The 55898-nt window shown below is 60.1% G+C and carries 54 protein-coding genes, 1 other RNA gene, 1 pseudogene and 1 riboswitch (2 of these 57 cut by a window edge); of the genes and pseudogenes, 32 read left to right on the top strand and 24 right to left on the bottom strand.

Features of this window, described 5'->3' with window-relative positions; translation table 11 throughout:
• The 3 genes from ACQZ6J_RS02145 to ACQZ6J_RS02135 form a co-directional block, all read right to left on the bottom strand.
• Positions 1–608: the 5' portion of a GntR family transcriptional regulator gene (locus ACQZ6J_RS02145; RefSeq protein WP_163987783.1), read on the bottom strand. The gene continues 157 nt to the left of window position 1, outside the view; 608 of the gene's 765 nt are visible here — the first part of the coding sequence; the start codon lies at positions 606–608; its stop codon lies off the left edge, out of view.
• Positions 605–1489: a BadF/BadG/BcrA/BcrD ATPase family protein gene (locus ACQZ6J_RS02140; protein ID WP_449081605.1), complete on the bottom strand. Its 885-nt coding sequence runs from the start codon at positions 1487–1489 to the stop codon at positions 605–607. The genes ACQZ6J_RS02145 and ACQZ6J_RS02140 overlap by 4 nt, the downstream gene beginning before the upstream one ends.
• Positions 1490–1565: 76 nt before the next feature.
• Positions 1566–1916: a hypothetical protein gene (locus tag ACQZ6J_RS02135; RefSeq protein ID WP_449081603.1), complete on the bottom strand. Its 351-nt coding sequence runs from the start codon at positions 1914–1916 to the stop codon at positions 1566–1568.
• A 117-nt stretch (positions 1917–2033) separates the two neighbouring features.
• Between ACQZ6J_RS02135 and ACQZ6J_RS02130 the strand changes: the two genes are divergently transcribed.
• From ACQZ6J_RS02130 to ACQZ6J_RS02110, 5 genes are all read left to right on the top strand, one after another.
• The gene (locus ACQZ6J_RS02130; protein ID WP_163987781.1) at positions 2034–3293 is read left to right on the top strand and encodes an ABC transporter substrate-binding protein; all 1260 of its coding nucleotides are present in this window, start codon (positions 2034–2036) and stop codon (positions 3291–3293) included.
• Between the two features lie 201 nt (positions 3294–3494).
• The gene (locus ACQZ6J_RS02125) at positions 3495–4448 is read left to right on the top strand and encodes a carbohydrate ABC transporter permease (protein WP_163987780.1); all 954 of its coding nucleotides are present in this window, start codon (positions 3495–3497) and stop codon (positions 4446–4448) included.
• 12 nt (positions 4449–4460) lie between these two features.
• Entirely contained in the window at positions 4461–5300 is an 840-nt protein-coding gene (locus tag ACQZ6J_RS02120) for a carbohydrate ABC transporter permease (protein WP_163987779.1), read from the top strand.
• Positions 5297–6361, top strand: coding sequence for a Gfo/Idh/MocA family protein (locus ACQZ6J_RS02115; RefSeq protein ID WP_449081600.1), 1065 nt, complete (start codon positions 5297–5299; stop codon positions 6359–6361). The genes ACQZ6J_RS02120 and ACQZ6J_RS02115 overlap by 4 nt, the downstream gene beginning before the upstream one ends.
• A gap of 12 nt (positions 6362–6373) precedes the next feature.
• On the top strand, positions 6374–7378 hold the full coding sequence (locus ACQZ6J_RS02110; protein WP_163987777.1) for an ATP-binding cassette domain-containing protein: 1005 nt from the start codon (positions 6374–6376) through the stop codon (positions 7376–7378).
• Positions 7379–7431: 53 nt separating this feature from the next.
• Here the strand turns inward: ACQZ6J_RS02110 and ACQZ6J_RS02105 are convergent.
• Positions 7432–7617 (bottom strand): annotated as a pseudogene (locus tag ACQZ6J_RS02105) (TetR/AcrR family transcriptional regulator); the annotation flags it as partial.
• 255 nt (positions 7618–7872) lie between these two features.
• On the opposite strand from ACQZ6J_RS02105, the gene ACQZ6J_RS02100 reads away from it, so the two are divergent.
• From ACQZ6J_RS02100 to phnF, 4 genes are all read left to right on the top strand, one after another.
• Positions 7873–8334 carry a MarR family winged helix-turn-helix transcriptional regulator gene (locus tag ACQZ6J_RS02100; protein WP_449081598.1) on the top strand — a complete coding sequence of 154 codons (462 nt, stop codon included), beginning with the start codon at positions 7873–7875 and terminating at the stop codon, positions 8332–8334.
• Positions 8335–8362: 28 nt separating this feature from the next.
• Positions 8363–8767: a DUF1398 domain-containing protein gene (locus ACQZ6J_RS02095; RefSeq protein ID WP_449081596.1), complete on the top strand. Its 405-nt coding sequence runs from the start codon at positions 8363–8365 to the stop codon at positions 8765–8767.
• A 276-nt stretch (positions 8768–9043) separates the two neighbouring features.
• Positions 9044–9730, top strand: coding sequence for a class I SAM-dependent methyltransferase (locus ACQZ6J_RS02090; RefSeq protein ID WP_449081594.1), 687 nt, complete (start codon positions 9044–9046; stop codon positions 9728–9730).
• Position 9731: 1 nt separating this feature from the next.
• Complete coding sequence (gene phnF / locus ACQZ6J_RS02085; RefSeq protein WP_449081592.1) at positions 9732–10460, top strand: phosphonate metabolism transcriptional regulator PhnF; 729 nt, start codon at positions 9732–9734, stop codon at positions 10458–10460.
• A gap of 45 nt (positions 10461–10505) precedes the next feature.
• Here the strand turns inward: phnF and ACQZ6J_RS02080 are convergent, their stop codons facing one another.
• From ACQZ6J_RS02080 to ACQZ6J_RS02050, 7 genes are all read right to left on the bottom strand, one after another.
• Positions 10506–10856, bottom strand: a complete 351-nt coding sequence (locus ACQZ6J_RS02080; protein WP_163987773.1) for a VOC family protein — start codon at positions 10854–10856, stop codon at positions 10506–10508.
• Between the two features lie 58 nt (positions 10857–10914).
• On the bottom strand, positions 10915–11391 hold the full coding sequence (locus ACQZ6J_RS02075; protein WP_163987772.1) for a 6,7-dimethyl-8-ribityllumazine synthase: 477 nt from the start codon (positions 11389–11391) through the stop codon (positions 10915–10917).
• Positions 11392–11480: 89 nt separating this feature from the next.
• Positions 11481–11625, bottom strand: a riboswitch (FMN riboswitch).
• A gap of 106 nt (positions 11626–11731) precedes the next feature.
• A complete protein-coding gene (locus ACQZ6J_RS02070) occupies positions 11732–12793 on the bottom strand; it encodes an ABC transporter ATP-binding protein (RefSeq protein ID WP_163987771.1) in 1062 nt (353 codons plus the stop codon).
• A gap of 11 nt (positions 12794–12804) precedes the next feature.
• The gene (locus ACQZ6J_RS02065; RefSeq protein WP_163987770.1) at positions 12805–13593 is read right to left on the bottom strand and encodes an ABC transporter permease; all 789 of its coding nucleotides are present in this window, start codon (positions 13591–13593) and stop codon (positions 12805–12807) included.
• Complete coding sequence (locus ACQZ6J_RS02060) at positions 13590–14480, bottom strand: ABC transporter permease (protein ID WP_449081588.1); 891 nt, start codon at positions 14478–14480, stop codon at positions 13590–13592. Before ACQZ6J_RS02060 ends, ACQZ6J_RS02065 begins: the two co-directional genes overlap by 4 nt.
• 73 nt (positions 14481–14553) lie before the next feature.
• Positions 14554–15657: an extracellular solute-binding protein gene (locus tag ACQZ6J_RS02055; RefSeq protein WP_163987768.1), complete on the bottom strand. Its 1104-nt coding sequence runs from the start codon at positions 15655–15657 to the stop codon at positions 14554–14556.
• A gap of 188 nt (positions 15658–15845) precedes the next feature.
• The gene (locus tag ACQZ6J_RS02050) at positions 15846–16718 is read right to left on the bottom strand and encodes an SIS domain-containing protein (RefSeq protein WP_163987767.1); all 873 of its coding nucleotides are present in this window, start codon (positions 16716–16718) and stop codon (positions 15846–15848) included.
• A 180-nt stretch (positions 16719–16898) separates the two neighbouring features.
• On the opposite strand from ACQZ6J_RS02050, the gene ACQZ6J_RS02045 reads away from it, so the two are divergent.
• The 5 genes from ACQZ6J_RS02045 (at position 16899) to ACQZ6J_RS02025 (ending at position 23548) form a co-directional block, all read left to right on the top strand.
• Positions 16899–17666 (top strand): N-formylglutamate amidohydrolase, encoded by a 768-nt coding sequence (locus tag ACQZ6J_RS02045; RefSeq protein WP_449081585.1) that lies wholly within the window; start codon positions 16899–16901, stop codon positions 17664–17666.
• Positions 17667–17791: 125 nt separating this feature from the next.
• Positions 17792–19363, top strand: a complete 1572-nt coding sequence (locus ACQZ6J_RS02040) for an amino acid permease (protein ID WP_449081583.1) — start codon at positions 17792–17794, stop codon at positions 19361–19363.
• A gap of 130 nt (positions 19364–19493) precedes the next feature.
• Complete coding sequence (locus tag ACQZ6J_RS02035; protein WP_163987764.1) at positions 19494–20864, top strand: glutamine synthetase family protein; 1371 nt, start codon at positions 19494–19496, stop codon at positions 20862–20864.
• Positions 20865–21017: 153 nt separating this feature from the next.
• The gene (locus tag ACQZ6J_RS02030; RefSeq protein WP_449081581.1) at positions 21018–22403 is read left to right on the top strand and encodes an aldehyde dehydrogenase family protein; all 1386 of its coding nucleotides are present in this window, start codon (positions 21018–21020) and stop codon (positions 22401–22403) included.
• Positions 22400–23548, top strand: a complete 1149-nt coding sequence (locus tag ACQZ6J_RS02025) for an iron-containing alcohol dehydrogenase (protein ID WP_449081579.1) — start codon at positions 22400–22402, stop codon at positions 23546–23548. The genes ACQZ6J_RS02030 and ACQZ6J_RS02025 overlap by 4 nt, the downstream gene beginning before the upstream one ends.
• A gap of 118 nt (positions 23549–23666) precedes the next feature.
• Here ACQZ6J_RS02025 and ACQZ6J_RS02020 read toward each other — a convergent pair whose 3' ends face one another.
• The gene (locus ACQZ6J_RS02020) at positions 23667–25097 is read right to left on the bottom strand and encodes a L,D-transpeptidase (protein ID WP_163987740.1); all 1431 of its coding nucleotides are present in this window, start codon (positions 25095–25097) and stop codon (positions 23667–23669) included.
• A 216-nt stretch (positions 25098–25313) separates the two neighbouring features.
• On the opposite strand from ACQZ6J_RS02020, the gene ACQZ6J_RS02015 reads away from it, so the two are divergent.
• From ACQZ6J_RS02015 to ACQZ6J_RS02005, 3 genes are all read left to right on the top strand, one after another.
• The gene (locus tag ACQZ6J_RS02015; protein ID WP_449081576.1) at positions 25314–26153 is read left to right on the top strand and encodes a DUF4432 family protein; all 840 of its coding nucleotides are present in this window, start codon (positions 25314–25316) and stop codon (positions 26151–26153) included.
• A 72-nt stretch (positions 26154–26225) separates the two neighbouring features.
• Positions 26226–26564 (top strand): TIGR01244 family sulfur transferase, encoded by a 339-nt coding sequence (locus ACQZ6J_RS02010; protein ID WP_113405567.1) that lies wholly within the window; start codon positions 26226–26228, stop codon positions 26562–26564.
• Between the two features lie 88 nt (positions 26565–26652).
• Positions 26653–26994: a RidA family protein gene (locus tag ACQZ6J_RS02005; RefSeq protein WP_015340385.1), complete on the top strand. Its 342-nt coding sequence runs from the start codon at positions 26653–26655 to the stop codon at positions 26992–26994.
• Positions 26995–27033: 39 nt separating this feature from the next.
• Here ACQZ6J_RS02005 and ACQZ6J_RS02000 read toward each other — a convergent pair whose 3' ends face one another.
• From ACQZ6J_RS02000 to ACQZ6J_RS01985, 4 genes are read right to left on the bottom strand one after another with little or no spacing between them, the layout of a single operon-like run.
• Positions 27034–28692 (bottom strand): thiamine pyrophosphate-binding protein, encoded by a 1659-nt coding sequence (locus ACQZ6J_RS02000; protein ID WP_449081573.1) that lies wholly within the window; start codon positions 28690–28692, stop codon positions 27034–27036.
• The gene (caiB, locus tag ACQZ6J_RS01995) at positions 28689–29891 is read right to left on the bottom strand and encodes a succinate--glutarate CoA-transferase (protein WP_449081571.1); all 1203 of its coding nucleotides are present in this window, start codon (positions 29889–29891) and stop codon (positions 28689–28691) included. The genes ACQZ6J_RS02000 and caiB overlap by 4 nt, the downstream gene beginning before the upstream one ends.
• 14 nt (positions 29892–29905) lie before the next feature.
• A complete protein-coding gene (locus tag ACQZ6J_RS01990) occupies positions 29906–30865 on the bottom strand; it encodes a DMT family transporter (RefSeq protein ID WP_449081569.1) in 960 nt (319 codons plus the stop codon).
• A gap of 18 nt (positions 30866–30883) precedes the next feature.
• Positions 30884–31816, bottom strand: coding sequence for an alpha/beta hydrolase (locus tag ACQZ6J_RS01985; RefSeq protein ID WP_449081567.1), 933 nt, complete (start codon positions 31814–31816; stop codon positions 30884–30886).
• A 166-nt stretch (positions 31817–31982) separates the two neighbouring features.
• Here ACQZ6J_RS01985 and ACQZ6J_RS01980 point away from each other — a divergent pair, with 166 nt between their 5' ends.
• The 4 genes from ACQZ6J_RS01980 (at position 31983) to metF (ending at position 36623) form a co-directional block, all read left to right on the top strand.
• Entirely contained in the window at positions 31983–32729 is a 747-nt protein-coding gene (locus tag ACQZ6J_RS01980; RefSeq protein ID WP_449081565.1) for a ribonuclease T2 family protein, read from the top strand.
• Between the two features lie 125 nt (positions 32730–32854).
• The gene (ettA, locus tag ACQZ6J_RS01975; RefSeq protein ID WP_163987732.1) at positions 32855–34504 is read left to right on the top strand and encodes an energy-dependent translational throttle protein EttA; all 1650 of its coding nucleotides are present in this window, start codon (positions 32855–32857) and stop codon (positions 34502–34504) included.
• A 189-nt stretch (positions 34505–34693) separates the two neighbouring features.
• Positions 34694–35719 (top strand): ArsR/SmtB family transcription factor, encoded by a 1026-nt coding sequence (locus ACQZ6J_RS01970; RefSeq protein ID WP_449081563.1) that lies wholly within the window; start codon positions 34694–34696, stop codon positions 35717–35719.
• Position 35720: 1 nt separating this feature from the next.
• On the top strand, positions 35721–36623 hold the full coding sequence (gene metF, locus ACQZ6J_RS01965; RefSeq protein WP_449081561.1) for a methylenetetrahydrofolate reductase [NAD(P)H]: 903 nt from the start codon (positions 35721–35723) through the stop codon (positions 36621–36623).
• A gap of 381 nt (positions 36624–37004) precedes the next feature.
• Here the strand turns inward: metF and ACQZ6J_RS01960 are convergent, their stop codons facing one another.
• From ACQZ6J_RS01960 to ACQZ6J_RS01940, 5 genes are all read right to left on the bottom strand, one after another.
• The gene (locus tag ACQZ6J_RS01960) at positions 37005–37931 is read right to left on the bottom strand and encodes a DMT family transporter (RefSeq protein WP_449081559.1); all 927 of its coding nucleotides are present in this window, start codon (positions 37929–37931) and stop codon (positions 37005–37007) included.
• Positions 37932–38093: 162 nt separating this feature from the next.
• Positions 38094–39338, bottom strand: a complete 1245-nt coding sequence (locus ACQZ6J_RS01955) for a lytic murein transglycosylase (RefSeq protein WP_449081557.1) — start codon at positions 39336–39338, stop codon at positions 38094–38096.
• Positions 39339–39418: 80 nt separating this feature from the next.
• Entirely contained in the window at positions 39419–40210 is a 792-nt protein-coding gene (locus ACQZ6J_RS01950; RefSeq protein WP_163987727.1) for a glycoside hydrolase family 25 protein, read from the bottom strand.
• 214 nt (positions 40211–40424) lie between these two features.
• On the bottom strand, positions 40425–41078 hold the full coding sequence (locus ACQZ6J_RS01945) for a class I SAM-dependent methyltransferase (protein WP_449082739.1): 654 nt from the start codon (positions 41076–41078) through the stop codon (positions 40425–40427).
• A gap of 17 nt (positions 41079–41095) precedes the next feature.
• Entirely contained in the window at positions 41096–42343 is a 1248-nt protein-coding gene (locus ACQZ6J_RS01940) for a DUF3419 family protein (RefSeq protein ID WP_449081554.1), read from the bottom strand.
• Between the two features lie 191 nt (positions 42344–42534).
• Between ACQZ6J_RS01940 and ACQZ6J_RS01935 the strand changes: the two genes are divergently transcribed.
• Positions 42535–43923, top strand: coding sequence for a serine hydrolase domain-containing protein (locus ACQZ6J_RS01935; RefSeq protein ID WP_449081552.1), 1389 nt, complete (start codon positions 42535–42537; stop codon positions 43921–43923).
• Positions 43924–44053: 130 nt separating this feature from the next.
• On the opposite strand, the gene ACQZ6J_RS01930 is transcribed toward ACQZ6J_RS01935, so the two are convergent.
• The 3 genes from ACQZ6J_RS01930 to ACQZ6J_RS01920 form a co-directional block, all read right to left on the bottom strand.
• On the bottom strand, positions 44054–45226 hold the full coding sequence (locus ACQZ6J_RS01930) for a transglycosylase SLT domain-containing protein (protein WP_449081550.1): 1173 nt from the start codon (positions 45224–45226) through the stop codon (positions 44054–44056).
• 133 nt (positions 45227–45359) lie between these two features.
• Positions 45360–45995 (bottom strand): LysE family translocator, encoded by a 636-nt coding sequence (locus ACQZ6J_RS01925; RefSeq protein WP_163987722.1) that lies wholly within the window; start codon positions 45993–45995, stop codon positions 45360–45362.
• A 118-nt stretch (positions 45996–46113) separates the two neighbouring features.
• Positions 46114–47325, bottom strand: a complete 1212-nt coding sequence (locus tag ACQZ6J_RS01920) for a pyrophosphate--fructose-6-phosphate 1-phosphotransferase (protein WP_163987721.1) — start codon at positions 47323–47325, stop codon at positions 46114–46116.
• Positions 47326–47598: 273 nt separating this feature from the next.
• On the opposite strand from ACQZ6J_RS01920, the gene ACQZ6J_RS01915 reads away from it, so the two are divergent.
• The 10 genes from ACQZ6J_RS01915 to ACQZ6J_RS01870 form a co-directional block, all read left to right on the top strand.
• Entirely contained in the window at positions 47599–48306 is a 708-nt protein-coding gene (locus ACQZ6J_RS01915; RefSeq protein ID WP_163987720.1) for a J domain-containing protein, read from the top strand.
• Positions 48303–49064 carry an N-acetylmuramoyl-L-alanine amidase gene (locus tag ACQZ6J_RS01910; RefSeq protein ID WP_449081547.1) on the top strand — a complete coding sequence of 254 codons (762 nt, stop codon included), beginning with the start codon at positions 48303–48305 and terminating at the stop codon, positions 49062–49064. The genes ACQZ6J_RS01915 and ACQZ6J_RS01910 overlap by 4 nt, the downstream gene beginning before the upstream one ends.
• A gap of 267 nt (positions 49065–49331) precedes the next feature.
• Complete coding sequence (locus ACQZ6J_RS01905; protein WP_449081545.1) at positions 49332–49889, top strand: lytic transglycosylase domain-containing protein; 558 nt, start codon at positions 49332–49334, stop codon at positions 49887–49889.
• Between the two features lie 78 nt (positions 49890–49967).
• The gene (locus ACQZ6J_RS01900) at positions 49968–51161 is read left to right on the top strand and encodes an NAD(P)/FAD-dependent oxidoreductase (protein WP_449081543.1); all 1194 of its coding nucleotides are present in this window, start codon (positions 49968–49970) and stop codon (positions 51159–51161) included.
• Positions 51162–51228: 67 nt separating this feature from the next.
• Positions 51229–51628: RNase P RNA component class A (rnpB, locus tag ACQZ6J_RS01895), an RNA gene on the top strand.
• Positions 51629–52058: 430 nt separating this feature from the next.
• A complete protein-coding gene (gene mraZ, locus ACQZ6J_RS01890) occupies positions 52059–52499 on the top strand; it encodes a division/cell wall cluster transcriptional repressor MraZ (RefSeq protein ID WP_449082737.1) in 441 nt (146 codons plus the stop codon).
• Positions 52500–52513: 14 nt separating this feature from the next.
• Positions 52514–53539, top strand: a complete 1026-nt coding sequence (rsmH, locus tag ACQZ6J_RS01885) for a 16S rRNA (cytosine(1402)-N(4))-methyltransferase RsmH (protein WP_449081541.1) — start codon at positions 52514–52516, stop codon at positions 53537–53539.
• Position 53540: 1 nt separating this feature from the next.
• Positions 53541–54062 carry a cell division protein FtsL gene (gene ftsL, locus ACQZ6J_RS01880; RefSeq protein ID WP_163987715.1) on the top strand — a complete coding sequence of 174 codons (522 nt, stop codon included), beginning with the start codon at positions 53541–53543 and terminating at the stop codon, positions 54060–54062.
• Positions 54062–55813 carry a peptidoglycan D,D-transpeptidase FtsI family protein gene (locus ACQZ6J_RS01875; protein WP_163987714.1) on the top strand — a complete coding sequence of 584 codons (1752 nt, stop codon included), beginning with the start codon at positions 54062–54064 and terminating at the stop codon, positions 55811–55813. Before ftsL ends, ACQZ6J_RS01875 begins: the two co-directional genes overlap by 1 nt.
• 66 nt (positions 55814–55879) lie before the next feature.
• Positions 55880–55898, top strand: partial view of a UDP-N-acetylmuramoyl-L-alanyl-D-glutamate--2,6-diaminopimelate ligase gene (locus tag ACQZ6J_RS01870; protein WP_449081538.1) — the start only. Its footprint extends 1445 nt past the window's final position; only the first 19 of its 1464 coding nucleotides appear in the window; the start codon lies at positions 55880–55882; its stop codon lies off the right edge, out of view.

Raw genomic sequence — 55898 nt, 5'->3', positions numbered from 1 at the left:
GCCTCTTTCATGTTGGTTGCTGAGATGCGCTGAACGGCGCGAACGGGGCGGACCTGTCGTTTCTCCAGCTCGGCGTAGAGCGAGGTCGTCACCACCGATGGGTCCGGAAGGAATTCACCCGAGACACTGGCGTGCTCGATCGCGAGCGGCTGGTCGTCGGCGATGCGGAGACGGCTCAATCGCGACACCTTGGTATCGGCAGCGAGACCGAGAATCATCATCTCATCCGGGGAGGGCGTATGCACGCCCTTGTGCAGCCATTCGGAACGAGCAGTCATCCCGCGCCTGGCCATATCCTCGGTAAACGAGGTGAGCTGAGACAGCCGTTGCTCCACCTTGGATACGGGTTTTGCGACGAATGTGCCGGAGCCATGCCGGCGGACGAGAATGCCTTCGGCGACGAGATCGTCGATCGCCTTGCGTACGGTGACGCGGCTGACTGCGGCAAATTCGGCAATGTCCCGTTCCGGGGGAAGCGCGTCCCCCTGCTTCAGTCTCCCGACCTTCACAGCCTCTTCGAGTGTGCGTCGCAGCTTGACGTACAGTGGACCGGTGCCGCCTCCCAAGAGGCGTTCTGGCGAGAAGATCGCACTCAAATCTTCGGTCATGCCTTATTTTCCTCTCCACCCCGCAGCAATTTTGCCGCCAGCTCCACGGCGCCGCGCAGAACATCGCCCTTGGGTTCGGCGAGAATTGCCTTGTGGCGTTCATCAAGCCAGGGACGATAGGCCTGGGCAAGGCCACCCAATAGGCAGATCGAAGGGCATTCCGGCCAAAGCAACGCGTCCAGGCTCTTGGTTATGGCGCTCGCCGCCGTCTTGACGATATCCGCGCCGACCACATCTCCTGTCCCGGCATACTCGAAAACGATCGGTGCGTAGCGGGCAAAATCCTTGGGCTTGGATGCATGCGCAAATTCGACGACGCGTTCCGGATCATTGCCATATTCGGCCATGATGACCTTCGTCAGCGCGGAACCTGCCGTCACCCCGTCATGCGCCAGAAGAGCCCGCTCGAGAAGATCTCGGCCGAGACGGGCGCCGCTGGCCTGATCGCCGATGACAAAGCCCCATCCGCCGATGCCCCAGCTCTTGCCGTCGCGACGCGCATTGTAGACGGAGCCGGTGCCGAAGGCGCCGATCACCCCATCGGCATCGCCGAGCGCGCCTTGAAGGGCGATCGTCGCATCCGTGACCACGCGTGTACTCGCAAAGGGCAGAGCGCCTTCCACCTGCTTGCCGTAGTTGCCGACATTGGCCCCGGCCGTTCCGATAACCGCCGGCAGCTTCTGTACCAGTTCGGGGTCCAGTCCGGCATCGAGTAATGCTTGTCGCGCTGAGGCGACGATGTGAATCAGCGAGTTTTCCAAGTCGGACAGGATGTTCGAAGCGCCGGCTTTGCCCGTGCCAAGCACTTGCCCTGCGCCGTCTATGACGGCTGCCCGGCAGCTCGTTCCGCCGCCATCGATACCAATTGCAAACTGCCCCATCATGCCTCCGGATGCCGCCGTTCCCGTCTTTTCTATACAATACCAAAAAAATACCATTTACCAATAGGCGCGGCACTCATTTTTGTAAGTTTATATCTATTTGAAATATAAAGATAAAATTTGTGACGGCAATATTTTTTCGTTCGAATGTTAAAATCGGCTGGACAATTGGTATTTTTTTGGCCTTAATTCTTGGCAAGGGAACAGTGCGAACAGACATTGGCAAAGCCAGCATAAGAACAATAGCTGGTAGATGAGGCAGAAAGGCGCGCATCCCGCCGTTGTCGCAGACCGTTCGGATCAGGAGGATCTCGCTTCGGCGTTTGTCATGAATTTCCCGCGTGGTTCTTGCAGCATCTCCGCCCGAGGGCGGCAGGCGGCAATTGATCGGGCCGATCAGGCTAAGCGCCTCGGAGGCCTTTTGCATGGGGGATCGGCAATATTGGCGGTCTCTATGGAGCGCTGACCGTTTTCTCGGACAGGCCAGCGGATTTTCAGATCGAAAACAGCGCCTTGCTATGGGCGCGGAAAACAGGAGAGGGAAATGAGAACCAATGTTCTGAAAGGCTTGCTTCTTGCATCGAGCCTGCTGACTTCGGTCAGCTTGGCGCATGCGGCTGATGTGACGCTGACGGTTGAGAGCTGGCGTAACGACGACCTGCAGATCTGGCAGGAGAAGATCATTCCGGCCTTCGAAGCGAAGAATCCGGGCATCAAGATCGTCTTCTCGCCGACGGCTCCGACCGAATACAACGCATCGCTGAACGCCAAGCTCGACGCCGGCTCGGCGGGTGACATCATCACCTGCCGTCCGTTCGACGCCTCGCTCGATCTCTTCAACAAGAAGCATCTCGCCGATCTCACCAGCCTGCCGGGCATCGAGAATTTCTCGGCGGTCGCCAAGGCCGCATGGTCCACCGATGACGGCAAGTCCACCTTCTGCGTGCCGATGGCTTCGGTCATCCATGGCTTCATCTACAACAAGGACGCCTTCGACAAGCTCGGCTTGAAGGTCCCGGCAACCCGCGACGAGTTCTTCGCTCTTCTCGACAAGATCAAGGCTGACGGCACCTACATTCCGATGGCCATGGGCACCAAGGATCTCTGGGAAGCCGCAACCATGGGCTACCAGAACATCGGCCCGAACTACTGGAAAGGCGAGGATGGCCGACAGGCTCTGATCGCCGGCAAGGAAAAGCTGACGGACGCTCCGTGGGTCGATCCTTATAAGGAACTTGCCAAGTGGAAGCCCTATCTCGGCGATGGTTTCGAGGCTCAGGGCTATGCTGACAGCCAGAACCTCTTCACGCTCGGCAAGGCCGCCATTTATCCGGCCGGTTCCTGGGAAATCGCTCTGTTCAACACTCAGGCGCAGTTCAAGATGGGAGCCTTCCCGCCTCCGGTCGCAAAGGCTGGCGACACGGCTTATATCTCCGACCATCCGGATATCGGCGTCGGCCTGAATGCGAAGAGCGCGCATCAGGAAGAAGCCAAGAAGTTCCTTAGCTGGGTCGCTTCGGACGAATTCGCCTCCATCTACGCCAATTCACTGCCGGGCTTCTTCAGCCTGAACTCGCATCCGGTGAAGATGAGCGATCCGCTGGCACAGGAATTCGTTTCCTGGCGCAACGATCACAAGTCGACGGTTCGTTCCACCTATCAGATCCTTTCGCGCGGCACGCCGAACCTGGAGAACGAGACCTGGACCGAATCCGCAAACGTGATCAACGGTACGGATACTCCGGAACAGGCTGGCGAGAAGCTGCAGAAGGGCCTCGACAGCTGGTATAAGCCGGCCAAGTAATAATTGGACCATGCGGGCGAGGGGCCCACCGGGCGCCTCGCCCTTTTCGTTAGCTTGGCCAATTTGATCGGCGATTTTCATCGCCTTCGTATTCGACACGCCCGATATTGTTTCCATCCGGCTCAGAGCCGGGCCTGCGGGCGGATTTGAACCTTTGAGCTGCCGCCTATTCAAGCAGCCAAGAAAAACAGGCAGAAAGCCATGAGCGAAGCCGCGACATCAGATGCCCTTGAGGTCACGCCGATCAGGCGCCCCAGGCGTTGGCACATCCTCATTTTCCTTTTTCCGGCCTTCGTCGTCTATACGGCGGTCATGATCCTGCCGTTGATCGAGACCTTGCGGCTGTCGCTTTACAACGTCGTCGACAATCAATCCGTCTTTGTCGGCCTGAACAATTTCAAGGTGCTGTTTGGCGATGAACGCTGGTCGCACGACTTCTGGAATGCGCTACGCAACAACCTGATCTTCTTCGCCATTCATATGTGCGTACAGAATCCGATCGGTGTCGCGCTGGCGGCACTCCTGTCCTTGCCGAAACTGCGCTTCGTTTCTTTCTACCGCACGGCGATTTTCCTGCCGACGCTGCTGTCCTTCGTCGTCGTCGGCTTCATCTGGAAGCTGATCCTCTCGCCGCTTTGGGGCGTGGCGCCGGAGTTGCTGAACGTCATCGGCCTCAAGTCGTTGTTTGCGCCTTGGCTCGGCAGACCGAGTACGGCGCTGATCACCGTCGCACTCATCTCGGTCTGGCAATATGTCGGCATTCCGATGATGCTGATCTACGCAGCCCTGCTCAATATTCCCGAAGAGGTCGTCGAAGCGGCCGAATGCGACGGCATCACCGGCTGGAGCCAGTTCTGGAAGATCAAATTGCCGCTGGTGCTCCCTGCAATCGGTATCATTTCGATCCTCACTTTCGTCGGCAATTTCAACGCGTTCGACCTGGTCTATACCGTGCAAGGCGCATTGGCGGGGCCGGATGGTTCGACCGATATTCTCGGCACGTTGCTCTACCGCGTCTTCTTCGGTTTCCAGCTGCAGCTGGGCGACCGCTCGATGGGTGCGACGATCGCGACGGTGATGTTCCTGATTATCCTCGCCGGCGTTTCATTCTACCTTTTCATCGTACAGCGGCGCATTCGCCGCTACCAGTTCTGAGGAGAGGCGACCATGTCCAAGGCACGCACTTCCACCATCCGCACCGGCTTCGTGCATCTGGCGTTGATCGCCTACACGCTGATTGCCATTTTTCCGGTGTTCCTGACGGTCATCAATTCCTTCAAGGATCGCGCATCGATCTTCCGCGCGCCCCTGAGCGTCCCGACGCCTTCCTCCTTCAGCATGATCGGCTATGATACCGTTCTAAAGCAGGGCGATTTTCTGACCTACTTCCAGAACAGCTTCGTGGTGACGATCGTCTCGATCATCCTTACGTTGCTGTTCGGGGCGATGGCGGCTTTCGCCCTGTCGGAGTATCGCTTCCGTGGCAATACGGTAACGGGTCTTTATCTGGCGATCGGCATCATGATCCCGATCCGCCTCGGCACGGTCGCCATCCTGCAGGGGATGGTCGCCGCCGGCCTCGTCAATACGCTGACGGCGCTGATCCTCGTCTACACCGCGCAGGGCCTGCCCTTGGCGATTTTCATCCTGTCCGAATTCATGCGGACAGTTTCCGACGACCTGAAGAATGCCGGCCGCATCGACGGTCTCAGTGAATATGCCATCTTCTTCCGTCTCGTCCTGCCGCTGGTTCGTCCGGCCATGGCGACCGTCGCCGTCTTCACCATGATCCCGATCTGGAACGACCTCTGGTTCCCGCTGATCCTGGCGCCAAGCGAAGCGACCAAAACCGTGACGCTTGGATCGCAGATCTTCATCGGCCAGTTCGTCACCAACTGGAATGCGGTGCTGGCAGCGCTCACGCTCGCCATCCTGCCGATCCTCGTCCTTTACGTTATCTTTTCGCGTCAACTCATTCGCGGCATTACATCCGGAGCAGTCAAGTGAGCGTTTCCGAAAAGCCAATCCGCGTTCTCGTTGCCGGCCTTGGCAATATGGGCCGCAGCCATGCGCTGGCCTATCATAACAATCCGGGCTTCGAGATCGTCGGCCTCGTCAATCGCTCCAAGCCGGAACTGCCGGAGGAGCTGCGGGGATACACGATCCATCCGGATTTCGAGGCGGCGTTGAAGGAGCTGAAGCCCGAGCTCTGCTCCATCAATACCTATTCCGATAGCCATGCCGATTTTGCCGTAATGGCTTTCGAGGCGGGCTGCCACGTCTTCGTCGAGAAGCCGTTGGCGACGACTGTCGAGGATGCCGAGCGCGTCGTCGCAGCTGCCAAGAAGGCCGGCAAGAAGCTGGCGATCGGCTACATCCTGCGTCATCATCCCTCATGGATGCGGCTGATCGCCGAGGCTCGCAAGCTCGGCGGTCCCTATGTCTTCCGCATGAATCTCAATCAGCAATCGAGCGGCCCGACCTGGGAAACGCATAAGGCATTGATGCGCACGACGTCACCGATCGTCGACTGCGGCGTGCACTATGTCGACGTCATGTGCCAGATCACCGATGCCAAGCCTGTCGAGGTGCGCGGCATGGGCCTGCGCCTGTCGCAGGAGATCAAGCCGGACATGTATAATTATGGCCATCTGCAGGTCCTCTTCGAGGATGGTTCGGTCGGCTGGTATGAAGCCGGCTGGGGTCCGATGATTTCGGAGACTGCCTTCTTCGTGAAGGATGTGATGTCGCCGAACGGTTCGGTCTCGATCGTCATGGATCAGAATGCCAAGTCCGATGACATCGACATGCATACCAAGACCTCCGTCATCCGGCTGCACAGCGCCGAAACAGGGCCGGGCGGCCAGTTCATCCGGCCAGATCAGGACCTGCACATGGACGGCGAGCCGGGCCATCAGGAACTCTGCGACTTCGAGCAGGCCTTCATGCTGAAAGCCATCCGCGAGGATATCGACCTTAATCGCCATATGGCCGACGCCGTTCAATCGCTGCGCATATGCCTCGCCGCCGATGAGAGCGTGCGCACCGGCAAGCCTGTTTATCTATAAGGACAAAAGACTGTGGGATCGCTTCAACTGAAATCCATCCGCAAGGCCTATGGCTCGCACGACGTGCTGAAGGGCATCGACCTCGAAGTGAAGGATGGCGAGTTCGTCATTTTCGTCGGTCCTTCCGGCTGCGGCAAGTCGACTCTTCTGCGCAGCATCGCCGGCCTCGAAGACGTGACGTCCGGTGCCGTGCTGATCAATGGCGAGGATGTGACGACGACGCCGCCCGCCAAGCGCGGCATCTCCATGGTCTTCCAGTCCTATGCGCTCTATCCGCATTTGACGGTGAAGGACAATATGGGGTTGGGCCTGAAACAGGCCGGCACTCCGAAGGCGGAGATCGACAGCCGTGTTGACAAGGCTTCCGGCATGCTCTCGCTCGGCCCTTATCTGGCCCGCCGGCCGGCTGAGCTTTCCGGCGGCCAACGCCAGCGCGTCGCAATCGGCCGCGCCATCGTGCGCGAACCGGAGCTTTTCCTTTTCGACGAGCCGCTCTCGAACCTCGATGCTGCTCTGCGCGTGCAGACACGCCTCGAAATCGCCCGGCTGCACCGCAGCCTGAAGGCAACGATGATCTACGTCACGCACGACCAGGTCGAGGCGATGACGCTTGCAGACAAGATCGTCGTGCTCAACGCCGGCGCGATCGAGCAGATCGGTTCGCCGATGGAGCTCTACAACCGCCCGGCCAATACCTTCGTTGCCGGCTTCATCGGCTCGCCGCAGATGAATTTCATTCCGGCTGAACGGCTCGGTGAAAGTGGCGCCAAGACCATCGGCATTCGTCCCGAACATATCACGCTATCGCGTGATCAGGGTACTTGGGCCGCAAAGGTCATCCATGTCGAGCATCTTGGTGCCGATACGATCATCTATCTCGAATCCGAGGCCACCGGCCTTCTGACCGTACGTCTCTTCGGCGAGCACAAGTACGAGCCGGATGATGTGGTTTATGTGACGCCGGATACGAGCCATATGCATCGTTTTGATGCGAACGACAAAGCGATTCGCGCGTAAATCGACTTTGGCCGAGGCGGAGCAGGGCTTCGTCTCGGTTATTTCCTGCCGAATAATCCTGCCGCCATGGCCGTGCGAAACGCTTCGACCTTAGGCTGGAAGTGTCCGTTGATGACACCGGTCGCGTTCGCCAAGGCATCGATGCCCGCGCCGCCATACTCTTCCTTTCGAAATGCCTGCCCGATGGACGCGATGACCTGCGCCCGAGTTTCCTGCTTGATTTCGGCGCTATAGCGTATTGTGGCTCGCTATCGAGAGCGACCTCCGCGCGTCTTCATAGAACTGGCGACTGATGTCGTCGCGCAGGCCGCCGAAGGGCGGATCAAGCTTGAGCATATGCGGTCGACCATAGCCTGGGTGCGGGAGGGAGCCTGGACATTGCAGGGCAGGCTGTTCGAAAATTCCCCAACATATCTGGAATAGGTGATGCTGCATGATCTGGTTGACTAGGAAATCATATTGATATAGTTTCCTAGTCAATCAAGGAGGTTGCTATGTCGCCAGTCCCACCCGTCTCCGACCTGACCGTGCATCTCGGCTTTTGGCTGCGCATGGTGTCCAACCACGTTTCCCATGCTTTCGCGGCCAAGCTCGCCGACAAGCAGGTGACGGTCGCCGAATGGAGCCTGATGCGCACGCTCTATGGCAAGGAGCCGACGCCACCCAGCCGGCTTGCGGACGATATGGGCATGAGCAGGGGGGCGATCACCAAGCTTGCCGACCGATTGATCGCGAAGTCGCTGATTAGGCGCGAGGCCAGCGCGAACGACGGTCGTGCTCAGACGCTTGCGCTGACGGATCGCGGCCGCGACCTCGTGCCGGATCTGGCTGCGCTTGCCGACCGCAACGATGCCGAATTCTTTGAATGTCTCACCATGGATGAGCGCGCAATGCTGGGGCGTCTCCTGAAGAGCCTGGCGGAACGCGGCCATATGACAGCAATCCCGATCGAATGAATGCGATCGAACACTTTACGGAGCACCTATGAACGATCAGCAGAAAGCAATCGCCCGGTCCTGCCTCGAAGGCGCCGAGGGCAACAGCATGACCTTCCCCCAGATCGTCGGAACCCTCATGGAAGCCGGCTTTGAAAGCTATCAGATCGACTTCCGGCGGGCGGCCGCGACTTACTATCTGGCCGATGGCGAGAGCATCGAGCTGCCAACGCACCGCGTCCACGCCGCAGTCGCGCCGACTTTCGATGCTGCGCGCATGCAGGCTGCCATCAGGGAGGCACAGCAACTCGTGCCTGGATATACCTACAAGGGATTCTGCGAGAAGGCCGTTTCGGCCGGGTGTGCCGGCTATATCGTGTCGTTCTCCGGCCGCCGCGCTCTTTATATCGGCCGTACTGCGGATACCCATGTCGAGCACTTTCCAAATCCATAGGTAGCAGCCCGCTATTGTCTCGGACGGCGGAGATGCGGCAGGCCGGAAAGCGTCCACACCTGCAATTTTGCGATCCTTTATCGGGGCATCGGGCCTGCAAGGCTCGACTGCCGAAGCCTTGCTATACGTCGGCCATGCCGTTCTCGTGCGGGCCGATCCGTACACTTCGATTGCCTGATGAAAGACGCGAACTAGTCCGGTCGTCCGGACGAATTCATGCGACTGTCACGGAGTTGCGCTATCACGGAGTCAGTCCACTCCAACAGCGAGCAGATCATGACAAACGCAGCATCCATTTATGCGACCTGGCATACAGAGCCGCAGGGCGATATCTCGATGGCGGAATCGCATAGTCCTTACTGGCGGCATTTCATCGAGACGGTGCCGGAGCGAGATTTCTCGTCGAAATCCGTCCTTGATTTCGGCTGTAACCGTGGCGGCTTCCTGCGGTTGCTCCATGCCATGCGGCCGTTTCGCCGGGGTGTCGGCATCGATATTGCCTCGGAATCTGTAGCTGCCGCGGTCGCTGCCACCGGCAACATGCCGCTGCAGTTCCATGTCACGACCGACCTGTCGCCCTTTAGCGATAGCTTCGATGTGGCCTTCAGCTACGAGGTCGTCTATCTGCTGCCGGAGCTGAAGCAGCATGCCGAGCAGATGTTCCAGGTCATGCGCGATGGTGGCGTCTACTATGCTGTAACCGGTTGCCACAATGAAATGCCGCTCTGGCCGAAATGGCGGGACCTCATCGGCAACAATAGCAATGCGCCCGTGCAGGATCGATCACCGCAGGATTATATCGATGCCTTCGCCGCAGCGGGCTTCGATGTCTCCGTCAAGCGTTTCGGCTATGATGGCTTCGTGCGCGCAACCAAGGATCGCAAATACTATCCGAGCATTCTCGATGCGTTGAGTTATCCGGCCGAATACAAGCTGTTGTTTCGCCTCGAAAAGCGCGTTTGAAATGGAAACGATCGATCGTAAGGGCGGTAGTGCCCTCTGGCATCAGATCGGAGAGATCCTGGCGGCTGATATCGCCGCCGGGACCTTCGCTCCTGGCGAGAAATTGCCGACCGAGCCCGAGTTGATGCAGCGCTTCGGCGTCAGCCGTTTCACCGTACGCCAGGCGCTGGGGCATCTCGAGCAACGCGGGCTGGTGCGCGCCGAACAGGGGCGGGGAACATTCGTCCATAGGGGCGTGCTCGACTATACGCTCTCCAAGCGCACCCGTTTCAACAAGAACCTGATCGAGCAGGGCTTCGAGCCGGGCGGCGAGTTGCTCGTTCACGAGATCATGCCGGCGACGGAACGCATCGCGACTTATCTGAAGCTCGCGGCGGGCACGCCGGTCATCCACCGGCGCGGCGTCATGACGGCGGATGGCATTCCGGTCGAATTGGGCGATTCCTATTATCCTGCCGAGCGTTTTCCCGATTTCGACAAGGCGCGACTGCACCATCCGACGATCTCGGCGGCGCTCGCCAGCTATGGCGTGACCGATTATGAACGGCTGTCGACGGAAATCGAAGCGCGCATGCCGACGGCCGAGGAGGCACGGATCCTGCGTCAGCCGAAATCCACGCCTCTGCTCATTACCCGCAAGGTGGACGCGGATGCGGGCGGAGTGCCGATAACCTATTCGGAATCGATGTGGTCGGCGGAACGGATCACCTTCAACGTGGATCTGCGCTAGCCGGATCAAGGTGATCGCAGAGACAAATGGCCGCCCGTATTCGCCTCAGCGGTGCGAGAGGATGTTGACCACCTTGCCGAAGGGATCGCGGACGTAAAAGCGGCGCACGCCCCAAGGCTCGTCCGTAAGGTCGTACAATATGCCGAACCCCATGGAGGTGGCGCGCTGGTAAAGCGTGTCGACATCATCGACCTCGATGGAGAGGTCCGGGACGATCGTTCCCGAGCCGCCTTCGCTGGCGACGCTGATCTGCGGTACCGTTGCCGCTTCGGAAGCGAAGGTGACAATCCAGCCATGATCCATGACGATGTCGAGGCCGAGCAGATCATGGTAGAACAGCCGGGCCGTTGCGGGATCGGCGGTGGACAGGTTTGGAATGATCCGTAGGACCGTCACTGACATTTCTCCCTTGTAGGATGGAGGCGGGCTCTCGCCGCGCCTCCACGATGCTGGCTCAGACCGTGACTGCGGGCAGCAGCTTGGCGCGCTCCGCGAGAATATGGCGGCAGGCGCTGGCCACTTCGCGGCCCTTGATGATGAAATGTTCCTTGAAGAACTGGATGTGGGCTTCCGACTCCTGGAAATGATGGGGTGTGAGGACGGCCGAAAGGATCGGCACGCCGGTGTCGAGCTGCACGCGCATCATCGCATCGAGAACGGTATTGGCAACGAATTCATGGCGATAGATGCCGCCGTCGACAACGAAAGCGGTGGCGACGATCGCCGAATAGCGGCCGTTGCGGGCAAGAGTCTGCGCATGCAGCGGGATTTCCAGTGCGCCGGGCACATCGAAGATGTCGATCGGCGACGCGCCTTCCGTCGTCTGCCACTCGGCGACGAAGGAATCGACGGAATGATCGACGATGTCGGCGTGCCAGCGAGCCCGGATGAGCGCAATACGGCTCGGCTGGGTAGAGATTGAAATGGTCATGAATTTTGCCTTTCAAGGGTTGGTATCAAATATCCCTTGGGCGAACACGCATGCACGCGACACTCCTCTCGCCGAGAAGGTTGCGACCTGCTTGCTCTCTTCCATCCGGACTATACCGTCGGCTCCGGCCTCTCACCGGATCTGCTGACCCTTCCGAAGCCCGGAAGGCGCTCGCGGGCTCGGGGAAAACCCCATACCGCCGGTGGGGAATTGCACCCCGCCCTGAGAACGAGTGGACTATAAATGCATTTGCGCAACGAAATCAAAGAAAAACGCCGGGCATTTGGCCCGGCGTTCGCGAATATTTTTCCAAAGCTGTCCCGCAAGGCGCGGCGTGCTTTCAATCCTGGATGACCAGAAGGTCGGAGGAGGCGAAACGCAGCGTCACCTTCTCGCCGACGCTGGGCGGCATCATTCCGGGGCTGTTGAACATGTCGAAGGAAATGGTGTTGCCGGCGACGTTCATGCGGGTGCGGATGACCGAGCCCAGGAAATGCGCCGAGGAGACTTCGCCTGTCAAAGCGGTATCGCCCTTGGCCGATTCCGCCAGCGAACCGGCTTCCGGACGCAGGGCGAGCGATACCGTGTCGCCCGGCTTATAGGCCGTGACCGACTGTTTCAGGGTCACGCCCTGATCGCCGATCATGATGCGGTTGCTGTCGGGATCAACGACCTTGCCTTCGATCAGGTTCAGCGTACCGACGAAGGAGGCGACGAAGCGGGTTGCCGGGGTGTTGTAGATCTCGAAGGGCGTGCCAATCTGGTCGGCGCGGCCGGCATTCATGACGACGATGCGGTCGGAGATCGACAGCGCTTCTTCCTGATCGTGCGTCACGAAAACCGTGGTGATGCCGAGCTGCTGCTGAATGGCGCGAATTTCCTCGCGCAGCGAGATGCGGATCTTTGCGTCGAGCGCCGATAGCGGCTCGTCGAGCAGGAGGACCTGCGGCTTGACGGCGATGGCACGAGCCAGCGCCACGCGCTGCTGCTGACCACCCGACATCTGGTAGGGGTAGCGGCCGGCAAGATGGTCGAGCTTGATGAGAGCAAGCATCTCCTTCACGCGCTTGTCGATGTCCGGCTTCGCCATGCCGGCGACCTTGAGGCCGAAGGCCACGTTGTCGTGTACCGTCATGTTCGGGAACAGGGCGTAGGCCTGGAACACCATGCCGATGTTGCGCTGGTTCGGCTTCAGTGGCCGCTGATCCTTGCCGTTGATTGTCAGGTTGCCCGCCGTCGGCGTTTCAAAGCCGGCGATCATGCGCAGCACGGTCGTCTTGCCGCAACCCGACGGGCCGAGGAAGGAGACGAATTCCCCCTTCTCGATTTGCATATTGAAATCGTGAACGACGTGAATGTCGCCGAAGGACTTCTTGATGTGGGTGAGTTCGAGAAAAGCCATGGTGAGAAGCCTTACGCCTTAATCGGAGCGGATTTTGAGAAACGGGAAACGAGCTGCAACAGGCCCATGCTGAGCCAGGTAACCGCAAGAGCGATGATCGCCAGGGCGGAAGGCTCATAGGCTCTGTTGGCGCCCATCAGCTGCATATAGGGGCCGAAAGCGGGACGATTGAGCAGCGACGCCATGGTGAATTCCCCCATGACGATAGCGAGTGTGATGAACGCTCCGGAAAGCACACCGCTCATTACGTTTGGAAAGATGCATTTGAACATGATCGTTGTCCATTTAGCACCAAGGCTTTCGGCTGCTTCCGTCAGCGTGCCGACATCGATGGTACGCATCGCCGTATCTACCGAACGATACATATAGGGCAAAGATAATACAATGTAGGAGCAGACGAGGAGAATGTTCGTCGTCGCGTTGTAGCCCGTCAGCGGCAGGACCGATGAGGAATTATAGAGGCGCAGATAACCGAAGACGATAACGATCGCGGGGATGACCAGCGGCATCAGCGTGATGAATTCGACCAAGGGCCGGATTTGCGGCAGCCGCAGCCGCACCCAGTAGGCTGTTGGCACGACGAGGAGCATGCCGAAGATGATGGTCAAAAGGGCCATCAGCATCGAAAAGCTGAAGGCGGTTATGAAGCCAAAGTCCGAAAACACCGAGGCGTAAGCATCGAAGCTATAGGCGTTGCGCCGCATGCGCAGCGAAAATTCCAACGTACCGATGAGCGGCACCAGGAAATAAATGAGGCCGATGGTAACTGCGATCCAGGCAAAGAACTTTTGCAACTTCATTTCTGCCACCGTTCAGCGCGCATGCGCATCAAAATATAGATGACGTTCGAGATACCGGTGATGACGATCATGCCGAGCGCCAGCGCGTAGCCGAGATTGGCATTGTGCAGCACGTCGCCGCGGATCTGGGCATAGAGCACGATCGGAACGATATTCAGCGAGCTGCCGGTGAGCGCAATTGCGGTCGCGATGGCGCCGAACGAATTGGCGAATAGCAGGAGCGTGGTGCCGAGCAGGCTCGGCCAGAGGATCGGCAGGGCGACCATGAGCCAATATTGCCGGTTGGTCGCTCCGAGGATGGAAGCGGCTTCGCGCCATTCCTTTTTCATGCCGTCGAGTGCGGGCGTAATGATCAGCACCATCAACGGGATCTGGAAGTACATGTAGGTGATGGTCAGGCCGAAGAAGCTCAGCAGGTTGAAGCCGGTCGAATAGAGGTTCAGACCGAAATGAGCGAGCAATATGGTGACCAGACCCTGCCGGCCCAGCGTTGCGATGAATGAAAAGGCCAGCGGCACGCCGGCGAAATTGGATGCCACGCCCGAGAAGGTCAGGAAGCCATGGCGGATCCATGAGGGCAGGCCTCCGAGCACCAGTGCCCAGGCAAGATAGAAACCTATGATCGCACCGCCGAGCGCCGAGGCGACGGAGATTTTGATACTGATCAGGTAGGCGCTCATGATCGTCGGCGTGAACAGATCGCCGATATTCTTCAGCGTCAGGCTTCCGTCAGGCGTCAGAAAGGCGCCTGCGATCAGATAGATCGTCGGGAGAATCAGAAACAGCAGCGCGAAAATGAGGAAGGGCGCTATGCCCAGCCAGTCGACAACCACGCGTTTGCTGATCATCGGAGCGGAACTGACCGTTGATGTTGTGGCGATGCTCATGATTAGCCCAATCCCCGGTGCCGGAAAAACGGAAAACCTCCCCGCCGAAGCGGGGAGGTCGTGTCAGGTCTGATTACTGTACGTTCGAACCGACGACGGAATCCCACTTGGTGGTGATTGCCTTGTTGCCGGCATCCTGCTCGTCGAGCGTCGGGAATACAGCCTTTTCATAGGCAGCAGCCGGCGGCAGCTTGTCGAGAAGATCCTGCGGGACCTTCTTGTTCTTCGCCAGGTCGTTGAAGCGGATCGGGTGGCAATAGCCCTTCAGCCAGCCGATCTGGCCTTCGTCGGAATAGAGGAACTCCATCCAGAGCTTGGCGGCATTCGGATGCGGTGCGAAAGCCGAGATCGCCTGAACGTAGACGCCTGCGATAACGCCCGAAGCCGGAACGGTGACGTCGACCGGCGGGTTGCCGTTCAGGCTGTCACGCCAGGACAGGCCGTTGTAGTCCCATGCGACGACGATCGGGGTTGCGCCCTGAGCGAGCGAAGCGGACTTGCCGATGACCGGAACGAAGTTGCCGGCCTTGTTCAGCTTGGCGAAGTAGTCCAGACCGGCGGCGCCGACCTTGGTCGCATCCTTTTCGCCAGCGGCGAGACCGGCGGCGTAAACGGCCTGAACGGCCTGGTTCGACGTGCGCGGATCGCCGGCGAGCGAAACGGTGTTTGCGTATTCCGGCTTCTGCAGGTCGGCCCAGTCCTTCGGCGGGTTCTTCACGACGTCCTTGTTGGTGACGAAGGAGAGAACGCCGTAGTAGTCGCCGTACCAGTAGCCTTCGGAATCCTTGGCGCTATCCGGAATGGAGTCCCAGGTGGAAACCTTGTAAGGCTGCAGCAGGCCTTCCTTCTTGGCGGTCGGGCCGAAGGAGAGGCCGACGTCGATTACGTCCGGAGCCTGCGGGCCGGTGTTGCCCTTATTGGCGCGGATTGCTTCGACTTCATCGCCCGAACCGGCATCCGGGTTCAGTTCGTTGACGTCGATGCCGTACTTTGCCTTGAACGCAGCGATGAGATCGCCGTAGCCGCACCAGTTGTGGGGCAGCGCGATCGTGGTCAGCGTGCCTTCTTTCTTGGCGGCGGCGATCAGGTCGGCACTCGGCTCTGCGGCCGCGATAGCGGTCGAAGCGACGAGCATCGCGGTAGAGATGGTCAGAACACGATGAATATTCGAGATCACTGCATTTCCTCCTTCTGGGTTTTCAGTGCCTGGCGTTGCTGTTAATGACGTAACATGAAGGTTGTGTGACGGCTTCAAGGCGTTGCGTTTGCTGACAACGCAGATGATTTTGCTTCTAGTCGACAAGTATGACAGTCGCTGCATTTCATGCGGCTTCATGTCATGTTATTTTATGCTTTCGTTCCCCTTTAACTCAGCTTGCGAAATAGCTTGGTTTGTTCGAAAAGGCCTTCCAGCGTTTTCATGCGCTCGCTCGTCTCGTCCCACGTCGAGCTTTGCACGGCTTCGATTAGGGCTTCGACGATGAAGAGAGTGACGACCGAGGAATCCCAGGCGGAGGGAGCCTCGATCTGCACGCGGAAGGTGTGCTTCGCGTGCTTGGCGGCGGGTGTCGCCCATTGGTCGGTGAAGACGATGATTTCGGCGCCGCGCCTGCGTGCGGCGGCGGCCAGATTGACCATTTCCTGCTCGTAGCGCCTGATGTCGAATATGACGAGCAGGTCGCCCGGATTCATGTTCAGGACATATTGCGGCCAGGTGCTGGAATTGGAGGAAAGCAGCGTCGTATTCGGTCGTATGACCTGCATATGGGTGAAGAAATACTCGGCCAATGCGCCCGTGATGCGGCCGCCCACGAAATAAAGTCCGCGTTTTCTTTCTGACAACAGGGTGGCGACGTTGTCGAAAGTCGCCACGTCGATATCCGACAATGTCTGGCGCAGATTGCTCATGATGGCATCGGCGAAACGATTGAGGATATGCGTTCCCGGCGCGTTCGATGCCCAGCGATCGTGCTTCGTCAGCGGGTTGGAGATGGTCGCTTCGACTTCCTGATGAAGATGCGACTGGAAGTCCGGATAGCCCTTGTAGCCGAGTTTCTGCACCATGCGCGCGACCGTCGGGGTCGACACGCGTGCATTTTCGGCGACTGTCGTGATACTGCCCAGCCCGGAAACGGGATAGTTGTCGAGCAGACTCTTGGCGAGCTGCTTTTCGGCGCGCGTCAGCGTGTCAAAGCGCGCGTTAATCACGTCAGAAACTGTCTTCGACGCATGGTTCACTCGATTTTTGCTCCCCGGTACGGTCTTATGCCGTTTTCCTCTCAGGATATAACAACGCTGTCACATTTCGAGTCAATGTCACAAATGAAGAAATAATTTCAGTTTTCAGTTGACAGCGACGAGAAGCTGAAGAATTCTTTTCTTATAAACATTTTATTAATCGGCAATGGGGCGTCTCCGATGCTTGCTCAGCAAGGCATTTTGACGAAGGCGGACGGCGATTGTGTTGCGGTCGAAAGGCCGGACGGAGACAGTGCGGTTTTGCTCGTCTGCGAGCACGCCTCCCGTGCCCTGCCGGAGCAATTCGGTGATCTCGGGCTTTCCGCCGAGGCGCTTGCCAGCCATATCGCCTGGGATCCGGGTGCACTCGCGGTTGCAAGAAAAATTTCCGCGAGCCTGAATGCGGCCCTGGTTTTTCAGCGCTTCTCGCGCCTGATCTACGACTGCAACCGGCCGCCGGAAAGTGCCGGCGCCATGCCGGAGACGAGCGAGATCTACACGATCCCCGGCAACCAGCATCTGGGCGAAGCCGACAGGCAGGCGCGCACGGAAGGGCTGTATATACCGTTCCACGAGCGCATCCGGACGCTGCTGCAGGAGCGGGCGGCGCGCGGACAAAAAACCGTGATCGTGACAATCCACAGCTTCACGCCGATCTACAATGGCAAACCGCGGGCCGTGGAACTCGGTATTCTGCATGACGAGGACCATTGGCTGGCCGATCGCATGCTGGATGCAGCGGCTGAGGCGCCGCTTTATCAGACCAGGCGCAACCAGCCTTACGGGCCTGAGGACGGCGTTACCCATACGCTGAAGCTGCACGGGCTCGCCAATGGCCTGCACAATGTAATGATCGAGGTCCGCAACGACCTCATCCAGGATGACGTCGGCCAAGGGGTCGTGGCCGATTATCTGACAGGGCTTCTCCAGAGCAGTCTGGAAGCCTGAGCATAAAAAGAAAAAGACCCCGGGGAGCAGTTCAACTGCGATCAAGGCGGCGTGCCGAAAGGCGGTCCGCTCAGTGCACATGGTTCTTCGCAATCCCGCGGACGACCGGGCTTTAGGGGAGTGACATGCCTGAATACACAGACTTAGACAAGAAGCAGGATGTTCATATCCTGCACTCCATGGGCTACGCCCAGGAGCTGGAACGGCGCATGAGCTCGTTCTCGAATTTCGCGATTTCCTTCTCCATTATCTGCATTCTATCGGGCGGCATCAACTCGCTCGCACAGGCGACATCGGGTGCGGGCGGTGCCGCGATCGGCATCGGCTGGCCGCTCGGCTGCCTGATTTCCGGCGTTTTCGCTCTCTCCATGGCGCAGATTTCCTCGGCCTATCCCACGGCCGGCGGCCTGTATCACTGGGGCTCCATCCTCGGCAACCGCTTCACCGGCTGGCTGACGGCGTGGCTCAATCTGCTCGGCCTGATCACCGTGCTCGGCGCGATCAACGTCGGCACCTGGGGCTTCTTCAGCGGCTCCATCGCCGGATGGTTCGGCATTGCAGTCGATACGACGACTTCGGCGGGCTTTGCCAATCAGATCATCTTCGTCGCCATCATCACCGGCCTGCAGGCATTGATCAATCACTTCGGGATCAAGCTGACGGCAAAGCTGACGGATATGTCGGGCTACCTGATCTTCGGCGCCGCGATCGCGTTGACCATCGTTTGCCTCATCGGCGTCAAGAGCTGGGACATCAGCCGCATCTGGACCTTCACCAACTACTCCGGCACGCCGGAAGGCGATTCATCGGTCTGGCCGAAGATGGAGAATATCTGGTACGTCTTCGCACTTGGCCTGTTGCTGCCGATTTACACGATTACCGGTTATGACGCCTCGGCGCATACCTCCGAAGAGACCGTCAAGGCATCCAGCTCGGTGCCGCGCGGCATGGTCTCCTCGGTCTGGTGGTCCTCGTTCTTCGGCTATATCATGCTGCTCGCCTTCCTCTTGGCGATCCCGGATATGAACGAAGCCTCGAAGCAGGGTTGGAACGTCTTCTTCTGGACGATCAACAGCATCACCAACCCTGTCGTCGCCAATATACTTTACGTGGCGATTTTCATCTCGCAGCTCCTGTGCGGTCTTGCGACCGTAACATCGGCATCGCGCATGATCTATGCCTTCTCGCGTGATGGCGGCCTGCCGTTTTCGAAGGCGCTCGCCAGCGTCAGCCCGAAGTTCAGGACGCCTTCCGTCGCCATCTGGACGGCTGCGGTTCTCGCCGTGCTGTTCGTCTGGGGCGCTTCGCTCGTCACGATCGCCGGCTCTTCGGCCTATACCATCGTCGTGTCTTGCACCGTCATCTTCCTTTTCCTCTCCTTCACCGTGCCGATCGTGCTCGGCATCAAGGCGATCGGAACTGCGAAATGGCCGAAGATGGGACCATGGAACATGGGTATCGGCCTTTATAAGGTGGTCTCGGTTGTCGTGATCCTTGCGATGGCGATCATCTTCATCATCGGCGTGCAGCCACCGAACGAATGGGCGCTTTACATCACCATCGGCTTCCTGGTGCTGACTGCGATCGTTTGGTTCGCCTTTGAGAAGCGCCGCTTCCAGGGGCCGCCTATCGGCGACATGATCACGAAGCGTCAGGCCGATATCGCTGCCGCCGAACGGGCTGTGGGCGAGGTGTGATCCTCATCAATCATTCACTCCGGCGGGGGCCGCGGGCGCGGCCCCATCCAACTTGACGTGCGGCATGGGGCAATAGGCTCCCCACAATGTCGCCGGCCGATCACTCTTCTATATTTCAGGCGGACCAATTATGAGCAGCAGCTATACGTTCGACGACCTCAAACGAGATGTGGCCGAAGGGCGCATCGACACGGTTCTGGCATGTCAGGTTGACATGCAGGGCCGGTTGATGGGCAAACGCTTCCAGGCGGAATTCTTCATTGAAAGCGCGTGGAAGGAAACGCATAGCTGCAACTATCTGCAGGCGACCGACATCGAGATGGAGACGGTCTCCGGCTACAAGTCCACGAGCTGGGAGAAGGGGTACGGCGACTATACGATGAAGCCGGATCTTGCCACGCTTCGCCGTATCCCTTGGCTCGAGGGCACCGCGCTGGTGCTCTGCGACGTGCTCGACCACCACACGCATGAGGAAGTGGCGCATTCGCCGCGTGCGATCCTCAAGAAGCAGGTCAAGCGCCTCGAGGCGCTGGGCATGAAGGCCTACATGGCCTCGGAACTCGAGTTCTTCCTGTTCGACCAGAGCTACGACAGCGCCCGGGAATCCGGCTATCGCAACCTCAATCTGGTCAGTGGCTACAACGAGGACTACCACATCTTCCAGACCACCAAGGAAGAGGATGTGATGCGGGCGATCCGCAAGGGCCTGCAGGGCGCCGATATCCCGGTCGAAAACTCCAAGGGCGAGGCCTCGGCCGGCCAGGAGGAAATCAACGTCCGCTATGCCGACGCCCTGACCATGGCCGACCGGCATGCGATCATCAAGAACGGCTGCAAGGAGATTGCCTGGTCGAAGGGCAAGGCCATCACCTTCCTGGCGAAGTGGAACTACAACGCCGCCGGCAGCTCGTCGCATATCCATCAGTCGCTATGGAGCGCCGACGGCAAGACGCCGCTGTTCTTCGACAAGGGCGAAGAGCATGGCATGACGCCGCTGATGAAGCATTATGTCGCCGGTCTTTTGAACCATGCCAGCGAAATCACCTATTTCCTCGCACCCTATATCAACTCCTACAAGCGTTTCGTCGCCGGCACCTTTGCGCCCACCAAGGCGATCTGGAGCACCGACAATCGCACGGCCGGTTATCGCCTGTGCGGCGCCGAGACCAAGAGTATCCGCATCGAATGCCGCGTCGGCGGCTCCGATCTCAATCCTTATCTGGCTTTCGCTGCCCTGATCGCCGCCGGCCTCGACGGCATCGAGAACAAGCTCGAACTGGAAGCGCCCTTCGTCGGCGATGCCTATGGTGCGCGAGAGGTTCGCGAAATTCCCCGCACGCTGCGCGGTGCGACCGAGGCCCTGAGCAATTCGAAGATGCTGCGTGCCGCCTTCGGCGACGATGTCATCGATCACTACACCCGCGCTGCCGAATGGGAGCAGGAGGAGTACGATCGTCGCATCACGGATTGGGAAGTGGCGCGCGGATTCGAAAGAGCGTAAGGCTTTTGCGATCTGCCTCGTGCCCGATTTCATTCCGTGGTCGGGCAGGGGCGCCAGGATGTTTTTCTGCTCGCCGGATTCTCCTTGGAATGCGGCGGCAGGTTGCGAAATATCCGGTAATCAATTGATGACGAAGAAAACAGGAATTCGATCATGACCATGATCACATGTGTCTCCCCGGTGAACGGAGAGGTTTATGCTGAACGTCCGGCCTTGTCGCTGGATGCCGCCAGGGAAGTCGTTGCACGCGCCCGCAAGGCACAGAAGGATTGGGCCCGCCGCCCGCTGGAAGATCGCGTCCAGCTCGTGCTGAAGGGCGTCGCCCGGCTCAATGAGATGGCCGATGTGGTCGTGCCGGAACTTGCCTGGCAGATGGGCCGGCCGATCAAGTATGGCGGCGAATATCGGGGCTTCAACGAGCGCTCCAACTACGTGGCGTCGATCGCCGCCGATGCGCTCGCGCCGCTTGTTGTCGAAGACAGTGCGAATTTTGCCCGCCGCATCGAGCGCGAGCCGCACGGCGTCGTCTTCGTCATCGCACCGTGGAACTATCCTTACATGACGGCGATCAACACGGTTGCTCCGGCGCTGATGGCCGGCAATACGGTGATCCTCAAGCATGCGAGCCAGACGTTGCTCGTCGGCGAGCGGCTGGTGCAGGCCTTTGTCGAGGCCGGCGTTCCCGCCGACGTCTTCCAGAATATCTTCCTCGACCATGAGACGACCTCGGCGCTGATTGCGGCCGGAAGCTTCAACTTCGTCAATTTCACCGGCTCCGTCGAAGGCGGACGGTCGATCGAGCGCGCGGCTGCCGGTACGTTTACCAGCCTCGGGCTCGAGCTTGGCGGCAAGGATCCGGGCTACGTCATGGAGGATGCCGATCTCGACGCCGCCGTCGATACGCTGATGGATGGCGCCACCTTCAATTCCGGCCAGTGCTGCTGTGGCATCGAGCGCATTTACGTGCATGAATCGCTGTACGACGCCTTTGTCGAAAAGTCGGTCGCATGGGTTTCGAACTACAAGCTCGGCAACCCGCTCGATCCGGAAACCTCGCTCGGGCCGATGGCGCACAAGCGCTTCGCCAAGGTGGTTCGCGAACAGATCGCCGATGCCGTCGCCAAAGGCGCCAAGGCGCTCGTCGATCCCAAGCTGTTCCCGGCCGATGACGGCGGCGCCTATCTCGCGCCGCAGATCCTCGTCAACGTCGATCATTCGATGGCCTTCATGCGGGAAGAGACCTTCGGTCCGGCCGTCGGCATCATGAAGGTGAAGAGCGATGCGGAAGCGCTGGGGCTGATGAACGACAGCCCTTATGGCCTGACGGCTTCGCTCTGGACGAAGGATGTCGAGCGTGCCTCTCGGATCGGCCATGAGATCGAAACCGGCACCGTCTTCATGAACCGCGCCGACTATCTCGATCCGGCTCTGTGCTGGACCGGCGTCAAGGAAACCGGCCGCGGCGGCTCGCTGTCGGTCATCGGCTTCCACAACCTGACGCGTCCGAAATCCTATCACCTGAAGAAAGTAACAGCATGAGCACTATCTCAGCCAATTGGAGCTATCCGAACGCCTTCAAGCTCGGCCGTGGCCGCATCAAGGAACTCGCGGACGCCTGCAAGAGCCTGGGCATGAAGAAGCCGCTTCTGGTCACTGACCGGGGACTTGCCTCGATGGCGATCACCAAGACGGCTCTGGACATTCTCGAGGATGCGGGTCTCGGCCGTGCGCTCTTCGCCGATGTCGATCCGAACCCGAACGAGAAGAACCTCGAAGCCGGCGTCAAGGCATTCAAGGATGGCGGGCATGACGGCGTCGTCGCCTTCGGCGGCGGCTCCGGCCTCGATCTCGGCAAGTGCGTCGCCTTCATGGCAGGCCAGTCGCGTCCGGTCTGGGATTTCGAAGATATCGGCGACTGGTGGACCCGCGCCAGCGTCGAGGGCATTGCGCCGATCGTCGCCGTGCCGACAACCGCCGGCACCGGTTCCGAAGTCGGCCGCGCCAGCGTCATTACCAATTCCGCGACGCATGTTAAGAAGATCATCTTCCATCCGAAGTTCCTGCCCGGCGTCGTCATCGCCGATCCCGAGCTGACGGTCGGCATGCCGAAGGTCATCACGGCAGGCACCGGCATGGATGCCTTCGCTCATTGCCTGGAAGCCTATTCCTCGCCGTTCTATCACCCGATGTCGGCCGGTATCGCGCTTGAGGGCATGCGGCTCGTCAAGGAATTCCTGCCGCGCGCCTATCGCGAGGGAACGGATCTCGAAGCGCGCGCCAACATGATGAGCGCTGCGGCCATGGGCGCCGTCGCTTTCCAGAAGGGTCTTGGCGCCATCCACGCGCTCTCGCACCCGATCGGCGCCGTCTACAACACGCATCACGGCATGACCAATGCCGTCGTCATGCCGGCAGTCCTGCGCTTCAACCGCAAGGCCATTGAGGACAAGATCGCGCGTGCGGCAGCCTATCTCGGCATCGCCGGCGGCTTTGACGGCTTCTACGACTATGTGCTGAAGCTGCGCGCCGAACTCGGCGTTCCGGAAAGCCTTTCTGCCATGGGCATCGCGCCCGACCGTATCGACGAGCTCTCCGCCATGGCGATCGAAGATCCGAGCGCCGGCGGCAATCCGGTGCCGATGACGCTGGAAAACACCAAGGCTCTCTTCCGGGATTGCTTCTGACGAGTTGCTTGATTTGGGGCGCGCTCGACCAAAGTCGCAGCGCGTCCACTGAATATGGAGAATAAAAAAGCCGCCGGGAGTTACCCGGCGGCTTTTTTGTTGGCACCATGTCCGTCAATCAATCGACAAATTCGACGACCACGCCGGGCTTGACCATTTTAGCCAGCTCGGTCGCATCCCAGTTGGTGAGACGAACGCAGCCGTGGCTCTGCGACTTGCCGATCCTCGAAGGATCCGGCGTGCCGTGAATACCGTAGGTCGGCTTCGACAATGCCATCCACACAGTACCGACCGGACCGTTCGGGCCGGGCGGAATGTCGAGGACCTTATCGTTGGCGCCCTGCTTGAAATTGATCTTCGGATTGTAGGTGTAGCCGGGATTGAACGCCACGCGCTCGACCGTGACCGTGCCGGAGGGCGAGGGCGTGTCGGCCGAACCGATGCTGGCCGGATAGGCTGCAATCAGCGTGCCGTTGGCGTCATAAGCGAAAACCTGCTTGCGGCCCTTGTCGGCGAGGATCTTGGCGACCGTACCGGTCTTGCTGGCGCCGGTATTGACGACCTTGATCGTCGTGCCGGGCACGGTGAAATCCACGCCCGGATTTAGCTCCTTCAGGTAGCCTTCATCCATGTGAAAGCGCTCTGCCAGCATTTCCGTTGTCGACGTATAGCCAAGCGAAGGCATCTGGGACTTCGCTGCATAATCTTCAGGGATGGACGCGACATAGGGGCCAGCCGCGTCGGCGGCCGTGATCGTGTAGTTGACGATTGGCATGCCGCCGGACATGCGCAGTTGCTCGAGGATCGTGTCGGTATTGTTCGGATCGAGCGTCTGGCCGGTCATCTGCTGGTAAGCGTAGATCGCCTTGGTGACGTTTGCGCCCATGCGCCCGTCGATGGCACCCGGCGAAATGCCTTGCCGCGCGAGGAAGACCTCCAGCGCGGTGATTTCCATCTTCGACTTGCCCTTGAGCGTAATTACGGGCTCGGCCGGCGGCTTGCGGACGATATCCGGCGTTCCCTGCTGCGGATCTATCGACGCGTAGTCGCTGCCGTCCTGGTTCGCCTGACCTTGGCTTTCGTCCGGCAACGGCTGATTGTCGAGAGGCTGACGCTGAATATCACCGTCTCGCGGAATGCCGCCGGTGACCACGCCACGGTCCTGTTGATCGTAGCTGTCGGTGCGATATTGGCGGTAATCGCGGTAGTCACCGTTGCTGGAAAACTGCGTGTCTCCATAGCGGCCACCATCGCCATTGTCGCCATAGGCATCGCGAGCCGGTGCGCGCGGATAATAGGTGCTTGCCTTCATTTCCGTCGCGACGACGTTGCCATAGGCGTCGATCAGAACGCGCCGACCGCGCCCATCCCGCGCCATGGAATATCCGCCCCCATAGGGGTACTGGTCGAGAATTCGCCCGTCGGGAGTGACGAGTACCGTGTTGCCGTTTCCGTTGCGGTAGTATTGTGCCTGCGCTTCAGTGAGCGCGAGCATGGACACGGTGGCAGTCATTGCCAGTACAAAACTCAATTTCACGAACCGGTTCACGTCTGTCGAATCCTCGGATGGTAGTTCGGCTGACACACACATGGCAATTTTGACGCCAGTATGGAAATTTAGATTATCATGCTGAATAAAATATAAAAATTTATGTGATCAAGCCTTCAAGTTAACTTTCGGTAAGCCAAATCACCGTTTATTTGCGCGACGCTTCATTATGGGACAACGCCCGCGCGTGGAGTCGATCAGGGAGGATTACGGAGAATGATGGATTTTGCCGCAGCCAAGGGGCCGAAACTGACGCTGGACGAGGGTTCCGTCCTGGATATCGGCGCCTGCGTCGTCGAAGGCAACAATCTTGCGCCCGGAAGCGCCGTTCCAGACGATGGCGATCCGCGTATCAGTCATTCCGTGGAAGGCTTCCTCTTCACCTGCGGGCCGGATCATATCCGCCATCCCGAGCCGATGTCCGGCGCGCATGAAGGCAAGCGCTATCCGCTGCATGGTTCCTTCGCATCTCATCCGGCCAAAATTCTCTGGACCAAATTCGAGAACGGCAACGCGGAATGCCGCGCCGATATCGATGTCGTCACGGCCGAGGGACGAACGGCGAGGCTGGAACGTCATTGGCGGATCGACGGTGTGACCGGCGAGGTTTCGCTGGCCGATCGCGTCGTCAATACGAGTGGCGAGGCTATGCCGGTCTTCCTGATGTACCACATGAATATCGGCGGCAAATGGTTCGACGGCGGCACGCGCCTTACCGGACACATGCTGGAGAATGGCGGCTTTCCCTGGACCTTCGGCGAGGAGGGCGGCGATATTTTCTGCGTGCCGGCACAGGGCGAGGCGGAGGATTGGGCGCAGATCAGTCTCGGCCCCATCGCGGCCATCGGCGGCAAGTCCCTGAGGGTGCGTTTTGGCAGCGAAACGTTGCCGTTCCTGCAGGTCTGGCGCAATCAGCGCGCACCGGCGCATGTGCTCGGCATCGAGCCGGTTTCGCATCGGTGGGTGTCTCGCGCCGAGCTTGAGGAGGCGGGTGAGTTCAATATTCTCCAGCCCGGCGAAGCCCGCAATTTCATGCTCAACTTTGCCTTCGTTTGAGAGCGTGCCGTGGTTGACGCTTGCTCTATCGCGGCGTAGATCAAGGCCACGGTTTTAAAGAGGACATGAACCATGGATATCCGCCCGATCGATGACGAATACTCTGTATCCGGTCAGATCACCGTAGAAGATCTCGACCAGATCAAGGCCATGGGTTTCAAGTCGATCGTCTGCCATCGCCCGGATCATGAAAGCCCGGACCAGACGCCGTTCTCAGTCATAGAGGCTCGCGCCAAGGAACTCGGTCTCGAGATCGCCCATGTGCCTGTCGGCCCGATGGGCGTCACCGAAGAGGCCGTCCAGGGCATGGTCGACGCGCTGGACGAATTTCCGCGGCCGATGCTCGGCTATTGCCGTTCCGGCGCGCGCTCGACGGCGATCTATCAGAAGACGCACCACATTCGCGGCTGATCGGCCATATTTCCAATCTTGAGATTGAAGGGCAAGCCAGGGGCGGGCCTTTCCGTCACTTGTCGAAGAACAACATCAGGAGAAAGCAATGAGCATCAAGCGTATCGACGTCGGCGCCCGCATGAGCGGCGCAGTCATCCACGGCAACACCGTCTATCTCGCCGGCCAGGTTGGCGAAGGCGAAAGCGTTACCGATCAGTGCAAGTCGGCTCTCGCTGAAGTTGACCGCCTGCTTGCAGCCGCCGGCTCCAACAAGTCGAAAATCCTGCAGACGCTCATCTATCTCTCCGACATTTCCTATTTCGCCGAAATGAACGCTGCCTGGGAAGCCTGGGTCGATCCTGCCAACACGCCGGCCCGTGCGACCAGCGAAGCCAAGCTTGCCGCGCCGAAGTACAAGGTCGAATTCATCGTGACGGCCGCGCTCTAAGTCGCGTCAGCGTGTTTTGGAAGGCCGGGGAGCTTGCGCTCACCGGCCTTTCGTTTGGGCGATTTCCGTCAGGGTACGCGAGGGCGTGATCGCTTCCGGGTCGAGCGCGACTTCGATGATGGCAGGCTTGCCGCTCGCGCGGGCCCGCTCGAACGCCGGACCGAACTCCTCCGTCGCCGTCACGGTTTCGCCGTGGCCGCCATAGGCGCGGGCAAGTGCCGCGAAATCCGGATTGTCGAGCGCCGTGGCGCTGACGCGGCCGGGATATTCCCGCTCCTGATGCATGCGGATGGTGCCGTACATGCCGTTGTTGATGACCAGCGTTATCAGCGGCAGGCCGTACTGGACGGCGGTTGCGAATTCCTGGCCGTGCATCATGAAGCAGCCGTCACCGGCAAAGCAGATCACCTCGCGCTCCGGAAAGAGCTGTTTCGCGGCAACCGCCGCCGGCAAACCATAGCCCATCGAGCCTGATGCCGGCGCAGCCTGGGTGTTGAAGCGGCGGAAGCGATGAAAGCGGTGCAGCCAGGTTGCATAGTTGCCGGCGCCGTTGGTGAAGATGGCATCGAGAGGCGTGTTGGCTTCGATCCAGTCCATGATACGGCCCATGTGAACCGTACCCGGGCTTTTTTCCGGCGTTGTCGACCAGGCGAGATAGGCCGCGTGCATGCGCTCGGTTCGTTCCGCCCAGCGTGTCTTGACGGGTGCTTCGAGGTCCGCCAGTGCCGCAACGAAATCCGCGGGGCTGGCACAGATTGCCAGATCCGGGCGATAGACGTGGCCAAGTTCGGACGGATCGGGATAGATGTGGACGAACTGCTGGCGCGGGTAGGGGATATCGACCAGCGTGTAGCTGGAGGACGGCATCTCGGAGAGGCGGCCACCGAGAAGGATCAGCAGATCGGCGTCCTTGATCTCTTTCGCCAGCGCCGGGTTGATGCCGATACCGACATCGCCGGCGTAGTTCGGGTGCAGGTGGTCGAACAGCATCTGCCGGCGGAAGGAGCAGCCGATCGGCAGTTTGAAACGCTCCGCGAACTGGCGGATGCCCGCAACCGCGTCTTCGTTCCAGCGCGTACCGCCGAGGATGACCATTGGCCGTTCCGCAGCGGCCAGGCGCCGGCTGAGATCGGCGAGCTGGCCGCGGCCCGGATGGGCGGCGACCGGAACATAGGGGCGTGCTTGCGGAGCCTCGACCTCATCGCGCAGCATGTCTTCGGGCAGGGTCAGCACGACGGGGCCGGGACGTCCCGATGTCGCCACAGCAAAGGCGCGGGTGACGAATTCCGGGATGCGGGCGGCATCGTCGATCTCGCCGACCCATTTGGCGAACTCGGTGAAGGCTCTGCGGAATTCCACTTCCTGAAAGGCTTCGCGTTCGCGGGCATCGCGCTGGACCTGGCCGATGAACAGGATCATCGGAATGGAATCCTGGCGGGCAATGTGAAGGCCGGCGGATGCGTTGGTGGCGCCGGGGCCGCGGGTGACCATGCAGATGCCCGGTTCGCCGGTCAATCGGCCCCAGGTATCCGCCATCATGGCCGCGCCGCCTTCCTGGCGGCAGACGAGCACGTTGATGTCGCTGTCATGCAGCGCATCGAGCACGGCTAGAAAGCTCTCGCCCGGCACGCAAGAGATGCGCCGCACGCCATTTGCCTTCAAAGCCTCGACGATAAGTTGCCCGCCCGTTCGTTTCATGTCCTCGCCTTTCCCTCCAGTTCGGCCAATTCGGCCAGAACTTCCTCCTGATGTTCGCCGAGACGCGGACTCGGCCGCGTATAGGTCAACGGTGTTTCCGACAGCACGATCGGCGTCCGCACGCTTGGGATCACGGTGCCTGCCGCGTCCTCGAGATCGATGCGCAAGCCGCGCGCCTTGATCTGCGGGTCGGCGAACATGTCTTCGATCGTGTTGATGGCGCCGGCCGGAACGGCATTGGCCTCGCAGGCTCTCAGCAGTTCCGCCTTGTTCCATTCGAGCGTCTTTGCCGATACGAAGGCACGCACCTCGTTGCGGTTGGCGACGCGGGCCTTGTTGGTCGCATAGCGCTCGTCGTCGGCATTGGCGTCCACGCCGAGAATGGCGCACAAGCGACGGAACTGCCCGTCATTGCCAACGGCAAGAATGAGATAGCCGTCTGCGGTGGGGACGACTTCATAGGGCGAAATATTGGGATGGGCGTTGCCGAGCCGCACAGGCGGTTTGCCCGATATCAGATAGTTCATGTTCTGATTGGCGAGCACGGCCGATTGCACATCGAGCAGCGCCATGTCGATGAGCTGTCCTTCGCCGTTCTTCAGTGTGTGGATCAGGGCGGCCTCGATCGCCGAAACCGCGTAGATGCCGGTGAAGATGTCGGCAATCGCAACGCCCGCCTTCATCGGCTGTCCGTCCGGCTCGCCGGTGATCGACATGAAGCCGGACATGCCCTGGACGATGTAGTCGTAGCCCGCGAGGCCGGCATAGGGGCCGGTCTGCCCAAAGCCGGTGATCGCGCAATAGACGATGCGGGGATTGATCTTTTTCAGGCTTTCGTAATCCAGCCCATATTTGACCAGGCCGCCGAGCTTGAAGTTCTCGATCACCACGTCGGCGGTCTTCACCAGCCGGCGGACCAGCTCCTGTCCTTCCTGGCTCCTGAGGTCGGCGGTGATGGAGCGCTTGCCGCGATTGGCGGAATGGTAGTAGGCGGCGGAGAGGTTTTCGCCGTCCTTGCCTTCGACGAAGGGAGGACCCCATTGGCGGGTGTCGTCGCCGCCGTCGGGGTTCTCGACCTTGATGACGTCGGCACCCAGGTCGGCCAGCATCTGCCCGGCCCAGGGGCCGGCAAGCACGCGGGCAAGCTCGATGACGCGAATACCGGAAAGCGGAGGTTTCTTGGTCTTTTTGTCTGTCATGTCCGTCCGCTCGCTCAGGGCGTGAATGCCGTTTCAGATGTATCGGATACCGGCTTGGAAGCAAAGCGCCGCTCACGCCAGAGAATGTAGAGGCCGGAGCCGATGATGATGAGGATGCCGAGCCATTTGATCGCATCCGGGAAATTGTCGAAGACGAGCCATCCGAAGATCGTTGCCGAGACGATCTCGAAATATTGCAGCGGTGCCAGCGTCGAAGCCGGCACCGCCCGATAGGCGTGTACCGTGAGAATGCCGGCCGCCGCTGCGGTGGCCCCGACGCCGAGCAGGTAGAGCATGGCCGCGAGGTCCGGCACGACAGGGTCGAGGATCGCAGATCCCGTCGCGCGGCCCAGGGCAAGCAGAATCAGGCTGAAGCCGGTGCCCCACAGCCCGGTCTGGAACTGCATCGACCATGCATCTTCACTGTGCGAGACGACACGCGTGATCATCACGTAGACGGCGATGCAAAGGGCGGTGACGACGGGCAGCAAAGCGATGAAGCCGACTTCCTGAAAGCTCGGCTGGATAATCAGCATCGCCCCGAAAAAACCGACGGCGCAGGCGGTATAGCGTCGCCAGCCGATGGTTTCCTTCAGGAAGATGCTGCTGAGAATGGTGAGCATCATCGGCTCGACGAAAAAGATGGCGATGGCATCGGCAACCTCCATGACCTGCAGCGTCGTCACGAACGACACCATGGATAGCGTGAGCACGGCGGCGCGGATGGCATGCACGCCGCTGCGCCGCCACGTCCACACTCCCCATCTTTTGCGCATGGCCATCATCGGCAGCGCAAAGAGCAACTGGAAGATGAAGCGGGCGGCGGTGACTTCGGCCGGCGGAATCGTGGTTGCCGCAAGCTTGGAGAAGATGTCGATGATCGGCGAGAGGACGACGGAGAGAAACATCATCATCAAGCCGAAGGTCAGCTCCGATTGCGGCAATCGGGTAGAGGCGCCGCTGGAGGTGTTCATTGCAGAATTCCTTGAGAATCAATTCCTTGCCGTCACCTTCTTGCACCAGTCGGCAAAGCGGGAAGTGGCTTGGTCGGCACCGATTTCGTTGAGCGTCTCGTGCCGCATGTCGGGGTAGATTTCGGTCGTGATATGAGAGAATCCGGCTTTTTTCAAATGGTTTGCCAGCCAGGAAATCGCTTTCGCGTTGTCGGTTGCCGGATCCCTGCCGCCTCCGACGAGGTGGATCGGCATGTCGCGGCGGAGCCGGTCGAGATAGGTTTTTTGAGGCGCGCGGAAGGTGAGCTCGAATATGTCGAGCCACAGCGACACGGAGGCGTCGAAGCCGCAAAGCGGGTCGGCGATGTAGCCGTCTACTATTTCGGGGCGGCGCGAGAGCCAGTCGAATTCGGTGCGGCGGTTCGCGATCGATCGACCCCAGGTGCCGAAGGTCAGCTTCGGCAGCGGCCCACTCGGAACGTCCGATCCCTTGAACATGCGCTCCGTCTTGAGGATGAGCTGGGCGGCGCGGCCGGCGAGGCCCGGGTTGAAATTGGAGTTCCAGACTGTGACGGCATCGAACTTGTCCGGATGCGTGACGACGGTGTTCAAGCTGATCAGCCCGCCCATGGAGTGGCCGAACAGGATGATCGGCAGGCCGGGATAAGCGCCTGCGGCAAGCTCGCGCATGGCCAGCACATCGGCGATGACCTGCTCGATACCGTTTCGTCTGGCGAAGCGCCCGAGCGGCGCATCGTGGGCAACCGTCTCGCCGTGGCCGCGATGATCATGGGCGTAAACGTGAAAGCCCTGGGCGGCCATTGCATCCGCAAAGGCTTCATAGCGGCGGGAGTGTTCGGCCAGGCCATGGGATATCAGAAGGATGCCGCGTGCATCGCCCGTTGCCGGCGAATGATGATAGGCAATGGTCGCACCCGTTGGGCTCTCCAGGCGCTGCGTCTCGGCGAACATGCATTCGTTCCTCCCCATCTGGACGAAAGGTTATCATCCGTCGGATTGCAATGGATAGGTGCCGAAGCTCACAGAAATAAATCTTTCCGAGCGCTGTGATTCAGGATTGCACACGCCTGATCAAACTGCTTATTTGTTCCCATAATGTTCTAGTTGGAGGCAGGGAATGAAGCATTTGCTTCGAGTATTTGCGGTTGTGCTCCTTTCGGTCGGGACGGCGGCGGGCGCCATGGCGCAGGACCATAGCCGAGGGCGGACACGCTTTATCCTGGCGGCAAGCTGGGAGCCGGCATTTTGCGCGACGAACCAGAGGAAGGCGGAATGCCGGAACCAATCGTCGAGCAATTACGATGCGACGAATTTCTCGCTGCATGGCCTATGGCCGATGCGGCAGGAATATTGCGATGTTTCCGAGGACTTGAAGCAGGCGGATCGCAGCAGCGACTGGAAGGACCTGCCGACGGTGCAGCTGTCCCAGGACGTCAAGGCGAAGCTGGACAAGGCGATGCCGGGCACGCAATCCGGCCTTGAGCGGCATGAATGGATCAAGCACGGCACCTGCACGAAGCTTAGCGCCGACCAATATTTCTCCATCGCCGCGGGCCTGATCGCGGAACTCAATACGTCGGCCGTGCGCGACCTCTTCGCACAGAATTTGGGCAAGGAGCTCGATGCGGAAAGCATCAAGGCGGCCTTCGACCAGAGCTTCGGCGAGGGCGCCAATGCGCGTATCAAGATGAGCTGCCGTCGGGTTGGCGGCGTCAGGATGATTTCGGAGCTGACCATCGGTCTCTCCGAAGATGCGATCGATCCGCAGCAGGGAAGCGGGCCAAGGCTTGCCAAACTGATCCAGGGTGCGGGCAGCACCTCCTTCGGCTGCGACCGCGGCGTGGTCGATGCTGCCGGTTTCTGAGAAAATCCGGCCTTTCTGACGCTGATAATGCCCTCGGACAAGGTTTCGCCGTTGCCCGAGGGCGGGGTTTCGCCTACATAGCGGCACAATTCGCAATGTTATCCGTCCGTGGAGTAACCCAAGCTATGGCACGTCAGTTTATTTATCATATGGCCGGACTGAATAAGTCCTATGGCGCCAAGAAGATCCTCGAGAATATCCATCTCTCGTTCTATCCCGATGCCAAGATCGGTATTCTCGGCCCGAACGGCGCGGGTAAGTCGACGGTGCTGCGCATCATGGCCGGCCTCGACAAGGAATACACCGGCGAAGCCTGGCTGGCCGAAGGCGCCACCATCGGCTACCTGGCGCAGGAGCCTCAGCTCGATCCCAACAAGACGGTTTTCGAAAATGTCATGGAAGGCGTTGCCAAGAAAACCGAAATCCTCAATCGCTACAACGAATTGATGATGAACTATTCCGACGAGACGGCGGACGAGGGCGCCAGGCTCCAGGACATCATCGACAGCCAGAATCTCTGGGATCTCGAAAGTCAGGTCGAGATGGCGATGGAAGCATTGTGCTGCCCGCCGCGCGATGCCGAAGTCACCAGCCTTTCCGGTGGTGAGCGCCGCCGTATCGCGCTGTGCCGCCTGCTTCTTTCGCAGCCGGACCTGCTGCTGCTCGACGAACCGACCAACCATCTCGACGCCGAGACCATTGCCTGGCTGGAAAAGCACCTGCGCGACTATCCGGGTGCCGTGATGATGATCACCCACGACCGCTACTTCCTCGACAATGTTACCGGCTGGATTCTTGAGCTCGACCGCGGCCGTGGCATTCCCTACGAAGGCAACTATTCCGCCTATCTGCGGGCCAAGGCCAAGCGCATGCAGCAGGAAGCCCGCGAAGAAGCTGGCCGTCAGAAGGCAATCAGCCGCGAACAGGAATGGATCGCCTCCAGCCCCAAGGCCCGTCAAGCCAAGTCCAAGGCGCGTATCAACGCTTACGAACAGCTGGTCGATGCTGCCGAGAATCAGCGTCCCGGTGATGCGCAGATCATCATTCCGGTCAGCGAGCGTCTCGGTCAGGTGGTGATCGAGATGGAGGGCATCACCAAGGGCTTCGAAGGCCGCACGCTAGTCAACGATCTGTCGATCAAGCTGCCGCCAGGCGGCATCGTCGGCATCATCGGCCCGAACGGCGCCGGCAAGACGACCCTGTTCAAGATGATCACGGGGCAGGAAAAGCCGGATTCCGGCACGGTCCGCATCGGCGAGACGGTGCATCTCAGCTATGTCGACCAGAGCCGCGATGCGCTTGACGGCAATAAAACCGTATGGGAGGAAATCTCCGGCGGCGCCGAAATCATCAAGCTCGGCAAGTTCGACATGAACTCGCGCGCCTATTGCGGCGCCTTTAACTTCAAGGGCGGCGACCAGCAGCAGAAGGTCGGCAATCTCTCCGGCGGTCAGCGCAACCGTGTTCACCTGGCCAAGATGCTGAAGGCTGGCGGCAACGTGCTTCTGCTCGACGAACCGACCAACGACCTCGATACGGAAACGCTGGGGGCTCTGGAAAGCGCGCTCGAAAGCTTCGCTGGTTGCGCCATCATCATTAGCCATGATCGCATGTTCCTCGACCGTCTGGCCACGCATATCCTAGCCTTTGAAGGCGAAGGCCATGTCGAATGGTTCGAAGGCAATTTCGAAGACTACGAGGAGGACAAGATCCGCCGCCTTGGCCCCGATGCCCTCAATCCGGGCAGCCAAGCGCACAAGCGACTGACGCGCTAAGCTTCGGTTTCGCTCTTCGAAAACCCCGGCTTGTCCGGGGTTTTTGTTTGCCCATCGGTGCAACCGGATATTCCGTTTTCGTCAGAAACTAACAGATTTCCGACGTCGAATTATCGTCGCGAGCAATTGGCTCTTGCAGATTGCGCCCAAATCACATAAAGATATCTTTATATCTTGATTGGGTGGCGGATGACGGATCTGGTTAAACTCGGCTTGGATGACGTGGTGGACGTGCTCAAGGCGGTCGGCGAACCGACGCGGTTGCGCCTGCTTGCGCTTCTTGCCGCCGGCGATCTGACGGTCACCGATCTTACCGAAATTCTCGGCCAGTCGCAGCCCCGCATTTCCCGGCATCTGAAGCTGCTCGGAGAGGCTGGCCTGATCGATCGCTATCAGGAAGGCGCCTGGGCCTATTTCCGCCTGAAGCAGGAGGGCAAGGCCGTCACGCTGGCGCGCGCTCTTCTGCGCCACACCGCCGAAAAGGATACGGTGCTGCTGCGCGACGGCGAGCGCCTTGATTCCGTGAAGCGTATTCGGGCCGAGCGCGCGCAGGCCTATTTCAGCCGGAATGCCGCCGAATGGGATGAGCTGCGGCGCCTTCATGTCGCCGACGAGGATGTCGACGAGGCACTGACCGAGCTGATCGGCCCGCAGCCGATCGACTCCTTCCTCGATCTTGGGACTGGTACGGGACGGATGCTGCAGCTTCTGGCCGGCCACTATCGCCGTGCCATCGGCATCGATGCCAGCCGCGACATGCTGGCGGTTGCTCGCGCCAATCTCGATCGCGCCAATATCACGGCCGCATCGGTGCGCCATGGCGATATCTTCAACCTGCCGCTCGAGCAGCAGGATTTCGACCTGATCGCCATCCACCAGGTGCTGCATTTCCTCGATCAGCCGGAGATCGCCGTTAGCGAGGCCGCGCGAATGCTGCGGCCCGGCGGCCGGCTCGTCATCATCGATCTCGCGCCGCACGGGCTTGAATATCTGCGTGACGAGCATGCGCATCTGCGTCTCGGCTTCTCGCATCAGATCATGTCGGACTGGCTGAAGCTGGCAGGGCTGGATGTCGAGCGCGTGCAGGACCTTCATTCGGGGCGGGAAGGCGGTCAGGCGCTGACGGTCACCATCTGGCTGGCGCGTGATCCACGGCTGTTGATTGCAGCCGATCAGGACCGCCAGTCATCCCCCATTCTTGCCGGGAGAGTTTGATATGTCTTCGAGATCCGAAACCTGTAATGACGGTATCCGCATCTCTTTCGAGTTCTTTCCGCCGAAATCGGAAGAAGCCGAGCAACAGCTGTGGAACACCGTTGCAGATCTTAGCGATTGGGAGCCTGAATTCGTTTCCGTGACATACGGGGCAGGCGGCTCGACCAAGGCGCCGACGCTGTCTGCGGTGCGCAAGATGATCCATGAGACACCGTTCACGACCGCGTCGCATCTCACCTGCGTAGGCGCGACGCGCGAGGATACGCATCGGGTGATCGACGAGTTCCTTGCCGCGGGCGTTCGCCGCTTCGTTGCCCTGCGCGGCGATCCGCCTGGTGGTGTCGGGTCGGCCTATCAGCCGCATCCCGGCGGCTATGCCAATGCCGCCGAGTTGGTGGCTGCTTTGCGTGAGCGCGGCGATTTCGATATCTCCGTTTCCGCCTATCCGGAAAAGCATCCGGAAAGCCGCGACACGGCCGCCGACATCGATATGCTGAAGCGCAAGGCCGAGAATGGCGCCGACCGGGCACTTACCCAGTTCTTCTTCGATAATGATGCTTTCGAACGCTATCACGATCGTGCTCGCGCCGCCGGCATCAAGATTCCCATTGTGCCTGGCATCATGCCGATCCAGAACCTGACTCAGCTCAAGCGTTTTGCGGGAGCCTGCGGCACCAGCATTCCATCCTGGCTCGACGAGCGTTTCGACGGTCTGGACGAGGCTGTCGAGGAACGTGCCAGGGTTGCCGCCGATGTGGCTGCCGAGCAGATTCAGGACCTGATGCGCCGCGGCATCGATGAGTTTCATCTCTACACGATGAACCGTTCGGCGCTCGTTTCCGCCGTTCTTGAGCGGCTGGGCCTTCAGCGCAAGGTGGATACTCGCGCCGGCGCCGCTGCCTGATCCCTTTGTGGACATGATTCATGAAAAAGCGCACGTCCAGACCGGACATGCGCTTTTTTAATGGAACAGGGTTTTGTTAGCTTTTCGGAGTTTGATCGTCTGCGGTTATCGCCAGGGCCATCAGATGAAAAGCATCGTCACGACGAAAACGAAGGCCGCACCGACCACAAGGACGTTGATGGATCGTGTCAATCCCATGTCTTCCTCCTCAGTCAGCCGTTAAATTTTATGTCGAAAATGTGTCGTTTGGAAAGAACATTCGATGCTGCGATGCGGTAGCCTCTTGTGGTCCTGATTCACGATTCCGCTATAGAGGCCTGAATTGACTTTGGAATTTCCAATCGCTCGCGATTGGCTCGGCTGTGAACAAACTGCACGAGTTCAAGCTCTGTTCGGGCGCAAACCGCCCTTGAGCCAGGCGTAGAGCCTTCCATCCAGGACCAATAAGCCTGCGGCGATCAACAGCATACCGGCGATTTCGGCAGGCCCAATCCGCTCATCCAGGAAGAGAAAGCCGAGCAGGAGCGCGCTCGGTGGTATCAGCAGCGTGACAAGCGAAGCATTGGTAGCGCCGGCGAGCTCGATGATGCGAAAAAAGAGGATATAGGCGAAGGCGGTCGAAAGCAGCGCCAGGCCGAGAACGGCGGCAATTGCCGTCAGCGGCGGAGTGGCAATCGTCCAGGGTTGATCGACGATCAGGGCGGCCGGCAACATGATGATTGAGGAGCCCGTCAGCTGTCCTGCCGCCACGACCGGCGGTGCGATGCCTTTGAAGCGCTTGGCATAGATTGCCGCAAAGCCGTAGGAGATCGCTGCGAGGATTGGCAGCGATAGCGCCCAAAAAGGAACCGAACCGCTGCTGGTTACGCTTGGGCCGAGCAGCACCAGGGTTCCAAGCAGCCCTGTGAGACAGCCGACCAGCTTGGCGGATGTCAGGCGCTCGTCGGTCGTCAGCTGATTGCCGATCAGAACGGTCCAGATCGGTGTCGTCGCGTTCAGGATGGATGCGAGGCCGGCGCCCATTTGCGTCTGGCCGCAAAAGATCAGCACATGCGGTACGGCGTTGTTGATCAGCCCCAGCAACAGAAACTGCGGCCAATGGCGCCGTAGCGACTGATAGATCCCGAGTCGGCCGGCAAGATAGAGATGCAGCGCCACGGCCGCGAGCGACAGGCGCAAGAGGACGAGGGTAAAGGGCGGAACGTGGTGAACGGCGATGCGGGCGAAGAAGAATGAGCCGCCCCAGATCAGCCCCAGCAGCAAAAGCAGCCCCCATGTCGAGGCGCTCATTCGGTTCTCGTCATTCATCGCAATGCTCTCCTCTTTCAGCCTGTCTAAACCGGAAGAGGCTGCTCCTCCACCCGTTTCCTGCGGCGGTATGCGATTGTGGATTCGTGTGAAGACGAGTGGTGAGCAGAAACAAAAAAAGGCGGCTTGGTGCCGCCTTTTCCGGTCGAGAGAAGAAGGAAATCAGAGGGCGTTGAGCAACGCCGAAGTCGCCCAGCCATCGGCCGGCAGGCCCAGGCGGAACTGTTCCTTCTGGATGGCAACGCGCGTGCCCGAGCCGAGGATGCCGTCGATCTTGCCGACATCGTAGCCGCGTGCCACGAGCTTGGTCTGAAGCGCCTTCATGTCGACATCGTTCAGGCCCTGCTCAGGCGTGCCCTTGTTGTAGGGAGGAGCGCCGGAGAAACGCGTGGCGAAATAGGCGGCTGACGTCGTGTAGATGAACGACTGATTCCATCCGAGATAGGTGTTGTAGTTCGGATAGGTCAGGAAAGCCGGGCCTTTGCGGCCCTGCGGCAGGATGAGGGCGGCCGGCAGCGAGGCGAAATTCGTATTGCCATCGCGTGGCTTGACGCCGAGCTTGAACCAGTCTCCGGCCGTGAGCGTACCGCCGATGCCGGATTTTTCCCATGGTAGATTGTCCGGTACCGCTACCTCCTGCAGCCAGGGCTGGTCACGTATGAAGCCGAGATGCTGGAGGAATCTCGCCGTGGTCAAAATGACATCGGGCGCGCTTGTCTTCAAATTAACGTGGCCGTCGCCATCGCCATCCGTGCCGTAGGCAATGATGTCGGGCGGGAGCATCTGCGTCTGGCCGATTTCGCCGGCCCATGCGCCTGTCGTAGTCGCGGGATCGACATCGCCACGCTGTACCAATTCGATCAGCGCGATCAGGCGCGGGCGGAAGAACTCCGGCCGGCGGCAATCGTGGGCGAGAGTGACCAGGGCGTTGCGCGTGTTGAAGTTACCCTGCACGGCACCGAAGTCGGTTTCCATGGCCCAGAAAGCGGTGATGACGCCAGGGGGGACGCCATAGTCCTTCTCGGCCTTGGCGAAGACGTCGGCATACTGCTTGATCTTCTGGCGGCCGATATCCAGGCGACCCTGGCTGACCGTGCGCTGCGAGAATTCGAGGAAGGTCTGACGAAAGACGCCCTGGCTGCGGTCCATGGCGAGAACCTTCGGATCGATCTGCGCGCCGGCAAAGGTCTTATCCGCCGCTGCGGCATTCGCACCATCGGCGATGGCGTCGGCTTTCACACCGGCCAGGAAGGATGCGAGGTCGCCGTCGCAGGCTACTTTCGGAGTGGCGGCGCTGCTTGCGGGCGGTACTGTGGCTGGAGTCGCGCTCTGAGCTATCGCTGTACCTGTTATGGTTGAAGCGAAGAGCAGCGCAAGAGCGCTGCGTCGAATGGTGTGACAATCCATGAGCGATCCTTCCTAGGTGATAGAATAGGGTCGCTTTCACAGAAGATTGTGACATAAGCAAGAGTGAAGTGGAGTCGGCCTTAAGAATTTCCTTGCTTCTCTACTGCGGCCACCCAGTTTTGCCAGTTCTGCTCGGAGCCGGCGAAAACATTGATATCCGTCGGTCCTTTGATGCCGGGGATGATTCCCGTGGACGTATATTGCCAGAAGGCCCAGCTGCGATCCGCGTAGATCTCCTTGGGATGCTTGGCGACCGAGCGCACCCAGAACTGATAGTCCTTGAAGTAACCGACAAGGTTTTCGCGGTGGAAGTCGACCGAAGTATAGATGATCGGGCGCTTGCCATAATAGGCCTGCAGGCGATCCATGAACCGCTTGATTTCCGTTCGCACCGTTTCGGGGTCCGGTCTGGTGCGGCAGGTTGGAGAGCCAGGGTTCCATTCGACGTCGACGACAGGCGGAAGTGCCATGGCATCCTTCGGCACGTTGCGGATGAACCAATCGGCCTGCTCGTCGGCGGTGGAGCAAAAATAGAAGAAATGATAGGGCGCATGCAGCAGGCCGGCGGCGCTCGCTTCATTCCAGTATTCGGTGAAGCGCGGATCGATCCGGTCTTTGCCTTCCGTCGCCTTGATGAAGACGAAGGCGACGCCCGCGCCCTTCACGGCCTGCCAGTCGATATCGCCCTGCCATTTGGAAATGTCGATGCCGTGGATGGGATGACGCTGCGGGTGATCGCGGCCGAAATCCTGCGGCTTCAAATCGCTGAATCTGGTCTTGGGAATGGCCGTCGTCGAAAGGGCGTCATAACCCGTCGTGCAGCCATTCAAGAAAAGGGCGAGCGGCAGTAGGCATGCCAGAAGCCGGCGCATGGATATCCTGTTATGGCGCGAGTGATCTTGCTGCCCCAAGACTTGGCTTCCGTAATGTGGTCCCCGAAAATCCAAAAGAGCGGCAGACCATACCGTTGCCAGCTGGTCTTGCCACTTTATTCACCATATCAACGTAAAAAATGCGTTATCTTCAAGCAAATTCTTATGCTTGTCGCGTTCTGAGGCCGGATTTCGCGCTGGAACCTGGCGTCGATCAGCCGTCGTGCCTGGTCACCACGGCTCGCCAGGCATAGCCGCGTCCGATCCTTTCGGCCTTCAGGGACATGCCGCGTGCTTGAGCCTTGTCTTCGAGAACGGTCAGAAGATCGGCGCGCGGCGTGACGTGGAACTTCCTCAGCCAGCCCTTGAGCAAAGCCCCGAACCAGCCCGGTAGTCCTTCCTGCTGGCCGAAATCGACGATGTGCAGCTCCCCGCCCGGTGCGACCGCATCGAGCGATGCGTCGATCGCGCTTTTCCAGTCGGGGATCATCGAAAGCGCGTAGGAAATCATGACGCGATCGAAGCCGCCGATCCCGAATTCGGCCGAAGAAAAGGCGGTGGCATCCGCAACGCGGAAATCCGGCATCTGCTTCAAGCCGCGAAAATTATTGCGCGCCGAGATCAACATCTCCTGGGAGATATCGAGGCCGTAGAGGCGGGCGGAAGGGAAGCGGCGATAGGCGAGCAGCATGTTGCGGCCGGTGCCGCAGCCCACTTCCAGCAGCGAGCCGCCGACGGGCACATCAAGGTGCTCGATGGTGCGGTCGCGGCCGAAGAGATAGTATTTGCGGGTCAGATCGTAGATGTGGCGCTGATAGCGGTACATGCCGTCCATCAGCCTGGCATGGCTCGTCGCGTTGGCTTCCATGCCTGTATCCGTCTGGCTCACGCTTTTTTCCCGTAGATGTGGAAGCCGCCGTAGATGGCAGAGCGATCGCGCGCGTTAAGCTCCTGCGAGCGCTCTTCGAAATAGACCCATTGATCGCGAATGGCCGGAGAAAGGCGACCCTCGATAATGCTCTTTTCCGCCGCCGTGCGGAAGATCACGCGGGCGCCTTCGCGCGCCGTGCGGGTGATCTCGGCCCAGAGGCCGTTGAGCTGCTCGTCGGTCATCCAATCCTGTGCGTCGAGGAGGATATAGCGATCGCGCGAGCCTGCCGGCTTGGAGGCGAGGAGTTCCGTAAAATTGGCGTGGTGCACATCGACGCGGTCGGCATTGGCGCGGATCGCGGCATAGTTTTCGGGCTTGAGATAGGTGGGCAGGGGGCCTTGATGCTGGGCGGCGTAGCGGCGTGCGAATGCCTGCCAGGCGAAATAGTTGTCACGCATCGGGAAGTGACAGGCGAGCTTTTCCAGGCGGTGCCGCAAGACGGCAGAGATGGAATCATCGCCGGCAAGGCTTGCAAGCTCGTCATATTGCTGCGGCGGAATGCCGAGGCCGAAGAGCGAACTCTTCCGGCCGAGCAGCCAGCGAACGGCCCGCTTGTCGAAGATCGGGGCGATTTCCTCTTCGAAGAATTGACGTTGCTCGCGCATGGTGCGCGCTTCCGTCATCTTGTCGAGGCGAACGCCGTGCAGGCGCGCCAGGACGTGGGCGGCACCGATGAAACGGCCGAGGAGGCCGGTCTTGTAGATATTGCGGTTAAAGACGGTGATCCGGCGACGGCCATAAAGGTCGCGACCGTCCCAATAGCCGGCGGTTGCCGTGTCGAGGCGCGGTGCGATGAATTGGTCATAGGCCTGACTGTTGGCGACAATGCCCGGCGTCCCGAAGAAGCGCACCAGATCAACGTGGCCCGGCAGCAAGCGAAACGCCGCGAGCTTCAGCTTGTTCAGCGCGATATGGTGGCGATTGAGATCGACGACGTCGATGGAGGCAGGATTGCGGGAGAGATAGGCGAGCATGTTGCAGCCGCCCGAGCCGATGGTGACGATGCGATGATGCGGCTGAAGCTCCATCGCCTCCATGTCGATATCCGGATCCTCCCAGATCTGCGGGTAGACAAGGCCGGAAAACAGCATGCCGAACAGGCGTTCGGACAGGCCTGCCTTGGACAGAGCCTTGTGCTGCAGCAGAGCGTCCTTGAGTTTCCGGTTCTTCTGGAGACCGGCATCCGGAGCGAATTCCGTCATCTGAGTCTTGTCACCGATTTGTGAAGTTCAGGGCGTGTAACCCGGCAATGCTACAGTCTGATGACGTGGCCTGTTGGCGGATCCGGCAGAAATGCATCGCCGCGCATATTTGAGCAGCTGCTGCTATGATAGGTCTTTCATCCTGCTGCGTTTCCTGATTGTCTCCGCGTACCTTTTGGAGGGTGTGTTATATGCGTTTGATATCGAGAGTGATCGGGGCTCTTCTTGTTTTGCTGCTGATCATTGTCGCCGGCGGAGCCGTCTGGCTTTCCATTTCCCCGCCGGAACTGCTCAAGGTCGGCGATGGCTATGCGGCAAAGATCGTTTGTTCGAACGCCTTCGTCGCCAAACGCGATCCGGATGAGGTGCTTGATGATGACGTACAGGCCCCCGGCAATCCGGCGCTGAAGCTCATTCGCGTTTCGGTCGATCGGGACGAGGGCGTGGTCACGGCCCGCTTCCTTGGGCTGTTCGCCCCGAATCATGCGCTTTATCGCGGTGCGCTCGGTTGCACGACCGTGCCCGACGGCGATCTGCAGGCGGCGCGCAGTGCCGTGTTTCTGAACAGGGTCAAGGCGCCGAAAAGCGATGCGCTGTGGCCGAACGGCGATGCCGTCAATATCGGGCAAGGCGAGGAGGGCGCGAAGCTCGCCGATGTCGTATCGAATCCGGATCTGGCCGGGCCTGCGATGCGCGCGATCGTCGTCGTCAAGGAAGGGCGCATCGTCGCCGAGGCCTATGGAGATGGTTTCAACAAGGGAACGCCCCTCGTCGGATGGTCCATGACGAAAACCGTGAACGCCGCCATCATCGGTCGTCTGATGCTGGCGGGACGCATGTCTTTCGACGATCAGAATCTGCTGCCGCAATGGAGCACGGACGAACGCAAGAATATCAAGCTCAGCGACCTGCTTGCCATGGAAAGCGGCCTTGCCTTCAACGAGTCCTATGGCAACGTCTCGGACGTGACGCGCATGCTCTATCTCGACCCGGATACGACCAGCATCGCTGCCAATTCGCGTCAGGTGGCGGCGCCCGGTGATCGCTTCAGCTATTCCAGCGGCACCGCCACTCTGCTGTCGCGCCTCTGGATGAACCGGCTGCCCAATCTGAGTGCCGCCATCTCCTATCCGCGCGAGGCGCTCTTCGGGCCGCTCGGCATGTACAGCGCCGTTTTCGAGGCTGACGAGCGCGGAACCTTCGTCGGCAGCTCCTATCTTTACGCGACTGCTCGCGACTGGGCGCGTTTCGGTCAGTTTCTGCTTCAGGACGGGGTCTGGAACGGGCATCGGCTGCTGCCGGAAGGGTTCGTCGGCGCCATGCGCACCCCGACGAAGGCTTCCGAAGGCGTTTACTCACAGGTTCAGGCCTGGCTCGCAGGTCCCGGCGGCTCGAATGCGCAATTCGGCCTGCCTGCGGATACGTTCTGGATGACCGGTCACGACGGCCAAACGGTCGCCATCGTTCCATCCGCCAATCTCGTCGTCGTGCGGATGGGGCTGACGCCGGCCTGGGCCGACTATCGGCCGCAAATCCTGGTGAAGCGGATCATGGATGTGATAAAGCCGCCCTCGAACTAACCTGTTTCGCACAAAGATATGCTGCGGTTTTCGACGGTGGCACGCGAAATGAAAAAGCCTGAAGCGAAGCAAGCAAATCTTGTGAGATCGCGATGCGCTTCAGGCCGGCATTTCAGAATGGTTCGGTAAATCAGTAATTGCCGTTGGCGACGTCGGTCAGACCCTTGCGCTTGGCGTCGTAATAGTAGCCACGGGCATAGAGCTGAACAGCGTTGGCTTCCTTGTTCTCGGCTGCCTTGCTGTCTGCCGTCATCCATGCGCCACGCAGATATTTGGCGGCGTACTTGATGTTGGTCTCCGCATCGAGAAGGCCGGACGGAGGCCCTTCGTAACCCATGGACTTGGCCGTATTGTATTTGATCTGCATCAGGCCGAAATAGCCCGCGCGGTTGTAAGCCTTCGGATTGTAGCGGCTTTCACGATGAACGACCCGATGGATCAATGATTCCGGGATTTCATAGAGCTTGGCGTATTTCTGGATGAGCTTCGATACGTAGCCCTTTTCCGCCGGCGGAACGTCGGAATCATAGTTCGGTGTAGTCGTCATCACTGCCGGAACGACCGTCGGACCACTGCTATCGAAATTGAAATCATAGTGCATGCGGTTGTCCGCATAGCGCTGAAGGCCGATCTGCGCGGGCGCGGCGAAGGCGACTTCCGCCTGCGCCATGGAATCGGGACGCGGCGTGGGTACGGCAACCTGAATGGCGGCGACATCCGACGTCATCGGAATGGTCGGTTCGCCTTGAGCCAAGGAGGCCGAAACCGGCGTCAAGGCGGCATCGCCGGGACGCGCCGGGTTGGGGATGGGGATCGCGACCACGGAAGGCACGAGCGGCACGTCGGATGCCGCATAGGCTGCAGCTGTCGACGTATTGGCGGCAGGTACGCCCGTTGCTGCGGCAATTGCGGCGGTTCCCTGATTGGGGACATTCGCCGCAACAGTAACCGGAGCGCCCAAGCGAGCCTGCGCGGCATCGACCTGTTGCTGATTTACGGTGCCGGCGACGGTGTTGACCGCACCTGGGGCAACGCGGCCGGATTTTGCCATTGCCATCTGTTGTTGCGGCTGCCGCGGCCCGATGAATGCCGGCGCGGCGGCAACCGTTGCAACGCCACCCGTAGACGCGGCAACGCCAGTCGCGGTCAGGGTCGTATTCGGATGCGGCACGTTGGTGTGTGCCGACGGGAGTTCTGCCTGAGACGTCTGCTGCTGAGTGCTCGCACACCCGGCAAGAGCGCTGCACATCATTGCCGATAGGGCAACGCTGCGCTTCAGGCTGGGAAATCCGATCGCTACCATTCTGTCACTTTCGAAAAGCCAAACCTATTTTCGATGCAATTCGGCCACAGGACCGCCAAATTCGGTCACAGGATCGATAAAATTATGAATCCCCATTAACCTATCCGTGATCGCGCTGCAACCCTGCACCGTCTCAGGCGGCCATCCGGCGATATCCGGCGGTCACTGCACCGGCCGCGATCAACAGGGTTCCGCCCGTTCTGTTGACGGCGCGTTGCACGCTTGCCTTGCGAATGAAGCCGCGTGCCATGTCGGCAACGAACACGTAAACCAGCGAGTTCAATGCCGCCAAAGTCAGGAAAGTTGCCTCCAAAATAAGCGTTTGCTCAAGAAATGGCTTCGACAGGTCGAGAAACTGCGGCACGAAGGCAACGAAAAAGACGATGCTCTTCGGGTTGAGGGCCGTTACAACATAGGCGTGTAACATAATTTTTAACGGTTTTTCCTCTGGGAGATTATCGTTGTCGCCCATCGGACCCGTCACGATGGGGGCTCTCCAGAGCTTGATTCCGAGGAAAACGAGGTAGGCTGCACCGATCAGCTTAAGAATCGTGAACAACGTCGCCGAGGTGGCGAGGAGGGCGCCCAGGCCGGCAAGCGAGGCGGTCATCGCCGTAAAATCGCCCAAAGTGACGCCCGTCACGGTTGCCAGTGCCGTCTTGCGGCCGTGGCCCAGCGCATAGGATATGACAAGGAGGATGGTCGGACCCGGTATGGCCAGCATTATGCAGGATGCGGCGGCGAAAGCGAGCCAGGTTTCGATCGACATGGAATCCTCCCTATTCCTTTTCGCCGCCAGCAAAGACATCGGATTTGCGATCCGTCAATCCGCTTGATCGCAGATCAGGCCGCTTGATCGCAGATCAGTCCGGCAGATCGCCAATCAATCAGGCTTGCGTGTATTTCTGCCCGATATGGTCCATGACCTCGGCGAACCACGGCGTGGAGAGATCGAATGCCTTGCCGCCCTTGATGCGGGGGAATTCGATGGCGCGCAGCTTGCCTGCCTGGCCTTCGTCATGTCCGGTAACGCCGGATACCTTGTTGAGCGCGCTTTCCACCGCGAGATCGACCATTCCCTGGATCAGGTGGAGATCCTGGCCGTTCGCCGGCGCGGAGCGTGCGAAATAGCCCGACTTCTGCACCATGGAGCGTTCGGCACCGATGATCGAGGCGAACTGCTTCTGGAACCAGCCGCCAACATTGATGGTGTCGATCTTCACATGGCCGAAGGCATCGCGCTTCACGCTTTCGCCGGCGGCTTCGCGTTCGGCGACGATGGCGTCCAGGCCTGCCCCTTCCGATACGAAGAGCGTCACCTGGCCGGTCTTTTCCATGATCGCCCGCAGCCGGTCGCCCTCGGCTTCGATATCGAAGGCCATTTCCGGCAGATAGAGGCCGTCGATGCCCTTCATCTCGGCGTTCATCATAAAGCCTTCGACATATTCGTTGGCGCTGCTCTTCTGAATATAGGCGCGGGCGGTCGCGGCCGTCAGCCAGCCACAGTGGCGGCCCATCACCTCATGGATGACGAGCGTGCGAGGTGCCGCGGTCTGCTCGTTGCTGACGTTATCGAAGAAGTGCGCCCCGACCTCGGCAGCCGTCCAGGCGCCGAGCGACTGGCGGATCGGCACGACGTCGTTGTCGACGGTCTTCGGCAGGCCGACGACGGTCAGGTCGTAGCCGTTGGCGCCCAGATAGGCGGCAAGATCGGCCGCCGTCGTATTGGTGTCGTCGCCGCCGATCGTGTGAAGGATGGTGACGCCGTCGGAGGCCAACCGCTCGGCCGCGACGCGCAGCGGATTTTCACCTTCCTTGACCAGGCCGCGCTTGACGCAGTCGGCGATGTTGGTGAGCTTGACGCGGCTGTTGCCGATCGGCGAGCCGCCGTAGCGATGCAGCAGATGGGCCCGCTCGCGCATTGCCGGCGTCACGTTGATGCGATCCCCCAGCAGGACCCCCTGGTAGCCAGAACGATAGGCAATGATGTCGAGATCGGGCGCCACGTCGGTGTAGCGCTGGATCAAGCCGCCGACAGCGGACGAAAGGCAGGGCGCCAATCCGCCGGCAGTGAGCATTGCGACTTTCTGTTTGGCCATGGGGATCCTCCTTGCAGTCAAGCTGCTTTACTTCAATGGTTGCGGTGGGAATGGATGCGACAGGCGGGCATGGGTGTAAAGTAAAGAATTTAAGAAATCCGCGGTTTGTTTTACCACTGGAGGGCGGTTGGCGCTCAATCGGATGAGGCCCGAAGTACGCAATCGTTACCAAATTGTGAAAAGTGTTTTCGGCCTTGCGACGAATGGACTGCTTGCAATGACAACCATAATTTGATCAAGGTGTTCTACTGTTTTGGAGCCACCGGGACCACGATGTCGTTTTGGGAAAAATTGCTGAATGCTATCGGTAGCACGGCCGGCAATGCCCTGTCGGCGGTGGTCGAGGCTATTCGCACTGTATTCGAAGGCGACCCGGAAACCCGCCGCAAAGTGGCATTTTCCGTCGCTATCATCGCGCTTTCGGCCAAGATGGCGAAGGCTGACGGCGTGGTGACGGAAAACGAGGTCAATGCGTTTCGCGAGATCTTCGAATTCCCGCCCGATCAGGCCAAGAACGTCGCACGCCTTTACAATCTGGCGCGCCAGGATGTGGCCGGCTACGAGGCCTATGCGGAGCGGCTTTCCTCGCTTTGCGAGACCTGCACGCAGAATTGCCCGGTGCTGGAGGACGTGCTTGACGGCCTGTTCCACATCGCCAAGGCCGACGGCTTGATCCATGAGAAGGAAATGGCCTTCCTTCAGCATGTTGCCGAGATTTTCCATACGAGCGAGGAGCGCTTCGAGCAGATCATGGCCCGCCATGTCAGCGGCGGCGGCGATCCATACAAGGTGCTCGGCGTGTCGCGTCAGGACGATTTTCCGACGATACGCCGCCGGTATCATGGCCTCGTTTACGAGAACCATCCGGATCGCCTCGTGTCGCGCGGCGTGCCGGAGGAGTTCCACGCCATCGCCAATGAACGCATGGCAGCTCTGAATGCGGCTTACGCCGAGATCGAGAAAGAACGCCGCGCAGCATGAGTGCATTCAAGGCCGATTTCGCTCGCGCCCATGTGCAGCCTTCGCCAAACCATGGCGAGCGGCGGGACGGCTGTCGGCCTGATATCATCCTTCTGCATTATACAGGCATGGGCACGGCCGAGGGAGCCCTGGATTGGCTCTGTCGCGCCGAGAGCCAGGTATCGAGCCACTATTTCGTCTTCGAGGACGGGCGCATCGTCCAGCTCGTTCCGGAAGAGCGTCGCGCCTGGCACGCCGGCAAGAGCTCCTGGCATGGCGACGACGACATCAATTCGCGGTCGATCGGCATCGAGATCGCCAATGCCGGCCATCCCGGCGGCCTGCCGGATTTCCCCGATGCACAAATCGAAGCGGTTGTGGAACTGTGTCGCGATTGCGGCCAACGCTGGGCAATCGCGCCCGAACGGGTGCTCGGACACTCCGATGTGGCGCCTGTGCGCAAGGTGGATCCGGGCGAGAAATTCCCGTGGGCAAAGCTGGCTAAGGCAGGTGTGGGGCATTGGGTCGAGCCGGCGCCGATCACCGGCGGACGGTTCTTCCAGAAGGGCGATGTGGGCCAGCCCATCGAGGCATTGCAGTCCATGCTCTCGCTCTATGGCTACGGCACTGAAATAACCGGGGAATTTTCGGAAAGGCTGAAGGGCGACGTCGAAGCCTTCCAGCGTCATTTCCGCCAGGAGCGGGTGGATGGCATTGCCGATTTTTCCACGATCGACACGCTTCATCGCCTCCTCTCCGCGCTGCCTCACTATTCGTAATTCTCCCGACTTTACTGCCTGTGTTTATAGCCGGCTATGGATGGGAAAGTGCGTAACTCCCTGCCACGCCACATCTTTTCCCTATTATCTCCGCATTGCATTGGTCTAACGGCGCTCGCTGAACGGCGGTCGCGCCGTCTGTGTTTGTGTGTCGCGCGGCCGTAGAAGACTAAATGGGGACTGTGCGCTCCGGCGGCTCTTTTTGCCTCCAGCCGGACGTGACGGCTGACGCCGTTTGCGGTCCCGCGCCTGGAGACAAAAGACTACATGAAAAATTTGATTGTTGCGGCTGCAGCATGCGTGGGCGTGCTGCTGGTGGGATATGATTGCGCCTTTGCGGGCCAGCGGGATGCGACGCAGAAAACGGTTCCGCTCAAGATCGTCAGCCGCACCACCGGCTTTCCCATGCCCAGTGTTCCCGCCCAATTGCCTGATGCCGATTCCGCCTCTGCAAAGCAAAGTCGCTATTCCGCATTGATCGCCAAATACGCCAAACAGAACGGTGTTGCCGTTGAACTGGCGACCGCCGTCATCAAGATCGAAAGCAATTTCAACCCGAAAACCCGGGGTAGCGCAGGCGAGATCGGCCTCATGCAGATCAAGCCGGCAACCGCGCGGCTGATGGGATATGCCGGCCGGGCCAAGGGGCTTTACGATCCTGAGACGAATATCAAGTTCGGCATGAAATATCTTGCCATGGCGCAGGATCTCGGCGGTGGCCCGACTTGCAACACCATTCTCAAATACAATGCCGGCCATGGCGCCACGCGCATGAACCCGATCTCCAAGCGCTACTGCGGCAAGGTGCTGGCGCTTCTGGACTGATGCCCACCTCCGGATTTCGGATAGGGCGGAATCGCTTTCCATGCTATCGAAACCGCGATTGCGCGCGAGGGTTAGAGCATGGCAGCGGATTTCAGGTTCATCGTGGTCGGACGGGGCATGATGGGGGCGGCCGCTGCCCGTCACCTGGCCGGGAAAACGGACGGCATCGCCGTCATCGGACCGGATGAACCCGAAGATCGCGCCAGCCATCAGGGTGTGTTCGGCAGTCATTACGACGAAGGGCGCATCACCCGCACGATCGATCCGGACACGGATTGGGCCCGCCTCGCAAACCGTTCGATCAGCCGCTATGCGGAAATCGAACGGGATAGCGGCATCCGGTTCTATGCGCCGGTCGGTTGCCTCGTCACCGGTCCGAAGCGAGGTGGCGAGGCCACCTACGTCGGCAATGTCGTCGAAGCGGCCAAGCGGCTCGGCGTTCAAACCGAAATCCTCGACGATGCCGGGCTCAAGGCAAGGTTTCCCTTCTTCTCCTTTGCATCGGGGAGCGAAGGGGTGTTTGAGCCGCAGGGGGCCGGCCACATCAGTCCGCGCCGGCTGGTGAAGGCACAGTCTCTGCTGGCGGAAAAAGCCGGTGCGCGCGTCATCAAACAGACTGCAATATCGATCCGCGACGACGCTGGCGTGGCGGTCGTGACCACGGCCGAAGGCGAGACCTTCAGGGCCGAAAAAATCCTCTTGGCCGCCGGCGGTTTCTCGATTGCGGAGAATCTCTTGCCGCGACCGGTTGAGATGAAGGTTTATGGCCGCACCGTCACCTTCTTCGAGGTCAGCGAGGCGGAAGCCGAGGCGCTTTCCGGCATGCCTTCACTGATATCGGTGACGCCGGATGGCGCCGACAGCATCTATATGCTTCCTCCGATCCGCTATCCGGACGGCAAGCACTATATCAAGATCGGTGGCGACCCGGATGATCTTCAATTCAGGAGCGAGGCGGAGCTGCGTGCCTGGTTCCGGACCGCGGGTCGCGACAAGGCCCGCGAACATCTGGTGCGGATCTTCCATGAGCGCGTGCCTGGCGTCCGCCGGCCGCCGGCTTTTACCAATTCCTGCGCCGTCTCCTTTTCACCGACCGGCTATCCGATGATCGGCTACACCTCTTCTCCACGCATCGCCGTTCTCACGGGCGGTTGCGGGACGGCTGCCAAGAGTTCCGATGAAATCGGCCGGCTGGGGGCGGAGCTGCTGCTCTCAGGTCGAATCAAGGACGAGGGCTACGATACGGATTTCTCTGCACATTTCCGCAACTGACATCCGCTGCGCACAAAGCCGCATATTTCGGTGGCAATTGCGGGCGGTCTCGGTTAATGAGCCAGTGCCAGTTGGCCGGGCAGCCGCGCTTCATCAATGCCGAAAGGCGATGAGGTGAGGAAAGTCCGGGCTCCACGGAAACACGGTGCCGGATAACGTCCGGCGAGGGCAACCTCAGGGAAAGTGCCACAGAAAGCAAACCGCCCGATCTCAGGATCGGGTAAGGGTGAAAGGGTGGGGTAAGAGCCCACCGCGCCTCTGGAAACAGCGGCGGCACGGAAAACCCCACCGGGAGCAAAACCGAATAGGGATGACGCGGAGCGCGCAAGCGCTCCAGCCCGTTTCCGGGCCGGTCATCCGGGTGGGTTGCACGAGGCGTCGCGCAAGCGGCGTCCCAGATGAATGGCTGCCACGTTCCGGCCTCGGCCGGAGCCATACAGAACCCGGCTTACAGGCCAACTGGCAAATCATCGCGCTTCCACCAAGCGCGCGTTTCCCGCTTCCTGCGAATAATTTCGGGGACTGCCGGACACCCTTGGTTTCCAGGGTTCGCAGCCTTGCCGGGGGAGGGTTTTCGCCTGTGAAAACAACCCGTTTCAGGACGCCGGCTGAAGCCAATCCTAACCTTTCGTTAAACTTAACGGCTTATGAATATTCGAGCTGTTGCCATGGCTGACGTGGCTTCATCCCATTGACGCCCATATGGTCCCATGGTATCCCAAAAGAACACTGCATACGGGCAAATCAGAGCCCATTCATCGCAAAGCCATGATCGCTTCCGTTCTGGAAGTGTCGAAGGGGTGTTGGCTCTTTCGGCTTGCGAAGCTGTGTCCGATTTTGGCTATGCCCGCGAGCGTGTCGTTGCTTGCGGATCATGGGGGACGGGTGTTTCGCGTCATGAACCGCTTCCTGTCAAATGCGACCAACCGGATCGATGCCAAGGGACGGGTTTCCGTGCCTGCGGCGTTTCGTTCCGTGCTGGCCGAGCGCAATATCCAGGAGCTGTACTGCTTCCAGGATTTTGTGTTTCCGGCGATCAGCGTCGGCGGTCTCGATCTGCTCGATCGATTCGAGCGGCAGATTGCGGCGGACGATCAGTTTTCGCCGGTGGCGAATCAGATGTCGCTCCTCATTCACGGGGGCGGGGTCTTTATGAGGCTCGATGCGGAAGGGCGGCTGATGGTCACGGATTTCATCCGCGACTTCACCGGAATTGCAGGCGAAGTGACCTTCGTCGGTCGGGCGGATCATTTTCAATTATGGCGACCGGAGGCCTTCCTGGCCTTGCAGGCGCAGGCACGAGAGGAGCGCAGGCTGGCGGGCAGGCGCTCGGAATAGAGCGGGGAAACGGAATGGCGGCGAATTCGGGCGGAGGTTCTTCTGATGCCGGTGGCGGACCAGTTCGTCACATTCCGGTTCTTCTTGCCGAGGTGATCGAGGCGCTGGCTCCCGCGCCCGGCAAGATCATTCTCGATGGTACGTTCGGGGCTGGCGGCTACACGTCGGCCATCCTCGCCGGCGGCGCCGACGTGATCGCGCTCGATCGCGATCCGACGGCAATCGCGGCGGGGCAGGCGCTCGTTTCCGCCCATGCCGGGCGCCTCAATCTCATTCAGTCGCAGTTTTCCCAGCTGGCCGATCATGCTCCGGCGGGTGGCCTCGATGGTGTCGTCCTTGATATCGGCGTTTCCTCGATGCAGATCGACGAGGCGGAGCGCGGTTTCTCGTTCAGCAAGAACGGCCCGCTCGATATGCGCATGTCCGCCAGCGGCGTGTCGGCTGCGGATGTCGTCAACCGTGCCAAGCTGGCCGATCTCATCCGCATCTTTGTCTTCCTGGGGGAAGAAAAGCAGGCGCCGCGCATCGCGCACGCCATCGAGAAGCGGCGCGCCGAGGCGCCTTTTGTCACCACGCGCGACCTTGCCGGCCTGATCGAGCTCGTCACGCCGCGCAAAGCCAAGGACAAGATTCATCCCGCGACGCGGGTCTTTCAGGCCCTGCGCATTTTCGTCAATGACGAGCTCGGCGAGCTGGCTCAGGCGCTGTTTGCTGCCGAGCGCGCGCTCAGGCCGGGCGGGCGCCTTGTAGTCGTGACCTTTCATTCGCTGGAAGACAGGATCGTCAAGAAGTTCTTCGCGGACCGCTCCGGCCGCGCCGCCGGGTCGCGTCATATGCCTATCGTGAATGAGCGGTCGGCCACCTTCGAGCCGGTCGGCAAGTCGATGATTTCTGCGAGCGACGCCGAGGCGGAAGCCAATCCGCGCGCTCGTTCGGCCAAGCTGCGTGCGGGGGCACGCACTTCGGCTCCGGCAGAGGCGGCAGATCTTTCGATCTTCGATCTGCCCAGTCTTGCAAGTCTCGGAAAGCTCGGGGGTTGAAATGCTGAGGACTTTTGACATCGTGCTGATTGGCGTCATGACGGCTACGGCCAGCGTGACCTATACGATCAAGCATCGTGCCGAGCTGAAGCTGGAAGAGGTTCATCGCCTCGAATCTGAAATCAAGCTTGAAAAGGATACGATCGAGCTTCTCAAGGCGGACTGGGCGCTGGTCTCTCAGCCGAACCGTCTCGAGCGTCTCGTCAACAACTACAGCAGCGAACTGCAGCTGCAGCCGACGCTGTCGACTTCGATCGTTCAGCCCAGCGAGCTGCCGATGCTGCGCTCGCAGCTTCCTCCGCCGACCGTGACGGCATCGAACGACCCGAAGAGCGGCAAGGCGACCGGCGCCAAGGTCAATGCAGCCGTGGCCTCGAAGAATGGCGACACCACGGACGCGGAGATCAGGAAGGCCATTGCGGATGTGGCCGCAGCTCCCGCGCCGCGACCGAAATCGCCCGCCCTTGCCAAGCGCAAGAAGCCGGATGTCGACAACATGGCAACGGGATCGGTGGCGGAATAATGTCTTTTCTTTCTCGTATCATGGTCCTGAAGAGCAAGGCGCACTTCGCGACCGACGGCAACAATCGCCCGAGCGACGGGTTCGCGCGCTCGATCTTCGAGGGCGCGCGCAAGCGCAAGTCCAATCAGGCAAAAAGCCGTGTCGTGCTGCTGGTCGCGAGCTTCGTCGCCGTCTACTGCGTGATCGGCGGCCGCCTTGCCCAGTTCGCCATGACGCTGCCGGAGATGACTTCAAGCATTCTGCCGCCGGATCGCCTGATGGCCTCGCGTCCGGACATCATCGACCGCAATGGCGCTCTTCTCGCCACCGATATCCGCACTGTCTCGCTGTTTGCCGAGCCGAACAAGATCATCGATGCGGACGAGGCCGTCGAGGAGCTGCGCAAGGTCCTGCCGGATCTCGACGCCAAATCCACCTACAAGAAGCTCTCGACGAAGTCCTCGCATTTCGCCTGGCTGCGTCGGCAGCTGACGCCGAAGCAGCAGAGCCAGATCCTGGCGCTCGGCATTCCCGGTATCGGCTTCCGTCCCGAAAAGCGCCGCTTCTATCCGGGCGGTTCCACCGCCGCCCATATTCTCGGCTACGTCAACATCGACAATCGCGGCGTTGCCGGCATGGAGAAATACATCGACGACCTGGGGCTCGCCGATCTTGCCGCCGCCGGCATGACCAACGACCAGCCGCTGCAGCCGGTGAAGCTGTCGGTCGATCTGCGGGTGCAGGACATCGTCCATGACGCCGTCGTCAACGCCGTCAAGAATTTCCAGGCCAAGGGCGCCGGTGCGGCCGTGCTGAACGTGCACACGGGCGAAGTGGTGGCCATGGCGTCCGCGCCCGATTTCGATCCGAACTATCCGAACGATGGCGCTGCCGAGGGATGGCTCAATCGCATGACGAACGGCACGTTCGAAATGGGATCGACCTTCAAGACCTTCACGATGGCGATGGCGCTCGATTCCGGCAAGGTCTCGCTGCGCGATGCCTTCGATGCCACCAATCCGATCCGTATCGGTGGCTTCACCATTCACGACTTCCACGGCCAGCGTCGCGTGCTGACCGTTCCGGAAATCTTCCAGTATTCGTCGAACATCGGCACGGCGAAGATCGCCGACCTCGTCGGTATCGACGGGCACAAGGAATTCCTTACCCGCATCGGACTGCTCAGCAAGATGCAGACCGAGCTGCCGGAAGTGAAGATGCCGTCGCAGCCGCGCGTATGGAAGAAGATCAACTCGATCACGATCTCCTTCGGCCACGGCGTCTCGACGACACCGTTGCAGACGGCGGTTGCCGGTGCTGCGCTGGTCAACGGGGGCAAGCTGATCGAGCCGACCTTCCTGCCGCGCACCCGCGACGAGGCGGATGACATCGCCAAGCTCGTCATCAAGAAGAGCACGAGCGACGATGTGCGTTTCCTGCTCGACTTCAACGGTTCGAAGGGTTCGGGCCGCGCCGCCCGCGTACCGGGCTACGACGTCGGCAGCAAGACCGGCACGGCCGACAAGGTCGTCAACGGCCGCTATTCGCACACGCTGAACTTCAACACCTTCATGGCCGTGTTCCCGATCGACAATCCGCAATACATCATCATGACCTTCTGTGACGAGCCGAAGACCGGTGAACATGGCGGCACGATCTCGGCCTATACGGCAGCACCGATTGCACGCGACATCATCGCCCGGGCGGCGCCTATCCTCGGCATTCAGCCAAGTTTTGGAAACGGCAACTCGGCCTTGCTGGTGTCTTATTAAGCGTGAAAGAATACACACGTCGATTCGCGAGGGGCGGACTGATCGAGAAGGCGAAAAGTACATTCGATGAACTTGCGGGATATTG

The organism is Rhizobium sp. A37_96 (assembly GCF_053521765.1).
This window is presented reverse-complemented; position numbering and strand designations above follow the sequence as displayed.

Coding starts and splice junctions, on each gene's coding strand:
- ACQZ6J_RS01910 (WP_449081547.1), top strand. CDS start 48,303: ATGAGTGCATTCAAGGCCGATTTCGCTCGCGCCCATGTGCAGCCTTCG.
- ACQZ6J_RS02060 (WP_449081588.1), bottom strand. CDS start 14,480: ATGAGCATCGCCACAACATCAACGGTCAGTTCCGCTCCGATGATCAGC.
- ACQZ6J_RS01955 (WP_449081557.1), bottom strand. CDS start 39,338: ATGGATTGTCACACCATTCGACGCAGCGCTCTTGCGCTGCTCTTCGCT.
- ACQZ6J_RS02035 (WP_163987764.1), top strand. CDS start 19,494: ATGAGCAGCAGCTATACGTTCGACGACCTCAAACGAGATGTGGCCGAA.
- ACQZ6J_RS02025 (WP_449081579.1), top strand. CDS start 22,400: ATGAGCACTATCTCAGCCAATTGGAGCTATCCGAACGCCTTCAAGCTC.
- ACQZ6J_RS02070 (WP_163987771.1), bottom strand. CDS start 12,793: ATGGCTTTTCTCGAACTCACCCACATCAAGAAGTCCTTCGGCGACATT.
- ACQZ6J_RS01925 (WP_163987722.1), bottom strand. CDS start 45,995: ATGTCGATCGAAACCTGGCTCGCTTTCGCCGCCGCATCCTGCATAATG.
- ACQZ6J_RS01985 (WP_449081567.1), bottom strand. CDS start 31,816: ATGTTCGCCGAGACGCAGCGCCTGGAGAGCCCAACGGGTGCGACCATT.
- ACQZ6J_RS02040 (WP_449081583.1), top strand. CDS start 17,792: ATGCCTGAATACACAGACTTAGACAAGAAGCAGGATGTTCATATCCTG.
- ACQZ6J_RS02095 (WP_449081596.1), top strand. CDS start 8,363: ATGAACGATCAGCAGAAAGCAATCGCCCGGTCCTGCCTCGAAGGCGCC.
- ACQZ6J_RS01935 (WP_449081552.1), top strand. CDS start 42,535: ATGCGTTTGATATCGAGAGTGATCGGGGCTCTTCTTGTTTTGCTGCTG.
- ACQZ6J_RS01950 (WP_163987727.1), bottom strand. CDS start 40,210: ATGCGCCGGCTTCTGGCATGCCTACTGCCGCTCGCCCTTTTCTTGAAT.
- ACQZ6J_RS01900 (WP_449081543.1), top strand. CDS start 49,968: ATGGCAGCGGATTTCAGGTTCATCGTGGTCGGACGGGGCATGATGGGG.
- ftsL (WP_163987715.1), top strand. CDS start 53,541: ATGCTGAGGACTTTTGACATCGTGCTGATTGGCGTCATGACGGCTACG.
- caiB (WP_449081571.1), bottom strand. CDS start 29,891: ATGACAGACAAAAAGACCAAGAAACCTCCGCTTTCCGGTATTCGCGTC.
- ettA (WP_163987732.1), top strand. CDS start 32,855: ATGGCACGTCAGTTTATTTATCATATGGCCGGACTGAATAAGTCCTAT.
- ACQZ6J_RS01960 (WP_449081559.1), bottom strand. CDS start 37,931: ATGAATGACGAGAACCGAATGAGCGCCTCGACATGGGGGCTGCTTTTG.
- ACQZ6J_RS01930 (WP_449081550.1), bottom strand. CDS start 45,226: ATGGTAGCGATCGGATTTCCCAGCCTGAAGCGCAGCGTTGCCCTATCG.
- ACQZ6J_RS02015 (WP_449081576.1), top strand. CDS start 25,314: ATGATGGATTTTGCCGCAGCCAAGGGGCCGAAACTGACGCTGGACGAG.
- ACQZ6J_RS01970 (WP_449081563.1), top strand. CDS start 34,694: ATGACGGATCTGGTTAAACTCGGCTTGGATGACGTGGTGGACGTGCTC.
- ACQZ6J_RS02010 (WP_113405567.1), top strand. CDS start 26,226: ATGGATATCCGCCCGATCGATGACGAATACTCTGTATCCGGTCAGATC.
- ACQZ6J_RS02000 (WP_449081573.1), bottom strand. CDS start 28,692: ATGAAACGAACGGGCGGGCAACTTATCGTCGAGGCTTTGAAGGCAAAT.
- ACQZ6J_RS02090 (WP_449081594.1), top strand. CDS start 9,044: ATGACAAACGCAGCATCCATTTATGCGACCTGGCATACAGAGCCGCAG.
- ACQZ6J_RS01920 (WP_163987721.1), bottom strand. CDS start 47,325: ATGGCCAAACAGAAAGTCGCAATGCTCACTGCCGGCGGATTGGCGCCC.
- ACQZ6J_RS02120 (WP_163987779.1), top strand. CDS start 4,461: ATGTCCAAGGCACGCACTTCCACCATCCGCACCGGCTTCGTGCATCTG.
- ACQZ6J_RS02140 (WP_449081605.1), bottom strand. CDS start 1,489: ATGGGGCAGTTTGCAATTGGTATCGATGGCGGCGGAACGAGCTGCCGG.
- ACQZ6J_RS01945 (WP_449082739.1), bottom strand. CDS start 41,078: ATGGAAGCCAACGCGACGAGCCATGCCAGGCTGATGGACGGCATGTAC.
- mraZ (WP_449082737.1), top strand. CDS start 52,059: ATGAACCGCTTCCTGTCAAATGCGACCAACCGGATCGATGCCAAGGGA.
- ACQZ6J_RS02130 (WP_163987781.1), top strand. CDS start 2,034: ATGAGAACCAATGTTCTGAAAGGCTTGCTTCTTGCATCGAGCCTGCTG.
- ACQZ6J_RS02125 (WP_163987780.1), top strand. CDS start 3,495: ATGAGCGAAGCCGCGACATCAGATGCCCTTGAGGTCACGCCGATCAGG.
- ACQZ6J_RS02100 (WP_449081598.1), top strand. CDS start 7,873: ATGTCGCCAGTCCCACCCGTCTCCGACCTGACCGTGCATCTCGGCTTT.
- ACQZ6J_RS02075 (WP_163987772.1), bottom strand. CDS start 11,391: ATGACCATTTCAATCTCTACCCAGCCGAGCCGTATTGCGCTCATCCGG.
- metF (WP_449081561.1), top strand. CDS start 35,721: ATGTCTTCGAGATCCGAAACCTGTAATGACGGTATCCGCATCTCTTTC.
- ACQZ6J_RS01940 (WP_449081554.1), bottom strand. CDS start 42,343: ATGACGGAATTCGCTCCGGATGCCGGTCTCCAGAAGAACCGGAAACTC.
- ACQZ6J_RS02135 (WP_449081603.1), bottom strand. CDS start 1,916: ATGCAAAAGGCCTCCGAGGCGCTTAGCCTGATCGGCCCGATCAATTGC.
- phnF (WP_449081592.1), top strand. CDS start 9,732: ATGGAAACGATCGATCGTAAGGGCGGTAGTGCCCTCTGGCATCAGATC.
- ACQZ6J_RS02030 (WP_449081581.1), top strand. CDS start 21,018: ATGACCATGATCACATGTGTCTCCCCGGTGAACGGAGAGGTTTATGCT.
- ACQZ6J_RS02065 (WP_163987770.1), bottom strand. CDS start 13,593: ATGAAGTTGCAAAAGTTCTTTGCCTGGATCGCAGTTACCATCGGCCTC.
- ACQZ6J_RS01915 (WP_163987720.1), top strand. CDS start 47,599: ATGTCGTTTTGGGAAAAATTGCTGAATGCTATCGGTAGCACGGCCGGC.
- rsmH (WP_449081541.1), top strand. CDS start 52,514: ATGGCGGCGAATTCGGGCGGAGGTTCTTCTGATGCCGGTGGCGGACCA.
- ACQZ6J_RS01990 (WP_449081569.1), bottom strand. CDS start 30,865: ATGAACACCTCCAGCGGCGCCTCTACCCGATTGCCGCAATCGGAGCTG.
- ACQZ6J_RS01905 (WP_449081545.1), top strand. CDS start 49,332: ATGAAAAATTTGATTGTTGCGGCTGCAGCATGCGTGGGCGTGCTGCTG.
- ACQZ6J_RS02045 (WP_449081585.1), top strand. CDS start 16,899: ATGCTTGCTCAGCAAGGCATTTTGACGAAGGCGGACGGCGATTGTGTT.
- ACQZ6J_RS01980 (WP_449081565.1), top strand. CDS start 31,983: ATGAAGCATTTGCTTCGAGTATTTGCGGTTGTGCTCCTTTCGGTCGGG.
- ACQZ6J_RS01875 (WP_163987714.1), top strand. CDS start 54,062: ATGTCTTTTCTTTCTCGTATCATGGTCCTGAAGAGCAAGGCGCACTTC.
- ACQZ6J_RS02005 (WP_015340385.1), top strand. CDS start 26,653: ATGAGCATCAAGCGTATCGACGTCGGCGCCCGCATGAGCGGCGCAGTC.